The sequence below is a fragment of the Dokdonella soli genome (assembly GCF_039523175.1).
In the GTDB taxonomy this organism is placed as follows: Bacteria; Pseudomonadota; Gammaproteobacteria; order Xanthomonadales; family Rhodanobacteraceae; genus Dokdonella_A; species Dokdonella_A soli.
Genome location: NZ_BAAAEU010000007.1, coordinates 228,956 through 286,626 on the forward strand (window position 1 = coordinate 228,956; position 57,671 = coordinate 286,626).

46 protein-coding genes (1 of these 46 cut by a window edge) are annotated in these 57,671 nt (G+C 66.1%); 21 read left to right on the forward strand and 25 right to left on the reverse strand.

Features of this window, described 5'->3' with window-relative positions; genetic code table 11:
• Positions 1-102: 102 nt before the first annotated feature.
• The 4 genes from purL to xerD form a co-directional block, all read right to left on the reverse strand.
• Complete coding sequence (gene purL, locus ABD002_RS09425; RefSeq protein WP_343790007.1) at positions 103-3,975, reverse strand: phosphoribosylformylglycinamidine synthase; 3,873 nt, start codon at positions 3,973-3,975, stop codon at positions 103-105.
• 128 nt (positions 3,976-4,103) lie between these two features.
• A complete protein-coding gene (locus tag ABD002_RS09430) occupies positions 4,104-4,919 on the reverse strand; it encodes a DsbC family protein (protein WP_379988866.1) in 816 nt (271 codons plus the stop codon).
• 11 nt (positions 4,920-4,930) lie between these two features.
• Positions 4,931-5,671, reverse strand: coding sequence for a DsbC family protein (locus ABD002_RS09435; protein ID WP_343790009.1), 741 nt, complete (start codon positions 5,669-5,671; stop codon positions 4,931-4,933).
• Positions 5,672-6,132: 461 nt separating this feature from the next.
• A complete protein-coding gene (xerD, locus tag ABD002_RS09440) occupies positions 6,133-7,134 on the reverse strand; it encodes a site-specific tyrosine recombinase XerD (RefSeq protein ID WP_343790012.1) in 1,002 nt (333 codons plus the stop codon).
• 86 nt (positions 7,135-7,220) lie between these two features.
• On the opposite strand from xerD, the gene ABD002_RS09445 reads away from it, so the two are divergent.
• Positions 7,221-7,658, forward strand: coding sequence for an RDD family protein (locus ABD002_RS09445; RefSeq protein WP_343790015.1), 438 nt, complete (start codon positions 7,221-7,223; stop codon positions 7,656-7,658).
• A 94-nt stretch (positions 7,659-7,752) separates the two neighbouring features.
• On the opposite strand, the gene ABD002_RS09450 is transcribed toward ABD002_RS09445, so the two are convergent.
• From ABD002_RS09450 to ABD002_RS09475, 6 genes are all read right to left on the reverse strand, one after another.
• On the reverse strand, positions 7,753-8,184 hold the full coding sequence (locus tag ABD002_RS09450; RefSeq protein WP_343790017.1) for a chemotaxis protein CheW: 432 nt from the start codon (positions 8,182-8,184) through the stop codon (positions 7,753-7,755).
• 125 nt (positions 8,185-8,309) lie between these two features.
• Positions 8,310-10,151, reverse strand: coding sequence for a chemotaxis protein CheB (locus ABD002_RS09455; protein WP_343790021.1), 1,842 nt, complete (start codon positions 10,149-10,151; stop codon positions 8,310-8,312).
• A complete protein-coding gene (locus tag ABD002_RS09460) occupies positions 10,144-16,362 on the reverse strand; it encodes a hybrid sensor histidine kinase/response regulator (RefSeq protein WP_343790024.1) in 6,219 nt (2,072 codons plus the stop codon). Before ABD002_RS09460 ends, ABD002_RS09455 begins: the two co-directional genes overlap by 8 nt.
• 109 nt (positions 16,363-16,471) lie before the next feature.
• On the reverse strand, positions 16,472-18,499 hold the full coding sequence (locus tag ABD002_RS09465) for a methyl-accepting chemotaxis protein (RefSeq protein WP_379988871.1): 2,028 nt from the start codon (positions 18,497-18,499) through the stop codon (positions 16,472-16,474).
• 58 nt (positions 18,500-18,557) lie between these two features.
• A complete protein-coding gene (locus tag ABD002_RS09470; protein WP_343790027.1) occupies positions 18,558-19,109 on the reverse strand; it encodes a chemotaxis protein CheW in 552 nt (183 codons plus the stop codon).
• A 157-nt stretch (positions 19,110-19,266) separates the two neighbouring features.
• Positions 19,267-19,623 carry a response regulator gene (locus ABD002_RS09475; protein WP_343790205.1) on the reverse strand — a complete coding sequence of 119 codons (357 nt, stop codon included), beginning with the start codon at positions 19,621-19,623 and terminating at the stop codon, positions 19,267-19,269.
• Positions 19,624-20,068: 445 nt separating this feature from the next.
• On the opposite strand from ABD002_RS09475, the gene gshB reads away from it, so the two are divergent.
• The 5 genes from gshB to ABD002_RS09500 all read left to right on the forward strand — a co-directional run bounded on the left by gshB (position 20,069) and on the right by ABD002_RS09500 (position 24,108).
• Positions 20,069-21,019, forward strand: coding sequence for a glutathione synthase (gene gshB / locus ABD002_RS09480; protein ID WP_343790029.1), 951 nt, complete (start codon positions 20,069-20,071; stop codon positions 21,017-21,019).
• Positions 21,016-21,876, forward strand: coding sequence for an energy transducer TonB (locus tag ABD002_RS09485; RefSeq protein ID WP_343790032.1), 861 nt, complete (start codon positions 21,016-21,018; stop codon positions 21,874-21,876). Before gshB ends, ABD002_RS09485 begins: the two co-directional genes overlap by 4 nt.
• Positions 21,877-22,035: 159 nt before the next feature.
• Positions 22,036-22,599, forward strand: a complete 564-nt coding sequence (locus ABD002_RS09490) for a YqgE/AlgH family protein (RefSeq protein ID WP_343790035.1) — start codon at positions 22,036-22,038, stop codon at positions 22,597-22,599.
• Positions 22,583-23,044 (forward strand): Holliday junction resolvase RuvX, encoded by a 462-nt coding sequence (ruvX, locus tag ABD002_RS09495; RefSeq protein WP_343790038.1) that lies wholly within the window; start codon positions 22,583-22,585, stop codon positions 23,042-23,044. The genes ABD002_RS09490 and ruvX overlap by 17 nt, the downstream gene beginning before the upstream one ends.
• 119 nt (positions 23,045-23,163) lie before the next feature.
• Entirely contained in the window at positions 23,164-24,108 is a 945-nt protein-coding gene (locus ABD002_RS09500) for an aspartate carbamoyltransferase catalytic subunit (protein ID WP_343790041.1), read from the forward strand.
• Between the two features lies 1 nt (position 24,109).
• On the opposite strand, the gene ABD002_RS09505 is transcribed toward ABD002_RS09500, so the two are convergent.
• The 5 genes from ABD002_RS09505 to lptF all read right to left on the reverse strand — a co-directional run bounded on the left by ABD002_RS09505 (position 24,110) and on the right by lptF (position 30,517).
• Complete coding sequence (locus ABD002_RS09505; RefSeq protein ID WP_343790044.1) at positions 24,110-25,648, reverse strand: class I SAM-dependent methyltransferase; 1,539 nt, start codon at positions 25,646-25,648, stop codon at positions 24,110-24,112.
• Between the two features lie 117 nt (positions 25,649-25,765).
• Positions 25,766-26,893: a PilT/PilU family type 4a pilus ATPase gene (locus ABD002_RS09510; protein ID WP_343790046.1), complete on the reverse strand. Its 1,128-nt coding sequence runs from the start codon at positions 26,891-26,893 to the stop codon at positions 25,766-25,768.
• Positions 26,894-27,012: 119 nt separating this feature from the next.
• Entirely contained in the window at positions 27,013-28,152 is a 1,140-nt protein-coding gene (locus tag ABD002_RS09515; protein ID WP_343790049.1) for an acyltransferase family protein, read from the reverse strand.
• 101 nt (positions 28,153-28,253) lie between these two features.
• Entirely contained in the window at positions 28,254-29,345 is a 1,092-nt protein-coding gene (gene lptG, locus ABD002_RS09520; protein WP_343790052.1) for an LPS export ABC transporter permease LptG, read from the reverse strand.
• Entirely contained in the window at positions 29,342-30,517 is a 1,176-nt protein-coding gene (gene lptF, locus ABD002_RS09525; protein ID WP_343790054.1) for an LPS export ABC transporter permease LptF, read from the reverse strand. The genes lptG and lptF overlap by 4 nt, the downstream gene beginning before the upstream one ends.
• Before the next feature lie 153 nt (positions 30,518-30,670).
• Between lptF and ABD002_RS09530 the strand changes: the two genes are divergently transcribed.
• The 5 genes from ABD002_RS09530 to ABD002_RS09550 all read left to right on the forward strand — a co-directional run bounded on the left by ABD002_RS09530 (position 30,671) and on the right by ABD002_RS09550 (position 36,608).
• On the forward strand, positions 30,671-32,164 hold the full coding sequence (locus tag ABD002_RS09530; RefSeq protein ID WP_343790057.1) for a leucyl aminopeptidase: 1,494 nt from the start codon (positions 30,671-30,673) through the stop codon (positions 32,162-32,164).
• Positions 32,161-32,574 carry a hypothetical protein gene (locus tag ABD002_RS09535; protein ID WP_343790060.1) on the forward strand — a complete coding sequence of 138 codons (414 nt, stop codon included), beginning with the start codon at positions 32,161-32,163 and terminating at the stop codon, positions 32,572-32,574. Before ABD002_RS09530 ends, ABD002_RS09535 begins: the two co-directional genes overlap by 4 nt.
• A gap of 4 nt (positions 32,575-32,578) precedes the next feature.
• A complete protein-coding gene (locus tag ABD002_RS09540; protein ID WP_343790063.1) occupies positions 32,579-33,001 on the forward strand; it encodes a DNA polymerase III subunit chi in 423 nt (140 codons plus the stop codon).
• 165 nt (positions 33,002-33,166) lie between these two features.
• Positions 33,167-35,995 carry a valine--tRNA ligase gene (locus ABD002_RS09545; RefSeq protein ID WP_343790066.1) on the forward strand — a complete coding sequence of 943 codons (2,829 nt, stop codon included), beginning with the start codon at positions 33,167-33,169 and terminating at the stop codon, positions 35,993-35,995.
• Positions 35,996-36,035: 40 nt separating this feature from the next.
• A complete protein-coding gene (locus tag ABD002_RS09550) occupies positions 36,036-36,608 on the forward strand; it encodes a hypothetical protein (protein ID WP_343790069.1) in 573 nt (190 codons plus the stop codon).
• Here ABD002_RS09550 and rimI read toward each other — a convergent pair.
• From rimI to ABD002_RS09595, 9 genes are all read right to left on the reverse strand, one after another.
• On the reverse strand, positions 36,605-37,084 hold the full coding sequence (rimI, locus tag ABD002_RS09555) for a ribosomal protein S18-alanine N-acetyltransferase (protein WP_343790072.1): 480 nt from the start codon (positions 37,082-37,084) through the stop codon (positions 36,605-36,607). The two genes, ABD002_RS09550 and rimI, sit on opposite strands and share 4 nt — an antisense overlap.
• A gap of 7 nt (positions 37,085-37,091) precedes the next feature.
• On the reverse strand, positions 37,092-37,694 hold the full coding sequence (locus ABD002_RS09560; protein WP_343790075.1) for a hypothetical protein: 603 nt from the start codon (positions 37,692-37,694) through the stop codon (positions 37,092-37,094).
• A complete protein-coding gene (locus tag ABD002_RS09565) occupies positions 37,684-38,304 on the reverse strand; it encodes an ABC-type transport auxiliary lipoprotein family protein (protein WP_343790078.1) in 621 nt (206 codons plus the stop codon). Before ABD002_RS09565 ends, ABD002_RS09560 begins: the two co-directional genes overlap by 11 nt.
• Positions 38,301-39,227 (reverse strand): MlaD family protein, encoded by a 927-nt coding sequence (locus ABD002_RS09570; protein WP_343790081.1) that lies wholly within the window; start codon positions 39,225-39,227, stop codon positions 38,301-38,303. The genes ABD002_RS09565 and ABD002_RS09570 overlap by 4 nt, the downstream gene beginning before the upstream one ends.
• A 139-nt stretch (positions 39,228-39,366) precedes the next feature.
• Complete coding sequence (locus ABD002_RS09575) at positions 39,367-40,170, reverse strand: ABC transporter ATP-binding protein (RefSeq protein WP_343790084.1); 804 nt, start codon at positions 40,168-40,170, stop codon at positions 39,367-39,369.
• Between the two features lie 136 nt (positions 40,171-40,306).
• Positions 40,307-41,104 (reverse strand): MlaE family ABC transporter permease, encoded by a 798-nt coding sequence (locus tag ABD002_RS09580; RefSeq protein WP_343790087.1) that lies wholly within the window; start codon positions 41,102-41,104, stop codon positions 40,307-40,309.
• Positions 41,101-41,445, reverse strand: coding sequence for an STAS domain-containing protein (locus ABD002_RS09585; protein WP_343790090.1), 345 nt, complete (start codon positions 41,443-41,445; stop codon positions 41,101-41,103). The genes ABD002_RS09580 and ABD002_RS09585 overlap by 4 nt, the downstream gene beginning before the upstream one ends.
• Positions 41,442-43,190, reverse strand: coding sequence for an ATP-binding SpoIIE family protein phosphatase (locus tag ABD002_RS09590; RefSeq protein ID WP_343790092.1), 1,749 nt, complete (start codon positions 43,188-43,190; stop codon positions 41,442-41,444). Before ABD002_RS09590 ends, ABD002_RS09585 begins: the two co-directional genes overlap by 4 nt.
• On the reverse strand, positions 43,187-43,987 hold the full coding sequence (locus ABD002_RS09595; RefSeq protein ID WP_343790095.1) for a CDP-alcohol phosphatidyltransferase family protein: 801 nt from the start codon (positions 43,985-43,987) through the stop codon (positions 43,187-43,189). Before ABD002_RS09595 ends, ABD002_RS09590 begins: the two co-directional genes overlap by 4 nt.
• A 285-nt stretch (positions 43,988-44,272) precedes the next feature.
• Here ABD002_RS09595 and ABD002_RS09600 point away from each other — a divergent pair, with 285 nt between their 5' ends.
• The 4 genes from ABD002_RS09600 to ABD002_RS09615 all read left to right on the forward strand — a co-directional run bounded on the left by ABD002_RS09600 (position 44,273) and on the right by ABD002_RS09615 (position 49,440).
• Complete coding sequence (locus tag ABD002_RS09600; protein ID WP_343790098.1) at positions 44,273-44,701, forward strand: DUF4124 domain-containing protein; 429 nt, start codon at positions 44,273-44,275, stop codon at positions 44,699-44,701.
• A 154-nt stretch (positions 44,702-44,855) separates the two neighbouring features.
• Positions 44,856-46,553 carry a proline--tRNA ligase gene (locus tag ABD002_RS09605; protein ID WP_343790101.1) on the forward strand — a complete coding sequence of 566 codons (1,698 nt, stop codon included), beginning with the start codon at positions 44,856-44,858 and terminating at the stop codon, positions 46,551-46,553.
• Positions 46,554-46,864: 311 nt separating this feature from the next.
• Positions 46,865-47,188, forward strand: a complete 324-nt coding sequence (locus tag ABD002_RS09610) for an H-NS histone family protein (protein ID WP_343790104.1) — start codon at positions 46,865-46,867, stop codon at positions 47,186-47,188.
• 299 nt (positions 47,189-47,487) lie between these two features.
• Positions 47,488-49,440 (forward strand): acetoacetate--CoA ligase, encoded by a 1,953-nt coding sequence (locus tag ABD002_RS09615; RefSeq protein WP_343790107.1) that lies wholly within the window; start codon positions 47,488-47,490, stop codon positions 49,438-49,440.
• 20 nt (positions 49,441-49,460) lie between these two features.
• Here ABD002_RS09615 and ABD002_RS09620 read toward each other — a convergent pair whose 3' ends face one another.
• On the reverse strand, positions 49,461-51,383 hold the full coding sequence (locus ABD002_RS09620; RefSeq protein ID WP_343790109.1) for an FG-GAP repeat domain-containing protein: 1,923 nt from the start codon (positions 51,381-51,383) through the stop codon (positions 49,461-49,463).
• On the opposite strand from ABD002_RS09620, the gene ABD002_RS09625 reads away from it, so the two are divergent.
• From ABD002_RS09625 to ABD002_RS09650, 6 genes are all read left to right on the forward strand, one after another.
• Complete coding sequence (locus ABD002_RS09625) at positions 51,363-52,349, forward strand: glycosyltransferase family 2 protein (RefSeq protein ID WP_343790112.1); 987 nt, start codon at positions 51,363-51,365, stop codon at positions 52,347-52,349. The two genes, ABD002_RS09620 and ABD002_RS09625, sit on opposite strands and share 21 nt — an antisense overlap.
• 1 nt (position 52,350) lies before the next feature.
• Positions 52,351-54,216, forward strand: coding sequence for an asparagine synthase (glutamine-hydrolyzing) (gene asnB, locus ABD002_RS09630; protein WP_343790117.1), 1,866 nt, complete (start codon positions 52,351-52,353; stop codon positions 54,214-54,216).
• A complete protein-coding gene (locus ABD002_RS09635) occupies positions 54,216-55,127 on the forward strand; it encodes a class I SAM-dependent methyltransferase (RefSeq protein ID WP_343790120.1) in 912 nt (303 codons plus the stop codon). The genes asnB and ABD002_RS09635 overlap by 1 nt, the downstream gene beginning before the upstream one ends.
• The gene (locus tag ABD002_RS09640) at positions 55,120-55,875 is read left to right on the forward strand and encodes a glycosyltransferase (RefSeq protein ID WP_343790123.1); all 756 of its coding nucleotides are present in this window, start codon (positions 55,120-55,122) and stop codon (positions 55,873-55,875) included. Before ABD002_RS09635 ends, ABD002_RS09640 begins: the two co-directional genes overlap by 8 nt.
• Before the next feature lie 23 nt (positions 55,876-55,898).
• Complete coding sequence (locus ABD002_RS09645) at positions 55,899-56,849, forward strand: lysylphosphatidylglycerol synthase transmembrane domain-containing protein (protein WP_343790126.1); 951 nt, start codon at positions 55,899-55,901, stop codon at positions 56,847-56,849.
• An 88-nt stretch (positions 56,850-56,937) separates the two neighbouring features.
• Positions 56,938-57,671, forward strand: the 5' portion of a protein-coding gene (locus ABD002_RS09650) for a class I SAM-dependent methyltransferase (RefSeq protein WP_343790129.1). 139 nt of this gene lie beyond the right edge of the window; only the first 734 of its 873 coding nucleotides appear in the window; its start codon is at positions 56,938-56,940; the stop codon falls past the right edge of the window.

The window sequence follows — 57,671 nt, forward strand, 5'->3', positions numbered from 1 at the left end:
TTGTAGGAGCGGCTTCAGCCGCGATGCTCTTGGTCTGGTGTCGCGACGAAAAGAGCATCGCGGCTGAAGCCGCTCCTACAAGAACGCTTGCATCGTGCTGGTTCACCCCACCCACACGCGCGCATTGCGGAACATGCGCATCCACGGCGAATCCTCGCCCCATTCACGCGGGCGCCAGGAGAGCTGCACGCTGCGGAACACGCGCTCCGGATGTGGCATCAGGATCGTCACGCGCCCGTCCGCCGCAGTGAAGCCGGCATCGCCGTTCGCGGAACCGTTCGAGTTCAGCGGGAAGTGTTCCGTTGCGCGGCCGGCGTTGTCGACGAAGCGCGCGCTGGCCAGCGCGCGCCTGGCGTCGGCGGGATCATCGAACACGGTGCGGCCTTCGCCGTGCGCGACCGCGACTGGAATCCTCGAACCGGCCATGCCGCTGAAGAAGATCGAGGGTGTATCGAGTACCTCGAGCGTGACCAGGCGCGCCTCGTACTGCTCGCTCGCGTTGCGCACGAACTGCGGCCAGTGCGCGGCGCCCGGAATGATCGACTTCAGGTTCGCCAGCATCTGGCAGCCGTTGCAGACGCCGAGCGCGAACTTCGACCTGTCGTCGAAAAACGCGGCGAACTCATCACGAAGGCGCGCGTTGTAGAGCACCGATGCGGCCCAGCCGCGGCCTGCGCCGAGTACGTCGCCGTAGCTGAAGCCGCCGCAGGCCGCGAAGCCGCTGAAGTCGGCGAGCTTGCGCCGGCCGGACGCGAGATCACTCATGTGCACGTCGAACGCGTCAAAGCCCGCGCGTGTGAATGCCGCGGCCATCTCGACCTGGCCGTTGACTCCCTGCTCGCGCAGGATCGCGATGCGCGGTCGGGCGCCCTTCGCGATGTACGGCGCGGCGACGTCCTCGCGCGGATCGAAGCCAAGCCGCGGCGTGATGCCCGGATCGCAGTCGTCGCTGCGCCATTCGTTCTCGGCGTCGGCGCTCGCCGGGTTATCGCGCAGCCGCTGCATCGCGTGGCTGGTTTCCGACCACACTCGCATCAAGTCGCTCCACGTCCATCGCGCGAGCGTCTCATCATCGGCGGTCAGCTTGACGCGCATGCGCGCGGACGGCCGAGCAACGACCCGCGCGACCCCCTTGATGCCATGCGCAGCAAGAATCGCGCTGAACGCATCGCGGTCGCAGGTACGCACCTGCAGCAACGCGCCGAGTTCCTCGTTGAACAGCGCGGCCAGCGTGTTGCCGGCCCAGCCATCAAGCGCGACATCCAAGCCGCAATGCCCGGCCAGCGCCATCTCGATCAGCGCGACGATTGCGCCGCCATCACTGCGGTCGTGATACGCGAGCAGCAGGCTCTTTGCGTTCGCGTCCTGGATCGCCGAGAAGAATTTTGCGAACAGCGCGGCATCGTCCAGATCCGGCGGCGCACCGCCGTCGCGGTTGAACGCCTGCAGCAGCGCGCTGCCGCCGAGGCGTTGCTTGCCCGCACCGAGGTCGAGCAGCCAGATTTCGCTGTCGCCCTGGTCGAGCACGAGCTGTGGCGTCAGCGCCTGGCGCGCGTCCAGCGAGCGCGCGAACGCGGTCACGATCAGCGACACCGGCGACACCGTACGCTGCTCGCCGTCGGCGTCCTGCCAGCGTGTCTGCATCGACAGCGAATCCTTGCCGACCGGGATCGATATGCCAAGTGCGGGACACAGTTCCATGCCGACCGCATGCACCGCGTCGTACAACGCCGCGTCCTCGCCTTCGTGCCCGACGGCGGCCATCCAGTTCGCGGACAGGCGCACCTCGTCGAGCTTGACCGGCGCGGCGGCGAGATTGGTCAGCGCCTCGCCGACCGCCATGCGCGCGCTCGCGGCGGCATCGAGCAGCGCCAGCGGCGTGCGCTCGCCCATCGCCATCGCCTCGCCGGCGTAGCCGTCGAAATCGCTGAGCGTGACCGCGCAATCGGCTACGGGCACCTGCCACGGGCCGACCATCGGATCGCGCGAGCAGAGGCCGCCGACGGTGCGGTCGCCGATCGTGACCAGGAACGACTTGCTGCCGACCGCCGGCACGCGCAACACGCGCATGACTGCGTCGTCGAGCGCGATGCCGTCGACGTCGGGCACGAGATCCATGCGCACCTCGCGGCGGCGTGCATCGCGCTGCATGCGTGGCGGCTTGCCGAACAACACGTCGAGCGGCAGGTCGATCGGGAAGTGCCGGGAATCGGGAATCGGGAATCGGGAATCGGAGAGCAGCAGGCGACGTTCGCTCGTTGCATGACCGACGACAGCGAACGGACAGCGCTCACGTGCACAGATCGCCTCGAACTCCGGCACGTCTTCCGGACGCACGCCGAGCACATAGCGCTCCTGCGATTCATTGCACCAGATCTGCATCGGCGACAGCTGCGGGTCGTCGCTCGGGATCTTGCGCAGCTCGATGCGACCGCCGACGCCGGAGTCGTTGAGGATTTCCGGGATCGCGTTGGACAGGCCACCGGCGCCGACGTCGTGGATCGACACGATCGGATTGGTCTCACCGCGCGCCCAGCAAGCATCGATGACTTCCTGGCAGCGCCGCTCCATCTCCGGGTTGTCGCGCTGCACCGAAGCGAAATCGAGTTGCTCGGAACTCGCGCCGGCGGCCATCGACGAGGCCGCGCCACCGCCGAGGCCGATCAGCATCGCCGGGCCGCCGAGCACGATGACCGCATCGCCGTCGCGCAGACTGCGCTTTTCCACGTGCGGCGCGCGCAGGTTGGCGAGGCCACCGGCGATCATGATCGGCTTGTCGTAGCCACGGCGCAGGTCCTGCGTCGGCCCTTCCTGCTCGAACGCGCGGAAGTAGCCGCCGAGGCAGGGACGGCCGAACTCGTTGTTGAACGCGGCGCCGCCGAGCGGGCCGTCGCGCATGATCTCGAACGCGCTGGCGAAGCGCGGCGGCAGCGGACGCTCGATTTCCCACGGGCGCGGCAGGCCGGGAATGCGCAGGTCCGACACCGTGAAACCGACCAAGCCGGCCTTCGGCTTGCCGCCGCGACCGGTCGCGCCCTCGTCGCGGATCTCGCCACCGGAACCGGTGGATGCGCCCGGATACGGCGAGATCGCGGTCGGATGGTTGTGCGTCTCGACCTTGATCGCGTACGGCACGTCCTCCGGGCACGAACGGAACGCCCCGTCGGCCGGATCGGCGAAGAAGCGCCGCGCGGGATTGCCGGCGATCACCGCGGCATTGTCGTGATACGCCGACAACGTATGCGCCGGTGACTGTTCGTGCGTGTTCTTGATCATCGCGAACAGCGATTTCGGCTGCGCGGCGCCGTCAACCGTGAACGAGGCGTTGAACACCTTGTGCCGGCAGTGCTCGGAGTTCGCCTGCGCGAACATCATCAGTTCGGCGTCGGAGGGATCGCGGCCGAGTTCACGGTAGCGATCGGCGAGATACGCGATCTCGTCCGGCGCCAGCGCGAGGCCGAGGCGCGCATTCGCCGCGTCCAGCGCCGCCTGCGCATCGGCGCCAAGCGCCACGCGCCCGAGCGGCGCCGGTGCACCTGCATCGAACAGGTGCGCAGCCTCGTCGAGCGAGCCGATCACCGACTGTGTCATCGGATCGTGCAGCGCACGTGTCACGCGCGACCATGCCTCGCTGCCGGCCGCAGGCATGCCGTCCAGTTCGAACGCGATCCCGCGCTCGATCCGCTGCACGGGGAAGCCGCAGTCGCCCAGGATGTCGGTCGCCTTGCTCGACCACGGCGAGCGCGTGCCGAGCCGTGGCACGATCCACAGGGTCGCGGCGAGCGGGGTGCCGGGCTGCGCCTGGATCACCTCGCACAGGCGCGATCGATCCAGGCTCGCCGGGTCGGAAGCGTCGACGAAATATACATGGCGCACCTCACGCAACCGTGTACCCGGCGACTGGCGCGCGAGTTCGGTGTTGAGGCGGTCGATGCGGAATGGGGAAAGCGCGGGCAGGCCGTCGAGGGCGATCATGGCGCGGGCTGTAGAGGGCAGCCCTTTATGATAGCGGATGCACGGCAGCGACGTGATGAACACCGCCCTGCAAACGACGACGCCCGGCGGCTGCCGGGCGTCATTCAGGTGCTACCGAACAATCAGGCTCAGTTGCCGGCGAAGTTCGGCGCGCCCAGCGTCTTCAACCGGGTCAGCAGCTGGTCCGGCGGCAGGTAACCGCCGAGCTTGGTGCCGTCCGGCGCGAGGATCGTCGGCGTGCCTTCGACGCCGACCTGCGTGCCGAGCGTGAACTGCTCGGCGACCGGGTTGTCGCACTTCAGCGGAGCCGGATCCTTGCCCGCCTTTGCCGCGGTGAATGCCGCATTGCGGTCCTTCGCACACCACACCGAAACTGCCTTGTCGTACGAGGGCGTGCCGATGCCACTGCGCGGGAAAAACAGGTAATCGACCTCGATACCGAGCTTGTTGTACTCCGCGATCTGCGAGTGCAGCTTGCGGCAATAACCGCAGTCGAGATCGGTGAACACGGTGACTGCGTACTTCGACTTGCCGGAGGGCGCAAACACGATGCGCTTGTCGCGCGACACCGCATCGACCTTTTCCTTGCTCGCGACCGCGAGCCGCGCCGCGGTCAGGTCGCGCTTGGCCTGGGTGTCGTACAGCGAGCCCTGCAGCAGGTATTTGCCGTCATCGCTGACATAGACCAGTTGTCCGCCGACGATGACCTGCCGATACCCCGGCAATGGCGCCTGCTCAACCTTGTCGATCTTCGCCTGCGGCACGAGCTCCTGCAGCGCCTTGCGCGCAGCCGCGTCGGCTGCCGGCTCGGCGGCCTGCGCGGTGGAGAGCGCGAGTCCGGACACGAGCGCGAAGGCCAGTGCGGCCCTGACGTTCACGGCCTTGCCGAAACCGGCGCCCAGAGCCATGCCAGACGGGCGGGTGACATATTGACGATAGGGCATCTCAAACGTCCTCAATTCTTTGCCGCGCTCGCGGCGGCCAGGCGGTCGAGCTCGGCGGCGAGCTGGTCCGGCGACGTCGCGATCTGCGGCGGGATCTGCGTACCGTCGGGCGCGAGAATCGTCGGCGTGCCGTTGATGCCGAGCGATTGCGCGAGCTTGGTCAGCTCCGGCACCGGGTTCGGACAGGTCGCGCTGCCGGGATCGGCGCCGGACATCGCCGCGGTGAACGCGTTTGCGCGGTCCTTAGAACACCACACCGCCTCGGCCTTCTTGTCCGCGCCGGGGTGGATCGACAGCGGGTAGAACAGGTAATCGACCGTGATGCCCTTCGCGTTGTACTGCGCGATCTGCTCATGGAAACGGCGGCAGAACGGGCAGTCGACGTCGGTGAACACCGTCACCGTATGCTTGGAGGCGACCGGCGCCTGCGGCGCGAACACGATGCGCTTCTCCGGGCCGACCTTTTCGAGCGCGATCTTGCGTGCCTTCGCGCGCGAACCGGCGGTCAGGTCGTGCTTGTTGGCGACATCGTAGGCGCTGCCGTCGATGACGTAGCGGCCGTCCTTGCTGACGTAGATGAACTGGCCACCCGCGATCGCCTCGTAGAACCCGGGAATCACCGACTCCTGAACCGCATCGACCTTGACGTTCGGCGCGAGCGTCGCCATCGCCTTGGCGACGGTTTCCTCGGGCGTGGCCGCAAAGACCTGGGTGGCCAGCAGCAGGCCGAAAGCAAACAAGGGAAGGCGCATCGGAACCTCATACGGAGGAATATCAGGGTCGGAGACCGGTCACCGGCGGCGCATCTTGCACCGGCGCAAACCGCGCGAATCGGGTCGTGGACCGCAGGAGAGCGATCTTTGTTCCCTGAATGGACCTTTGATTGTTGCACGCAGAGGGGTTGGGCGAAAGTGAAGCCGGTCGCGGGAGAGGCGCACTGCCGCGCCAGCGCCGTGCTCGCTGCGTTCGCAGCCGTTGCTAAGCTCGCGCTTCCTGCGCTCGCCAAGCAACCCGGCCCTCGGCGTCCTGCCTCGGGCGTTCGTCAGCGCAGCCGATGCCCGATGGCATCGACTGACCGCGCGTGCTCGCTGCGCTCGCAGCCGTTGCTAAGCTCGCGCTTCCTGCGCTCGCTAAGCAACCCGGCCCTCGGCATCCTGCCTCGGGCATTCGTCAGCGCAGCCGATGCCCGATGGCATCGGCTGACCGCGCTGACTCACCCCCTCGGGTGATGTTGCTCGTGCAGGCGCTTTAGGCCTTCCTTCGCGACCAGGGTGTAGATCTGCGTGGTCGAGAGTGAACTGTGGCCGAGCATCAGCTGCAGTGCACGCAGGTCCGCGCCGTGGTTGAGCAGATGCGTCGCGAACGAATGGCGCAGCACGTGCGGCGAGATGCGCTTCGCCGCGATCCCGGCCGTGAGCGCGTGCTTGCGGACCAGGGTCCAGAACATCTGCCGGGTCATCGCGGCACGCCGGTTGCTGACGAACAGCGCATCGCTGCGACCGCCCTTGAGCAGCGCCGGGCGTGCTTCGCCGACGTAGTGCGTGAGCCAGTGCGCGGCTTCGTCGCCGAGCGGCACCAGACGCTCCTTGCCCCCCTTGCCGACCACGCGCAACACGCCCTGGCGCAGGTTCACCTGTGCCGCAGTGATCCCGACCAGCTCGCTGACACGCAGGCCGGTCGCGTACATGAGCTCCAGCATCGCACGATCGCGCAGCCCGAACGGCGTGTCCGGCGGCGCGCGAAGCAAGCCCTCGATCTCGTTCTCGGACAGCGCCTTGGGCAGGCTGCGCGGCAGCTTCGGCGCATCCAACAGCAGGGTCGGATCGGCATCGAGGCGGCTTTCGCGCACGAGCAGGCGATAGAAGTGCCGCAAGCTCGACAGCAGCCGTGCGTTCGAGCGCGCCTTGTAGCCCTTGCCGGTGGCGCCGCCGCTCGCGCTCCGCTCACCGAGATAGTCCTGCAGCGACGCGCGGCCGCAAGTCGCCAGCGAATCGCCGCGCGCGGCGAGCCAGCGCGAGAAGCCTTCCAGATCGCGCCGATAGCTCGCCAACGTGTTGTCGGCCAGGCCGAGCTCGGACCATGCGCGTTCGAGGAAGAACGCGATCAGCGCAGCGTCCGCAGGCGCGATAGCGCCGCCTTCGCCCTCGATCGCCCCCGCAACCCGACGCGGGCGACCGCGTGCCCGCGATGGCTTCGATGCAACAGGACTCGTCATGGCGTGGATTCGACTCGCTGCCGGCGCGCTTGCATGAGCGAGCCTAAACCGTGACGCTAACCGCCGTCACCGGATTCTTTGCAACGATGTCGCCATTGACCCCTGCCCCGCTCTGGTTGCGCCTCGCCGCCGCCGTCTACGACCTGTTCCCGCTGATCGCACTGTGGATGCTGACCGCGGGACTGTTCCTGCTTGCGGTGCACGGCAACATCGACGTCGCCCATCCGCCGCTCGCCTATCACCTCGCGCTACGTGGCGCGCTGCTTGGCGTGACCGCCGCGTATTTCGTGATTTCGTGGTCGCGCGGCGGCCAGACCATCGGCATGCGCGCGTGGCGGTTGCGCGTCGTGGCGGCCGACGGTGGGGCGCTGCCATGGCCGCGCTCATTCCTGCGCTTCGCGGTTGCGCTCATCTCGCTGTTGACACTCGGCCTCGGCTTCCTGTGGTGCCTGGTCGATCGCGAACGGCGTGGCTGGCACGACCTTGCGGCCACCAGTTCAGTGGAGCGACTGCCCAGCGCTTAGCACGCCAGGCCAGCAGCAGTCGGCGGTCCCAAACAACCTGCTCGTGACGGGATCGCTGCCACCAACATGATCTGGCGTCGCGACCGCGACCCATTCACGCTGCGAGCGCTTTCGCGACCAAGCCTTCGATGACGTCAAGGTCGGGAATGATCGCGCGGTCGTCGCGGACCAGCACCTCGGCGCGCACGCCGGCCGCGTGCTGATGCTCATCCGCAGACGGGATCAGCAGTTCCTGGGTGATCGTCGTCAGGCGCGGAAAACCCTGCGCGAGCAGCGCGAGGAACGGCATGCCGGCATTGCCTCCGAGTGCCTTCAACACCGCGACGCGTGCGTTCGTGCGACTTTCGTCCTCGAGCTGGCCAACCAGCATCGGGAACGAGAACAGCGGCAGGCGCCAGCCACGCCATGCGAGCCGTCCGAGCAGCCATGTCGGCGCATTCGGAATCGCTTCGGGCTTCGTGTAGCTGATGACCTCGGCGACGGTCGCATTCGGCAGCAGCAGGCGACCGTCGGTCACGGGGACCATGACGCCTCGAATTTCGCGCGGTAGTTCGGCCATCGCTGCTTCCCTCTTCTGCGGTCGCGCCTCGACGCCACCGCGATTGTCTCAATCGATTCCGGCACCGCGGCATGCGGGGCCCGGATTCCGGTTCACGCTGGCTTGGCCAGCAATTTTTCCGCCAGTTCCTGCGGCGACCCTAGGAAGCTCACCACGCCGGTGTCACAGACGGCATCGACCATGGTGCTGACCACGCAGGTGTCCGGCTGTTGCGCATAGACCAGACCGCCCTTCGCGGCGAGGTAACGGCACCCTTCCACCGCATCGTCGCCCATGCCCGAGAACACGATCGCGCCGGCGCTCGAACCGAAGCGGTCCGCGACGTCGCGCAGCACACGATCGATCGACGGCTGGTACGCGGTCTCATCGCTGACGTTCTCCAGCACGACGACGCCCTGCGCGTCCACGCGCAGGCGCTGCGCATTCGGCACGACGACGATCTCGCCGTGGCCGACGCGCTCGCCATGCGTCGGCGTGCGCACAGTCAGCGCGGTCGCCTGGGTGAGTTGCCGGGTCATCATGTCGACGAACTCGCTGCCCAGATGCTGCGCCAGCAGGAACAGCGCCGGAAAGTCGCGTGGCAACCGCGCGAGAAACTCGCGCACGGCCTCCGGGCCGCCGATCGAGGCGCCGAGCACCCAGATGCGGCGCACCTTGATCGGCGCCGCATCCGGATCGAGCCAGGTCTCGCGGCTGGTCGCGACTGTCTCGACCGAAGTCGGCGCGACCGCGTCCTCGAGCGGGATCAGTTCGAGCGAAAGGCCCGAAAGGGCCGAATCCGGGACGACCGGATGCGCGGATGCGGCATCGGCGACCGGCGCGAGGAATTCCTCGGCGCGCAGTTTCTCGATGCCGAAATCCGCGGGCTTGGCCGGACCGGCGGGAACCAGCGGCGGCACGGCATCGTCCAGTATGTCCTCGAGCGTCCATTCGGAGGGCGCCACGATGCTGGCAGGCACCAGCTCTTCCGTGGCTGCGGCCGTCGCAGCGGGCGCGGCATCCGCGCCCAGATGATCGAGATCGAAGTCGAAATCAAGCGCGGATTCGTCGGGCACTTCGAACGCCGGAGCCTTCACGGGCATCGCGACGGACTCGAAATCGAGCGTCGACGCATCGCCTTCTCCGTGCGAGAACGCATCGGATCCGAGCGCGCGCTCCAGCGCGTCGACGTCGACTGCATCGGCCGCATCCGGGCCGACGAGGAAATCATCGAACCCGGCGGTATGCACGGCATCGATCGCCATGACATCGGAGACCATCGTGATCGTGTGATCGGCCGGCGCATGCATCCCGCCGAGATCGGCGAGCGGCGGCGGCACAACGTCCGGTATTTCGATCAGCGCGTCGAAATCGAACGGATCCTCGACGGTGGCGTGCGCGGCTTCGATGACCGCTACGGATGCTCCGGAATCCCCCGCTGTCACGTGCGCTGCCACGTCCCCGGCCATTGCATGATCCGCAGGCGTGCGCGCCACGACGGATTCGACACCGACATAAGGCTCCGGCTCGTGAGGCACGACGGGTTCGTCCACCGCAACGACGCGCGCCGGAGGCGGAACCGCTTCGGCACCTTCGGGGCGCGGCGGATCGATATCCTTGTCTCCCAGGATCTTCGCCGCGAGGTGGCGTATCCAGCGCGCATGATCCCAACCCGAGAGCCCACCGGACACGTCGCCATCGTTGAACACGACGCGATAGCGCGCATCGTCGAGCAGGTTGTAGACCTCATCGAGATCCGGGTCGTTCTGCGCGTCGAGGTTGACCAAGACCACGTTCGCTTGCGAACGCTCCAGCGCGGCGCGATCGAATGCATGCGCCGGCGCCTCGTACACGATCGGCGCGCCGAGCGCGGCCAGCGTCTCGCGGAGTTGCCCGCCGAGTTCCTGCGTGCCGGAGAGCAACGCGACGGCGACGCCTGGCTTTTCGTCAGCCACGATCGCGCCTCAGCGTTTCCTGGACATGCCGCAGCAGATCGTCTTCCTGGTACGGCTTGCCGAGATAGCGTTCGACACCGATCTCGAGCGCGCGCTGGCGATGTTTCTCGCCGGTGCGCGAGGTGACCATGATGATCGGCACCTGGCGCAGGCGCGGATCGTTGCGCATGTACGTCGCCAGTTCGTAGCCGTCCATGCGCGGCATCTCGATGTCGAGCAGCATCAGGTCCGGCACGTTGTCCTGCAGCTTCTCGACCGCATCGAGACCGTCCTTCGCGGTCATCACCTCGAAGTCCGCGCGCTCGAGCACGCGCGTGGTGACCTTGCGCATCGTGATCGAATCGTCGACCACCATGACCAGCGGTTTCTGGCGCGTTTCCGGCACGTGCGCGGGCGCCGCCGCCATGTAGGCGGGCGACTCCTCGGCACCGGCATCGATGCGCGCACGCAGCGCGGCGAGGCGGCGCACCAACGGGGCGAGATCGAGAATGATCACGACCGAGCCGTCGCCCATGATCGTCGCGCCGAAGATGCCCGGCACCGAGCTCACCTGCGGACCGACCGACTTGACCACGACTTCGCGCGAACCGACCACACCGTCGATACGCACCGCCGCGCGCTGGTCACCGGTGCGCGTCATGAGCAAAGGCACCTGCGTCTCGTCGCCGGCCCGCGCGCGCTGCACGCCGAGCAGCTGGGCGAGGTCGTAGATCGTGTATTCCTCGCCGGCGTAGGCATGCTTCGGGTTGCCTTCGGCGATGCGGCGCTCCAGGTCATCGCGCGCGATACGCGCGACGCCCTGCACCGACGACATCGGAATCGCGTAGCTGCTCTCGCCGAGCTTGACCAGGATGGCCTGGGTCACCGCCAGCGTGAACGGCAGGCGGATCGTGAACTGGGTGCCGGTGCCGTGCGTCGAATCGATCGCCAGCGAACCGCCGAGCTGCTTGATCTCGTTGTGGACGACATCCATGCCGACGCCGCGGCCGGCGAGCTGGGTCACCTGCTCGGCCGTCGAGAAACCGGTTTCGAGCACGAAGCCGTAGAGATCGCGGTCGGACAGCTGGACTTCTGGCTTGAGCAGGCCGCGATCGATCGCCTTGCGGCGGATCGCGTCGCGGTCCATGCCGCGGCCATCGTCGGCGATGCGCAGCACGACTTCGGTCGACTCGCGGCTGACCGCGATGTTGACCGTGCCCTCGGCCGGCTTGCCGGCGGCGACGCGGTCTTCAGGTTTCTCGATGCCGTGTGCGAGCGCGTTGCGCAGCATGTGCTCGAACGGCGCCTTCATGCGCTCGAGCAGGTTGCGGTCCATTTCGCCTTGCGCGCCATCAACCTTGAGCTGCGCGCGCTTGCCGACTTCCTGTGCCGCCTGGCGCAGCGTACGCCGCAGGTTCGGCACAAGCGAATCGAACGGCACCATGCGCGTGCGCATGAGGCCTTCCTGCAGGTCCGAGCTGACCCGCGACTGCTGCAGCAGCAGCGTTTCGGACTGACGCGTCTGGTCATCGAGCAGGCCCTGGATCGAGACCAGGTCCGACACCGACTCGCCAAGCGCGCGCGACAGCTGCTGCAACTGCGAGAAGCGATCGAGTTCGAGCGGATCGAACACGCCCTCTTCGTGCTGTTCGCGCTGGTAGCGCGCGATGATCTGCGCCTCGGTCTCGATCTCGAGCTTGCGCAACTGTTCGCGCAGGCGCGCGACGGTCTGGTCGAATTCGACCAGGTTGAAGCGGAACGTCGAGATCTGCTGCTCGAGGCGCGAGCGGTAGATCGACACCTCGCCCGCGTAGTTGACCAGCGAGTCGAGCAGGTCCGAACGCACGCGGATCATTTCCTGCGGCGCGTGCGCAGGCTCCTCCTGATCCATCGCGGTCAGGTGGCGCGGCGCCGGGCGCACCACCGGGGCCGCCGCTGGTGCGGCTGCTTCGGCCGGAGCGGCTGGCGCGGGGGCAACTTCGACTTCGGCCGGCTGCGCGTGTGCGGCCGCCTCGGCCAAGGCGTCACCCGCGACCAGGCTTTCGAAACGTGCGATGGCATGCACCGGCATCGCGATCGCACGGCGGTGCGCAACGCGCTGCACAAGCACGTGCAGGCGATCGAACCCGCGTTCGAGCGACTCGACCGCGACGCGGTCGACCGCGAGGCGGCCGTCGCTGACCGCATCGACCAGCGATTCCATCGCATGGCTCAGGTCGCCGATCGGCGCGAGATTGGCCATGCGCGCACCGCCCTTGAGCGTGTGCAGGTCGCGCTGCAGGCCGACGATGGCCGCGCGCTCGTGTGGAGCCTCGCGCAGGTTCGCGACCAGCGAATCGGCATGGTCGAGGATGTCGGCGCCTTCCTGCGCGAAGATGTCGAGCAGGTCGTCATCGATATCGATGGCCTCGAACGGACCATCGGGTTGCGGATCGTCCGCGATCGGAGGCGCCTCCCTGCCGCTGAGCAGCGCAGCCGCGCGCGGCGTGTGTGCGGCCGGTGGTTCGACGTGGGCCTCATCCGAGGCTTCGACCGGCGTCTCCATCTCGGCGCCGAAGTCCGGCGCCAGCTCGATTTCCGCGGGCACCGCATCGTGCGCGGATGCTACGACCAGCGTGGACGCTTCGTGTTCGATCGAGTCCCGGGCAGGCTCGACGTGCCCGGCATGGGCTTCACCGGGTGCCACAGACAAATGCGACGAGGCTTCGGCGGGCACCTCGATTTCGGCGATTTCGCCAGCCAGTTCGGTCGGGGCCGGTTCGTGCGCGTGCGCCGCTTCGACATGGTCGAGCGCATCGCGCACGGTCGCATCGAATGCAGGTGGTTCGGCCATCGATGGCAAGCCACCGAAGATCGCCTCGAACGCGCTGTCCTGCGCGACCGCCGGTATGTCGTCGAGATGCGCCGCGCCCGTCGCGTGTGCATCGAAGCCGATCAGCGAAGTGACCAGCTCGACGGGAATCGCCGTTTCGCGGGGCGCATCCTGATCGATTCCGTGCGCGGCGATGGCGTCGTCCAGCCAGGCGCCTGCGAAATCGGTATCCGACGGGGTCAAGCCGGTGGCCGGCGCCAGCGACTCCGTCGCCGGCGCGTCGTCGTCTTGTGCCACGGCGAATTCTGCTTCGTGTTCCGCGGCCGTGTCCTTGACCGGATCCATGGTTGGTTCGGCGACCACCACAGTTCCGTCATACAGCGGCAATGACGCTTCGGGCTCCGGCAGCGCATCGCGCAGCGCAGCGATGCGCGCGACGAGCGCTGAGGAATCCGGCAAATCGCGGCGGTGCGCCTCGAGGCGCTGCATCACGTCCTGGGTCAGTGCGACCGTCTCGCGCAGTGCGTCCACGCCCTCCTTGCCCGGCGCTACCGCGGCGCCACGCAGGCGCTTGATATAGCTTTCCAGAGGCGCAAGCGCATTGCCGATGGCCGGGATGTCGACCATCGCGATCGCACCGTTCAGCGTGTGCACCGCACGCAGCAGGCCTTCACTCGCCAGCGCGGGCTCTGGCTCGCAGCGCGTCAGATAGTCGTCGACCACGCCGAGATGCGCGGCGACCTCGCTCTGCAGGATGTCGAACAGGACCGGGTCGATATTCGGCAACGGGCCGGCAATCAGCTCCGGCGGCGACGCACCGAAATGATCATCGCCGACCAGGTTGCCGGTGCTGTGGATATCACCGCGCAGCGCGGGCAGTTCGCGCTGTGCCGCCGGTACGCGACGGCGCACGGTACGGCGCACGGTGCGCGTGGCCGAGCTGCGCGCGGCCACCCATGCTTCCTCGCCTGCAGCAAGACGGTCCGCGGTGTCCATGATGCTGGCGACGTTGTCGCTGCCGACGTGTTCGCCGCGCAACGCGCCGAGCAATGCCGGAACCGCATCGACCGCATGATCGACCAGCGCGACGACCGCATTGCCCGGCGGGATGCTGCGGTCGAGCACGCGGTTCAGCAGGCTCTCGACCTTCCAGCTGAATTCGCCGAGCGCGAGCGCGCCGACGAGCCGTCCGGAGCCCTTCAACGTGTGGAACGAGCGGCGGATTGGCTTGAGCTCGTCGAGGTTCTCGACATCGCGTTTCCAGACCGGAACCTGGCGGCGCAGGTTCGCGATCTCGTCCTCGACCTCCTCGAGGAAGACATCGCGGATGTCGTCGTCGATCTCCTCGCCGGCCGCGTGCTGGAAACCAGCCACGGCATGCAGGTCGGCGGGTACTTCCTCCTCGATCTCTTCCTCGACCTCGACCCAGTCGGATTCGGCGGTTGCGCCCGTCTCGGCCAGGCGCAGACCGGCAAGGTCATGACCTGCCAGTTCGGGCATGCGCGCATCGCCGATCACGAGGTCGTGCAGGTCGTGGCCGGGCAGCAGGTCGATCGTCGGGTGCAGCGTGGACGCGGCGTCATGGTCAGCCTGCGCGCCGCCATAAGCGAGATCGGCCACCGCGTGAAGGTCGAACGCGGAAGCCGCCGGTGACGCCGCTCCCGTGGCCGCAGGCGTCGCGTTGCCCGCGTGGGCCGCCGAGAATTCCGGCATCGGCGGCAACGGCCAGTAGCCGAGCGCTGCGAGGCTCTCGCGCGCGACGTCGAGAATCTTCTCGCGGTTGCGGCGCTGCTCACGCGTGGCTTCAAGGTAGTACTCGATCGCGGCGAGCGCGTCGGCGAGCTGGTCCATCTGCTCGGCGGTCGGTACACGCCGGTGCGCGGTCAGCTCGACTTCGACGAACCGCACGATCGCGGTCATCAGCTCCGCGGCATCGTTCAGGCCGAGCATGCGCAGAGCGCCCACGATTTCCTCAAGCAGGCGCGGGATCTGGGTAACGCGCTCGTGGTCCCACGGCGACTCGATGAACGCGATGATGTCCTGCTTGGCCTGCTGGATGTTGACCGCGGCCTCGCGCATCAGCGCGTCGAGGATCTTGCGCACCTCGGCCTGCGGCAGCTCCAGTTCACCCGTGGTCATTTCGCCTTCGCCGGTCGCGCCAAGGCGCTCGATATGGTCATCGAGCGAGGCTTCGACGTAGAGCAGGGCGCCGGCGACATCGAGCAACGTGCCTTCGTCGATCGGGCGGCGCCGGTCGGCCATCTCCTCGATGAAGCCGCGCTGCTCGCCGACCACGCGCCTTGGCACGCCGAGACCCAGCATGCCGAGCGTGTCGCCGACGCGGTCGAGCACTTCAACCTGGCCTGCCAGCTCGCTTGCATCGGGATTGCCGCTGCGCAGGAAGATGTCGAGCGCCTCCTTGACGCGCAGCAGGTCGTCCTTGATCGCGGTCGACACGGTGCCGAGCAGGTTGCGGTTGCGCCCGGTCATCGAGCCTTGTGCATGCTGCAGTTCGCCGGCCGTCGGCAGCAGCGTGTCGAGCCGGTAGGCGCTGCGGATCGCACTGCCACGCGCGCTGTTGCCGGTGGAGTGCGCGACGTAGTAGAGAAGGTTCTTGGTCAGCTCGCGCGGCGGCGCCGCGGCGAACGCGGCTTCGCCGGTCGTGGCGAAGCGGTGGATCTCGCGATCGACGCGCCCGAACAGCAGCTTCACCGCGACGCTGGCCTCGAGACCGCCGTTCGCGGCCGCATCGATCACGCCAGCCGCGATCCACCACAGACGACGTGCATCGGCGCCGTACGAGACCGCGCGCAGACGATCCAGCACGTCGATCAGGCGGCGCGGGTGCTCGGCGGCGTGCTCGTCGCGGAACCACTTCAGCAGCGCGGCCTGGAAGCCCAGACGCAGGCGCAACGCCTGCGCACGCAGGTCGCCCGTCGCGAGCTGCTCCGGTGCCCCATCGGCGGCCGCCGGCAGCACCACGCCGAGATCCGGCGAGAACAACGCCGACTCGGTCATCAGGTTTTCGCCGCGGCACGCGCGCAGGTCGTTGAGCAGCGGCAGCAGGACGATCGGGATGTCCTTGTGCCCGCTCTGCAGCCGCTCCAGGTAATCCGGCAGCTGCACCATGCCACGCATCAGGACCGAATAACTTTCCTCGCGCTGCTTGACCGTACCGGCGACCACGCCCTCGGCGAGCCGCTCCATGTTCTCCACGACCATCGCCGCGCCGTAAAGCTCGACCATGCGCAACGTGCCCTGCACCTGGTGCAGGTGTGCAACGCAGGTGCGCATCGGCTCCAGGTTGCCGGGTTCGTCGACATAGGCTTCCAGCGATTCGCGCGCCTGCGCGAGCGTCGCATCGAGCGCGGGCTTGACCCAGCTGAGGGCGGTGAAATCGCCACTGTCGTGCAACTTCATGCGACTACCCTCGGCTTCGACAGCCGGCGTGATCCGCGCAGCAGCGCGCGCAGCACCACTGCGATGGACGGGTTCATGGTTGGCGGGTACCGCTTCATCGCGCGTCGACTCATCCAGGCAGCTTGAAGTCGGCGACCGAGCGGCGCAGATCGGACGCGAGCTGGGCGAGGTTGCCGATCGATTCGGCGGTCTGGCTCGCACCGACCGAAGTCTGCGAGGTGATCTCCTGGATCACGTTCATCGTCGCCGAGATGTTGGTCGCCGCGGTGGACTGCTGGCGTGCGGAAGTGGAAATGCCCTGAATCAGCGACGCGAGATTGTTCGACACCGTTTCGATCTCGCCGAGCGCGTGACCCGCGTCCTCGGCCAGGCGCGCGCCGGACACCACTTCTGAGGTCGTCTGCTCCATCGAGCTGACCGCCTCGTTGGTATCGGACTGAATCGTCTGCACCAGCGTCTCGATTCGCTTGGTCGCACCGGAGGCGCGCTCCGCGAGGCGCTGCACTTCGTCGGCGACGACCGCGAAGCCGCGGCCCGCTTCGCCGGCCGATGCGGCCTGGATCGCCGCGTTCAGCGCGAGGATGTTGGTCTGCTCGGCGATGTCGTTGATCAGTTCGACGATCGAGCCGATCTCCTGCGAGGACTCGCCGAGACGCTTGATGCGCTTGGAGGTTTCCTGGATCTGGTCGCGGATCGAGTCCATGCCCTGGATCGTCTGGCGCACGACCTGCGCGCCGTTCGCGGCGATCTGCACCGAACGCTGCGCGACCTCCGCGCTTTCGGTCGAATTCTTCGACACGTTGTCGATCGACGAGGCCATGTCGTTGATCGCGACCGACGCCGAGGTGATCTGGCGCGCCTGATGCTGCGCAGCGTCGGCCAGATGCATCGCGGTCGCCTGGGTTTCCTGCGCGGCGGCGGACACCTGCACCGCGGTCTCGTTGATCGTGGTGACCAGGCTGCGCAGCGCCTCGACCGCGAAGTTCACGGAGTCCGCGATCGCGCCGGTGATGTCCTCGGTCACGGTCGCCTTCACGGTCAGGTCGCCTTCGGCGAGCGATCCCATCTCGTCGAGCAGGCGCAGAATCGCGTCCTGATTGCGCTGGTTGAGTTCGGCGGTCTGCTGGTAGCGCTTTTGCTGGTCGCGGATCAGGTTGATGCCGAGGAACAGCAGCAGCAGCAGCGCGCCGGCGGCGGCGATCGCGCCCCAGATCGGGTTCGGGAACAGGCGCTTGCGCGGCAGTTCGTCGACACGCTGGGCGACATTGACCGCGCGCAGCAGCACGCCCTGGCTGTCGGTGAAGCTCGCATCGGCCGCGTCCTTGACCGCCTGCAGGTTGGTCGCCGCGTCGAGGATGTTCTTGACCGGCTCACCGACCGCGGCCCACTGCGTGGCGACGTCGCCGACGATCTGTTTCGCATTCGCGTTGTCGAGCGGGCGGATGTTGAGTTCAGCGGCGCCACTCAGCAGGCCGGTGACCACGGTTTGATAGAGGCGCGAGTCGCGTTCGAGGCCGGCCGCCGAGGCCTGCGTGTCGGTGCCGCCGGCGAGGATCCTGTTGACGCGGCCGCCCATGCGGTCGGCGAGCTGCATCTGGCGCGAAGCGATGTAGACCTGCGAGGCGCTCGCGTTCTTGTCGGTCAGGATGTTGACCACCTCGCTCATGCGCGAGTTGAGCGCGGAGAGCTTGTCGGTGAAGTCCTTGGCGCTGGCGTTGGCGTTGAGGACGAGGTCCTTGTTGGTCAGGATCTTCGTCGCGTTGCCCTGCAGTTGCGCCCAGGCCGCGCTCAGCGCGTCAAGTTCGGTCTTGACCTCCCCCTTGTACGACTTCATGCCGGTCTTGTCGCCGTCATTGAGCGCGCGCACATAGGCGTCGATGTTGCTGCGTGTGCTTTCCAGTTCCTGGAACGCAAGGTCGTTGCCGCTCGCCGCTTCCGAGGCGTACTTCGCGAGCTGCTGCGAAAGCACCTGGATCTTGGTGGTGTAGCTGACCGCCTGGCGGTCCTGCTCGCTCTTGAAATAGAGGAAGACGAAATCGACGATCGCGAAGACGAACAGGAATCCGAGCAGAACGAACAGCACCGTGTTCGCGCTGCCGCTGCGCTCGCGTCCCAATGCACCTACCGTTGTACTCACACTTCACCCCCTGTTGCCTGTTTCCACCACATGCCGAGGAAGACCGATACAGCCGATTTCATGCCGCGGCCTGCTGGAATTCCGTGCTGCGCGCCAATGCGGCCACACTGAACAGGCCCCACAGGACGTCACCCAATTGAACGTTCTCGCCGACGAAGCGGCCGTATTTCTCGTCGGCTTCGCCGACCGTGGCCGCAAGCTGCTCCTCGGAAAAGCTGCGCTGGCCGAGCACTTCGTCGACCAGCAGGCCGGCGCTGCCGCCGTGCTGACGCACGATCAGCACGCGCGTGGTCTCGGTGGTCACGCTGCGTCCGCCGCCGACGAAATCGCGCAGGTCGATCACCGGCACGAGGTTGCCGCGCACGTTCGCGATGCCGAGCAGCCAGTTCTTCGCACCCGGCACGACGGTCAGGGTAGGCAGGGTCAGGATTTCGTTGACTTCGGCGATGCTGCCGACGAAGTAGCGGTCGCCGATGCGGAAACCGATGCCGCGCCACAAACCCGGCGCCTCGATCTGCTCGGGTGCGCCGGCTGCGTGCGCGAGGCTGCGGCGCTCGTATTCGGCGAGCGCCTCGAACGGAGTGGCGGAATAGTCGATCGTGCTGGCCATGTCGATCAGGCTGCGGGGCGCGCGGGGGCGCGGCGCATGCGCGCGGCAGCGCCGTGGAAAGAATGCCGCCGCGCTGGTGGGAAATCGCGCGACAAGGCTCCGATGCTGCGGTTGGCTGCCATCTTTCCCCCCGTCGAGCGAATGGCAAACTTCTGTTTCACTTTCCGTCCACGTGACGGCGGATCGCGCCGAGCAGCTCCTCGCGTGTGAAGGGCTTGGTCAGATACTGCTCGGAGCCTACGATGCGCCCGCGCGCCTTGTCGAACAGGCCGTCCTTCGACGACAGCATGACCACCGGCGTGTTCTTGAACATCTGGTTGTTCTTGATCAACGCACAGGTCTGATAGCCATCCAGACGCGGCATCATGATGTCCACGAAGATGATCTGTGGCTGCTGGTCGGAGATCTTGGAAAGCGCCTCGAACCCGTCCGTCGCGGTGACGACTTCGCAGCCTTCCTTGCGCAGCAAGGTTTCAGCGGTGCGGCGAATAGTCTTCGAATCATCGATGACCATCACCTTGATGCCGTGAAGGCCACCTTCTTTCGTGTCGTCCACCTATACCCCCCTGCCACTCAACACCTCACCCGCCGCGGACCGTCGCCAATGCGGGCATGTCGCCATGACATGCAAATGGCATGCCGAACAGAACGATCGCCGGCAGCGTAGATCCGATATGCCGAACGACCGAAACCGCCTTATCCAACATAGCTAGCGAGGCTGTCAAGTTGTTGTCGTAAGTACGCGAATGCTTGGAAGAAGGCACCCGCATGGGGCCTCCTTCCGCGGGCCGAGTGTAATATACGGTCGACCACGCGGTTGCGACGCGCATCGCGCTTGTACCGCGCCTGGGAATCCCGAAGAACGACGCAATCTGACGCACACGGTGACGCCGTGGCATGGTTCGCAGCCATGCCGGCCTGCCGCGACTATTCTCTGCCCGCGCCCCCCGGACGACGACATGCCCCGTACCCTCGCTGTGCTGATGGATCCGATCGCCGCGATCCATCCGAAAAAGGACACCACGCTGGCGATGCTGCTGGAAGCGCAGCGCCGCGGCTATGCGTTGCTCTACATGAACCAGGGCGACCTCGCGGTGCGCGACGGCACCGCATGGGCGCGACTGGCGCCGCTGGCGGTGCGCGACGACCCGCATGACTGGTTCACGCTCGGTGACGCCGCCTGGCGCGAATTCACCGGCATCGACTTCGTGCTTGCGCGCAAGGACCCCCCGGTCGACCCACAATTCATCTACGACACCATGGTGCTCGAGCTCGCACAGCGCGCCGGCGTCACCGTGGTCAACGATCCGCGCGGGCTGCGCGACGCCAATGAAAAACTGTTTTCGCTGCATTTCCCGCAGTGCTGCCCGCCGACCGCGATCGCGCGCGACCCTGCCGAGATCAAGCGCTTCGTCGCCGAGCACGGCGACGTCGTGCTGAAGCCACTCGATGGCATGGGCGGTCGCAGCATCTTCCGTTCGCGCCACCGCGACCCGAACCTCAATGTGATCCTCGAGACGCTCACCGCCAACGGCCACCAGTTCGCGATCGCGCAGAAGTTCATCCCGGAGATCAGCGCCGGCGACAAACGCATCCTGATGATCGACGGCGAGCCGGTGCCCTACGCGCTCGCGCGCATCCCGCAGGGCGACGACTTCCGCGGCAACCTCGCCGCCGGCGGCAAGGGCGTCGGCGTGCCGCTGTCCGAGCGCGACCGCTGGATCGCCGCGCAGGTCGGCCCGGAACTGGTCCGGCGCGGCATGCGCTTCGTCGGCCTGGACGTGATCGGCGACTGGCTCACGGAGATCAACGTAACCTCGCCGACCTGCGTGCGCGAACTCGATGCCGCATTCGGCCTCAACATCGCCGGGCAGCTGTTCGATCGCCTCGAGGCGACCGCGCGCGCATGATCGTCGATCCCGCTTCCGGCAGCCTGGATCGGCTCGGCGTCACCCTGCTGTTTTCGCTCGTCGCGCACGCGGTGCTCGCACTCGGGCTCACCTTCGAGTTCGAGAAGCCCGCTCCTCGGCTGCCCTCGCTCGACGTGATCCTCGTGCAGTCGGCGAACAGCGAGAAGCCTGACAAGGCCGACTTCATCGCGCAGGCGAACAACAGCGGCGGCGGCGACTCGGACAAGGCGCACCGCCCGTCACAGCCCGTGTCCAGCCCATTGCCGAAACCGCACGCGGGCGTCGCGCCGGTGCCGCTCGAGGATGGCGCGCCGCGGCCGACCCCGCCGAGCCCGGCCGATGTGCTGACGCGGAAGAAATCCGACTTCAGCGTCACCACTGACCGCCGGGCGCCGGAATCCGACGCGCCAAGCGCGAACGAGCGTGAAACCGAGCAGCGCCGGCTCGAGATGGCGAAACTCGCCCAGGAGATCCAGCGCGAAGCCGAGCAGTACGCGAAGCGGCCGAAGCGCAAGTACATCTCTGCGAACACGGCCGAATACGAGTTCGCCGCCTACATGCGCGCCTGGGTCGCGCGCATCGAGCGCATCGGCAACCTGAACTATCCCGACGAGGCGCGCCGCCGCCAGCTGCACGGCCAGCTCGTGCTCACGGTCGGCCTCGAGCGCAGCGGGCGGATCAAGAGCATCGACGTGATCCAGTCCAGCGGCCACAAGGTGCTCGACGATGCCGCGATCCGCATTGTGCGCCTTGCCGAGCCGTTTCCGGCGCTGCCGGAGAGCAAGGAAAAGGTCGATGAACTGTATATCTCGCGGACGTGGCAGTTCCTGCCGGGCGATATCCTGCGGAATCGGTGAGCGGTGAGCGGTGAGCGGTGAGCGGTGAGCGGTGAGCGGAGTTGAAATGAAATCCGTGTCAGCCGTGTGAACACCGGGGCGTGTGCCGGCTGCTTGTTCCACTCACCTGCTCACACGCTTTTTACCGCTGCCCGCTCGCTGCTCACGTACAATGCCGCCATGGCCGAATCGACTCCGCTCACCAACCAGTTGCTGATCGCGATGCCGGCACTGCGCGATCCGAACTTCGCGCGCGGCGTGGCGTTTCTGTGCCAGCACGGCGAGGACGGCGCGATGGGCCTGATGATCAACCGTCTGTCCGAATACCGGCTCGGCGACGTGCTCGCGCAGATGAACATGCGTTCGGAGATTCCCGAGGTGATCGACGCACCGGTGCTGATCGGTGGCCCGGTACAACCCGAGCGCGGTTTCGTGCTGCATTCGCCGGGCGGCGACTGGGAATCCTCGTTCCGCATCTCCGACCACATCAGCGTGACGACTTCGCGCGACATCCTCGTCGCGATGGCGGCGGGCAACGGCCCGCAGCATGCGATCGTCGCGCTCGGCTATTCCGGCTGGAGCCCCGGACAGCTCGAACACGAGCTGTGCGACAACCACTGGCTGACCGCGCCGGTGTCCGACCGCGTGCTGTTCGAGACGCCGCTCGAGGATCGCTGGGAGGCAGCGGCGGGACTGGTCGGCGTCAACATGATCCAGCTCGCCAGCTATGCCGGCCACGCCTGAGAAGCCGGCTTCCGGGTTCAATCCAGGCAGTGTTCTCGCCTTCGACTACGGCACACGCCTGATCGGCGTCGCGGTCGGCCATCGCGTCGGCGCGACCGCGCGTGCGTTGACGACGCTCGCGAACGGCGACTGGCAGCGCCTCGACGGCCTCATCGTCGATTGGCGACCCGAACATTGCCTGGTCGGCCTCCCGCTCGCGCTCGACGGCTCCGAACAGCCGATGAGCCGCGCCGCGCGCGAATTCGCGACGGCATTGCACCGGCGCTACGCGCTGACCGTGCATCTGGTCGATGAACGCTACACCTCGGGCGAGGCTGCGCGCCGGTTCGCCGAGCGGCGTGCGCGCGGTTCGGCAAAACGCAAGGACGCCGCCGCGATCGACGCACTCGCGGCCGAGATCATTCTCGAGACCTGGCTTGCGCAAGCAGGGCACTTCAGCCCATAAGCTGCAACGCTTTGTACAATCGCGTTTCGTCGTTCCGCGGATGCGGGCATCCCGCGCTCGGCTCTGGGCGCGCCCGGGATGATGACGTGATCAACCTCCAGCCGACATTCCGGGAACCCATGTCCGCCATCCAGATCGACGAACACGGCCGCCTGCGCCACCTGCTGACGCTGGAAAACCTCGGCCGCGCGCACATCGACGCACTGCTCGATCGCGCCGCCGCGCTGCGTGCCACGGTCCGGGCCGGCTCGGCGCTGCCGCCGCTGCTGGCGGGACGCACCGTGGTGAACCTGTTCTTCGAACCCTCGACGCGCACGCGCACGAGCTTCGAGCTCGCCGCGCGCCGGCTCGGCGCGCTGGTCGTGAACTTCGACATCGGCAGTTCCTCGACGAGCAAGGGCGAGAGCCTGGAGGACACGCTGGCCACCCTCGAGGCGATGGACAGCGACGCATTCGTCGTGCGCCACAAGGAGAACGGCACGCCGGCGCGGCTCGCTGCGCACGCACGCAGGGCCGCGATCCTGAATGCCGGCGACGGCAATCATGCGCATCCGACCCAGGGGCTGCTCGACCTGCTGACGATCCGCGACCGCAAGGGCCGCATCGATGGCCTCAAGGTCGCGATCTGCGGCGACGTGAAGCATTCGCGCGTTGCCCGCTCGGACATCCACGGCCTGGCCGCACTCGACGCCGCCGAGATCCGACTGTGCGGGCCGGCCGCGTTGCTGCCTGCGCAGGAGGACGTTCCGGGCTGCCGCATCACCTCGGATTTCGACGCGGCGCTCGACGCCGCCGACGTGGTCATCATGCTGCGCATCCAGAAGGAGCGCATCGAGCACCTGCCCGGCTTCGATGAAGCCGAATACTTCGCCCGCTACGGCCTGACCCGCGCCCGGCTCGCCCGCGCGCGGCCGGACGCCGTCGTGATGCACCCCGGCCCGATCAACCGCGGCATCGAGATCGCACCCGACGTCGCCGACGGAACGCAGTCGGTTATCCTGGACCAGGTCGCCAACGGCATCTTCGTGCGCATGGCGGTGCTGGCCGAACTGCTGCAGCGCTGATTCAGGCGTCGGCGGCGAGCAGAAGATCGAGGTGCAGCCGGCCGTCGAGTCCGGCCGCTTCGTTCGCACGCCGCCACGCACCCATCACCGCCTCGGGTTCCACGCAGCGTTCACGCGTGCCGTCGCGGTGCAGGATCGTGATCGCCGGATAGAACCGCCGCAGCCAGCGCAGGTAGTCGACCGGCGCGGTTTCCGAGGCGCGTTCGATCGCCCACGGATGGAACTCGCCGAGCAGGACCGGCCGGAACCGTGACAGCGTGCGCTCGAGACCACGCAACGCGCGCGGTTCCATACCCTGGACGTCGATCTTGACGAGATCGAGACGATCGAGGCTCGGCAACGCTTCATCCAGGACCACGCCAGGCGCTGCGATCGTCGCGCTTCCGGCAGCGCGCAGGCGCTCGCCAGCGGCCGCGGGCGTCGCGCTGTTCGATGTGGTCGGGTGCGTGCGCAGCTCGATCTCGCCAACGCGGTCCGATGCGGCGGCCGCGACGATCTCGATCTGCGCGAAGCCGCTGGCCTGCGCGGAGCGCGCGATCAGCACGCGATTTCGGGGAATCGGCTCGATTGCGATGACGCGCCCGTTCGCCCCAACGCACGACGCCGCCAGCATCGTCAGGATGCCGATGTTCGCGCCGATGTCGAGCACGACGTCACCCGCGTGCAGGTGCTCGCGCAGGGCGCGCTCGACCTGCGGTTCATGCGCCTGTCCGGCGAGCAGCGGTGCGCCCATGTGGACGTCGCTCGCATACGCATACAGCACGTAGCCGTCACGTTCGACCCGCTGCGGCGCCTCGTCGCCGTTGACGACGATCCAGCGCCGCCCGCGCCAGCCCGGTCCCGCCGCCTGGTCGTCGAACGCCGTGAGCAGACGCAACGAGGGATAGCGCACGAGCCGTGCCTGCAGCTCCGTCTCCGGCAACGCATGCATCTCGAACACGTCGCGGCGGCGCCACAGCACGCGGCGCAGCGGATTCAGCCAGCGGTTCGAGGCGAGCGCGAACACGCGGCCGCGCCATGTCGCGTCCGCGGCATCCACAAACTGGAAAGCCGCGACGCCACCCGGCGCGAGCACGCGGAAGAATTCCTCGACGTAGCCGGCCGCGAGGGCGCCCGGAATATGCTGCAGCACGATGTGCGAAAACACGAAGTCGACGCTCGCATCGGCGATCTGTTCGATGCGCGGCGAAGCGTTTTCGCGGAATTCGATATTGCCGATGTCCGCATTCAACGCACGCGCGGTCGCGAGCATGCTGGGCGATACATCGATGCCGATCACACGCTCGAAGTGCTTTGCCAGCGCGCGGGACAGGCGGCCGGCGCCGCAGCCGAAATCGAGCGCCAGATCGTGCCGGCATGGCAATCCGTCCGGCGCGAGGGCAGCGAGCTGCGCGTCGATCTCGACGCGGCCGGTCGCGAGGAACTCCTCGCGCTGCCAGCGGCCGCCACGCTTGTCCGCTTGCGAGAGCACCGCCCACAGCGGATCGTCGCGCCCCAGCGTCTGCCAGACGCGGCGCAGGCGTTCGAGTTCCTTCGTCACAGGGAATAGGGAATCGGGAATGGGGAATCGGAAAAAGCAGTGGTTCCCGAATCACTGTCGCACAACAAGATCAGACGCACCTGGCTTTTCCCATTCCCTATTCCCTACTCCCAGTTTTCAGGTTTCAACGAGCTCGACACCATCCAGTCCCTGGCTCAGCGTGTGCGCGTCGCCGCCCTGCGCGAGCTTGATCTTCAGGCGCACCTCGTTCGCCGAGTCGGCGTGGCGCAGCGCATCCTCGTAGCTGATCTCGCCGGCCTGGTACAGCTCGAACAGGCTCTGGTCGAACGTGCGCATGCCGAGGTTGGTCGACTCCTTCATCACATCTTTCAGCTTGTGGATCTCGCCCTGGCGGATGTAGTCGGCGACCAGCGGCGTGCCGAGCATGACTTCCATCGCGACGCGGCGCGCCTTGCCGTCCGGGGTCGGGATCAGCTGCTGCGCGACCACGCCCTTGAGGTTCAGCGAAAGATCCATGAACAGCTGCTGGCGGCGGTCCTCGGCGAAGAAATGGATGATGCGGTCCATCGCCTGGTTCGCGTTGTTCGCGTGCAGCGTGCACAGGCACAGGTGACCGGTTTCGGAGAAGTTGATCGCGTGCTCCATCGTCTCGCGCGTGCGCACCTCGCCGATCATGATCACGTCCGGCGCCTGGCGCAGCGTGTTCTTCAGCGCGTTTTCCCAGCTGTCGGTGTCGATGCCCAGTTCGCGCTGGGTGACGATGCAGCCCTCGTGCTTGTGCACGTACTCGATCGGGTCCTCGATCGTGATGATGTGGCCGGTCGAGTTCAGGTTGCGGTAGCCGATCAACGCGGCCAGTGAGGTCGATTTGCCGGTGCCGGTCGCGCCGACGAAGATGATGATGCCGCGCTTGGTCATCGCCAGCGACTTCACGATCGCCGGCAGATTCAACTCATCGATCGTCGGGATGCGCGTCTCGATGCGGCGCAGCACCATGCCGACGCAGTTGCGCTGGTAGAAGCACGACACGCGAAAACGGCCGACACCGGTCACGCTGATCGCGAACTGGCATTCGTGCGTCTTCTCGAACTCCTCGCGTTGCGAGGGCGTCATCACGTTCAGCACCATGTCGCGCGACTGCTGCGGCGTCAGCGCGTTCTGGGTGATTGGCGCGATGCGCCCGTTGACCTTCATCGACGGCGCGACACCGGCCGTGATGAACAGATCCGACGCCTTCTTGTGCGTCATCAGCTTCAGGTACGAGGTGAAATCGACGCTGCTCATGGCCACTTCCCCCTACGCATGTGCTGGAACGCTTGCAACCCGCCGGCGAGCGGGTTCCTGACGGTTTCGCCGCATCTTACACCCCGCAAGCCGGCCGCTCACCGCGACCGCCGCACATTTCAGGGCACTACCGCATCCGCCGCCGGCACCGGCCGTTCGCGGTGGTAGAGGCCGCGCAGGCGCAGGAACGGCAACTCGACGAAACGATAGGTCAGCGCGGAAATCAGCAATGTGGCAGGCAACGCGATCAGCGCCGTATTCAGCAGCGCATCGACCACGAAGTGCCCGCTGAACGCGAACGGCAGCGCGAGCTTGAGCATCGTGTAGATCACCATGAAGTGGATCAGGTAGATCGAATACGAAACCTCGCCGATCCGCGCCACCACGCGCGACCAGAGCCCGCCGGCGGCATTCGCGAAATCGACGTAGCCGACCACGAATGCGGCCCAGAGCACGCCCTCGAAGGTCGGCCAGAACACCTTCCACCACGCCACGGTCGGCCACCCACCTGCGGCGTTGAGCGCGTACAGCGCAAGGACCATCGCCGCGAGCGCCGCCAGCGCCAGCAACCCGCCACGCTGCTGCGACAAGGGATGTCGACTGAAGAACCAGGCCGCCCACATGCCGATAAGGAACTGGTCGAGCCGGCCGAGGATGGTCGTGTAGGCCAGGTCGCGCGGATTGCCGCCGGCCAGCACCGCGACACTGCGGAACAAGAGCAGCACCGCGACCAGGCCGAGCAGATGGCGGGTCCAGCCGCCCTTCAGCACCGCGATCAGCAATGGAAACAGCACGTAGAACTGCCACTCGACCGCGATCGTCCAGAGCATGCTCGTGAACGGCGGTGCGACCAGCGCGCCCGGCAGGTTCGCCATGCCGAACACGGTCTGCAGGAACGACAGCCAGCCGAAATGTTCCGGCGACGCGGCGATGCCGGCGAACACCAACAGCAGGAACAGCGGATAGGTGCGCAGCAGCCGGTTGCGGATGAACTGGCGGTAGTCGACGCCGCTATCCAGCGAGCCATAGGTCAGGATGAATCCGCTCAGCACCATGAACAGCGCGACCGCGGTATGCCCTTCGGCCAGTGCGGCCACGAGAACGTTGCCCGACTGCAGCCAGTGTTCTGGACCGAAATCCTGGTGGAAACGCGTGTCGTACGAGAACAGATGCAGGCCGTGGTAGAACACGATCAACACCGCGGCATACGCGCGCAGATGGTCGACGGCCGGGAAATAGCGGATGTTGGGGCTGCGCATGCGCGGGTTCCGGTCAGCGCCGGCGTTGTTGTTGTCAGCGGACTATAGCCGCTCGGCACGCGGATGCGGTGCGGAAATCGTCCCGGTCGGCCTGTTCCGGCCTACGCGTTGCGACGGAAGTATGCGAACGCGGCGGCGATCAGGATCAGTGGCGGGAACGTGTTCGCGAGCGCGGAATGGATGCCGTTGATCACGCCGAAATTGACGATCGCGTTCTGCAGCAGCTGGAAGCCGAGCGCCAGCACGATGCCGAGGAACAGGCGTTTGGACAGACCCCCGCTGCGCAGCGCGCCGAACGCGAACGGTACCGCGCAGAACACCAGCACGAGCACGTTGAACGGATAGAAGATGCGCGCCCAGTACGCATTGCGGAAACTCGACGCGTCCTGGCGATTGCGGTCGAGATAGTCGATGTTGCGCGAGAGGTCGCGCAGTGGCATGTACTGGGTCTGGATGATGCCCGCCGCGAGCAGGTGCGGATCGAGGCCGGACTTCCAGCGCGCCTCGGCGTGCTGCGTGCTCATCGCGCTTTCGGGACTGAACTCGGTGCGGCGCACGTTGCGCAGGGTCCAGTCGCCCTGCGTGTGCAGCGCGCCGTCGGCGACCGACAGCGACAGCAGCCTGCCCTCGCCGTCGAACTCGAACACTCGCACACCGGCGAGGTCGATCTCGCCACCGCGCGTATGTCCGCGCTTGGCGCTGATCACCGTCTCGCCGTCGCGCGCCCACAGCGCACCGCCCTTGGCCAGCGCGACGTCCTTCGATTTCGCCGCCAGCGACAGCGCCTGCGCCTTGCGCTCGCCGAACGGCCCGAGCGTCTCGCCGAGCAGGGCGACCGCGATGGTCAGCACACCGAGACCGAGCGCGACCGACGCGCAGATGCGCAGCTTCGAGAGGCCCGCCGCGCGCAGCGCGGTCAGTTCGCCGCTGTTGGCGAGGCCGCCGAGGCCGAGCAGGCCGCCGATCAATGCGGAGTAGCCGAACATCTCGTAGAAACGCCGCGGCACGGTCAGCAGCACATAGGCTGCGGCCTTGGTCAGCGAGTATTGGCCCTGGCCGACTTCGTTGATCTCGATGATGAAGATGCGGAATGCGTCGAGCGCGACGAGCGTGACCCAGGTCATGCCGACCGCAGTCAGCACCGCCATCGCGACCAGCCGATCGACTTGCTTGAACATCGGCCAACGCATCATGTCGCCCTCGTCGCTGCACGCGGGCGTTTCAGGCGCTGGCCGCTCCAGATCAGCCAGGCCGCGATCGCGATCGCCGGCACGTAGACCCACCACAGGCCGAAAGCCGGCGCCAGCTTGCCCTGGCTGATCCACGAGCGTCCGAGCAACAGGCCGTTGTAGTAGATCAGCCAGATCAGCAGCGCGACCAGCAGTCGTGCGTAGCGCGGCTCACGCGGACTCGATCGCGACAACGGCAGCGCGAGCAGCGTCAGCACCAGGATCGACAGCGGCGCGGCCAGCCGCCAGTGCAGCTCGGCACGCATCACCCGATCGTCGCGTGCGCGCAGCAGCGTGCCGGTCGGCGCCGAGCGCTTGATCGAGGTCTCGTTGTCGTCGCTCTTGCTGTCAGGCAGCTTGATGTCGTTGCGCGCGAAACGCATCAGCCGGAAATCGTCCTCACCGAGCTTGCCCTCGACACGGAATCCGTCCTGCAGCGCGATGTAGCGGCCCGCGCCGTCGGCATCGTGGTAGAGGAAGCCGTGGGTCGCGGTGATCACGTCGATGCGGGTCTTGCCGGCCTGCTTGTCGGCGCGTTCGCTCTCGATGAACATGCGCTTGAACTGCGTGCCGTCGCCGGACATCTCGCCGACATAGATCACGCCATCGCGACCCGGCAGGTCGACGAACTTGCCCGGCTCCAGCCCTGCCACGATCAGCGAGCGGCTGGCCTCCTGCATCAATTGTTGCGCGAGCCGGTCCGAAGCCGGGCCGAGCCAGAACGAGACCGCGCCGACCAGCAGCATCGTCGGCATTGCAAACAGCATGAGCGGCCGCACCAGGCCGCCGAGATCGAGCCCGGACGACTGCAGCACCGCCATCTCGCTGTCGCGCCACAGGCGGCCGTAGGCGAGCAGCACGCCGAGCAGGGTCGCCAGCGGCATCAGGATGGTCAGTGTGCCGACCGTGCGCAACCCGATCAGCGTGAACAGCAGGTCGGCCGGGATGCGCCCGCGCGCGATCTTGTTCAGCAGGTCCGCGACCGCACCACCGACCAGCACCAGCAACAGGATCACCGTGGCCGCGATGAAGCTGGTCGCGACTTCCTGCAGCAGATAGCGGTCGATGATGCGCGGACGCAAGGCATCGAACACGCGCAACGCGATGGGGCTTTGTCTTAGAATGGCTGGCTTCATGCGCGTACTGGTTGCATCGCGGGCCATGTTCGCCTCGGGCGAGACGGCGGCGACGGCGTCCTTCCCGGACCGGTCCGGGCTGTTTCGTCCTGCAAGCCGGCAAGTGTAACCGCGGGCGCGCCCGGATCATCCAGAAACTTGTCGGAACCCTTCATGACTCTCAAGTTCGCCACCACCACCGACGCACCGGAAAGCGCGGCCACGCCGTGCATCGTCGTCGGCCTGTTCGAGGACCGCACACTGAGCGCCGCCGCCACGCGCGTCGACGAGAAATCCGGCGGCGCGATCAAGCGCCTGGTCGAGAGCGGCGATGCGACCGGCAAGCCCGGCACCAGCACGCTGTTGTTCGGTCTTGCCGGCATCGCCGCGCCACGCGTGCTCGTGATCGGACTCGGCGAACAGAAGAAAGTCGATGCGGCCGCGTTCAATCGAGTCGCCGGCGATGCCGCGCGCGCGCTCAAGGGGCTGCCGATCGACGCCGCGGTGTCATACCTGACCGAAATCGATGTCCCCGACCGCGACAGCGCCTGGAAACTGCGCAGCGCCGCACTGGCCGCGGACAACCAGGCCTATCGTTACACGGCGACGTTCAAGGCGAAGGACGCCCCGAAGACGCCGCAGCTCGAAAGCATCGCGTTCGCCGCTGCCGCGAACGACGCCAATGTCGCGCGCGCACTGACCGAAGCGACCGCGATCGCGAACGGCGTGCGTTTCGCGCGAGAACTCGGCAACCTGCCGCCCAACATCTGCAACCCGGCCTTCCTCGCGGCGCAGGCGAAACAGATCGCCGATGCGCACGCAGGTGTCACGCTCGAAGTGCTCGAACGCGAGGACATGCAAAAGCTCGGCATGGGCTCGCTGCTCGGCGTATCACAAGGCTCGGCGAATCCGCCCAAGCTGATCGTGCTGCGCTGGCAAGGCAAGGACGAGAAAACCAGGCCGTATGCGCTGGTCGGCAAGGGCATCACCTTCGACACCGGCGGCATCTCGATCAAGCCCGGCCCCGGCATGGAGGAAATGAAGTTCGACATGTGCGGCGCAGCCGGCGTGCTCGGCGCGTTCCTCGCCGCGGTCGAACTGAAGCTGCCGCTGAACCTGGTCTGCATCGTGCCGGCGGTCGAGAACATGCCGGACGGCAACGCGTATCGCCCGAGCGACATCCTGACCAGCATGTCCGGCCTCACGATCGAGGTGCTGAATACCGACGCCGAGGGCCGTCTGATCCTCTGCGACGCGCTGACCTACGCGCAGAAGTTCGATCCGGAAGTCATCATCGACGCAGCGACGCTGACCGGCGCCTGCGTTGTCGCGCTCGGCAAGCACGCCTCCGGCCTGATGACCCGCGATGACGAACTCGCCGACCAGCTGCTCAACGCCGGCAACGTGACCCACGACCGCGCCTGGCGCCTGCCGCTCTGGGACGAATACCAGAGCCAGCTCGAATCCGGCTTTGCCGACGTCGCCAACATCGGCGGCAAGTACGCCGGCGCGATCACCGCCGGCTGCTTCCTCGCACGCTTCACCAACGGCCGCCGCTGGGCGCACCTCGACATCGCCGGCACCGCGTGGGAGGAAGGCCGCAAGGGCCTCGCGACCGGCCGGCCGGTGCCGCTGCTCGCGCAGTACCTGATCGACCGCAGCGCGTGAATTCACCGGCCCCGGACACGCGCAGGCAGAAGCAGACCACGCTGATCGCCCTGGTCGGCGCGTCGGTCGTGCTCGGCATCGTCGATGCCGCGCTCGCGCTGCCGCTGACCGACAGCCCTGGTCGCCTCGCATTCACGTTCGGCGGCAACCTCGCGCTGCTGATCCTCGGCTTCCGCTGGCTGCAGTTGGACGCGGCCGAACTCGACATCCGGCGCCCGACCTGGCTCAACGTCGGCATCGTGCTGCTTGCCGCGGTGTTCGTACCGTACTACCTGTACAAGACGCGTCCGGCCAATCACCGCCTGCCCGCGATCGCCGGCTTCTTCGGCCTGGTCTTCGCCTGCATGTTCGCCTCGGCGATGGGCGCGTTGCTGATGAGCTCGATGTCGGGCACCCCGGCGACGCCCTAGCCCCATGCCGCGCGCCGACTTCTACCTGATCGACAAGCCGCGCTTTCGCGACGATCCGCTGCTGCTGGTCTGCGAACTCGCGAAGAAGGCATTTGCGAGCGAGACGCCGACGCTGATCCTCGCCCGCTCGCGGGATCAGGCCGAGGCGCTCGACGAGAAGCTCTGGGAGTTCGACGACAACGCGTTCATCCCGCACCAGATCGCCGGCGACGAGGACGACGCGGTCTGTGCGGTGCTGATCGCACCGCCCGAGGCGCAGACGCCGGATCGCGCGCTGGTGATCAACCTGCGCGACGCGTGCGCGCCGGGCCTGTTCGAGCGCGTGCTCGAGGTCGTGCCGGCCGACGAGGCCGAGCGACTCGGCTCGCGCGAGCGCTGGAAGACCTACAAGCAGGCTGGTTTCGAAGTCGCCAAACACGATATGTAGGAGCGGTTTCAGCCGCGATGCTTTTCGGACGCCGCGTCAGAGCATCGCGGCTGAAGCCGCTCCTACAGGCGGTCGCGCCCACGAGACCCGGCGCGCGCGCTTACAATCGCAGTATTCCCTTTTGAACCAAGTCCTGCGCTCGCGCGGGCGCAGGCAGCCAACGTCATGGAAAAAAGTTACGAACCCGCCCCGATCGAATCGAAGTGGTATGCCGAATGGGAGGCCAAGGGCCTGTTCGCGCCCGCCGCCAGCGGCGAGCCGTACTGCATCCTGCTGCCGCCACCGAACGTGACCGGCACGCTGCACATGGGCCACGCGTTCCAGCAGACGATCATGGATGCGCTGACGCGCTATCACCGCATGCGTGGGTTCCGCACGCTGTGGCAGGGCGGCACCGACCATGCCGGCATCGCGACGCAGAAGATCGTCGAGAATCAGCTCGCCGCACTGGGCCAGTCTCGCCATGATCTCGGCAGAGACGCGTTCATCGAACGGGTCTGGGACTGGAAGGAGCAATCCGGCTCGACGATCACGAACCAGATGCGCCGGCTCGGCGCATCGGTCGACTGGTCGCGCGAGCGCTTCACGATGGATGAAGGCCTATCCGCCGCGGTGCGCCGCGTGTTCGTGACCTGGTATCGCGACGGCCTGATCTACCGCGGCAAGCGCCTCGTGCACTGGGACCCGGTGCTGATGACCGCGGTGTCGGACCTGGAAGTCAACAACGAGGAGAAGGACGGCTCGCTGTGGTCGATCCGCTACCCGGCCTCCGATGGCGGCGAAGGCCTGATCGTCGCGACCACGCGCCCCGAGACGATGCTCGGCGACGTCGCGGTCGCGGTGCATCCGGACGACGAACGCTATCGATCGCTGATCGGCAAGACGCTGACCTTGCCGCTGACCGGGCGCGAGATTCCGGTCATCGCCGACGACTATGTCGACCGCGAGTTCGGCACCGGTGCGGTCAAGATCACGCCGGCACACGACTTCAACGACTGGCAGATCGGCGCGCGGCACAAGCTCGAACCGCGTGTGATCCTGACCCTCGATGCGAAGATCAACGACAACGCACCCGAGAAATACCGCGGCCTCGACCGCTTCGCCGCGCGCAAGGCTGTGCTCGCTGATCTCGAAGCGCAGGGTCTGCTGGTCGAGACGAAGAAGCACAAGCTGCAGGTGCCGATCAGCCAGCGCACGGACGCGGTGATCGAGCCGATGCTGACTGACCAATGGTTCCTCGACCTCACCACCGAGACACGGGCGGATGGCCGCCCCGGCGGCCGCAAGGCGATCACCGAGCCCGCGCTGGCCGCGGTTCGCGATGGCGCGATCAAGTTCGTGCCGGAAAACTGGTCGACGACCTACAACCAGTGGCTGGAGAACATCCAGGACTGGTGCGTCAGCCGCCAGCTCTGGTGGGGTCACCAGATTCCTGCGTGGTACGACGAGGCCGGCAACATCTTCGTCGGCGAGGACGAGGCCGACGCACGCGCGCATGCGACGACCATGCCCGTCGGAGCGCTCAAGCAGGATGAGGATGTGCTCGACACCTGGTTCTCGTCCGCGCTGTGGCCGTTCTCGACGCTCGGCTGGCCCGGCGAGACGTCCGAGCGCGCGGCCGAATGGGAGCAATTCCAGGCCTTCGTTCCGAGCAACGTGCTGGTCACCGGCTTCGACATCATCTTCTTCTGGGTCGCGCGCATGGTCATGGCGACGCAGTACTTCACCGGCAAGGTTCCGTTCCGCGAGGTCTTCATCAACGCGATCGTGCGCGATGCGGAAGGCCAGAAGATGTCGAAGTCGAAGGGCAACACGCTCGACCCGCTCGACCTGATTGACGGCATCGACCTCGAATCGCTGGTGAAGAAGTCGACCGCGTCGCTGCTGATCCCGCAGGCGCGCGAGAAGGTCGAGAAGCGCATCCGCAAGGAGTACCCCGACGGCATCACCGCGGTCGGCGCCGACGCGCTGCGCTTCACGTTCGCAGCGCTTGCGACCTACGGGCGCACGATCAACTTCGACCTGAAGCGCGCGGACGGCTACCGGAATTTCTGCAACAAGCTGTGGAATGCGGCACGGTTTGTGCTGATGAATTGCGCGGATCCGGGACTCGGGACTCGGGACTCGGGATTCGGCAAAGCGCCGGAGACCGAAGCCGAGCGCTGGATTCTCACGCGCCTGCATCACACGCTCACCGAGGTCGAGGCGCATTTCACGACCTATCGCTTCGACCTCGTCGCCCAGGCGCTCTACGAGTTCGTCTGGAACGAATACTGCGACTGGTTCCTTGAACTCTCGAAACCCGCATTGAACGGTGATGACAGGACTGCCGCCGACTCGACACGGCACACCCTGCTGGTCGTGCTCGAAGCCGTGCTGCGCGCGCTGCACCCGATCACGCCGTTTGTCACCGAAGAAATCTTTCATGAAGTCGCGCCGAAGCTCGGCATCGCGACAGGCAGCATCTCGACGCGCGCCTATCCGCGTGCGAACGACTTCACGCCCGACGAGGCGGCGAGCGCCGAAATCGAATGGCTGAAGGCGGTGCTGAGCCAGGTCCGCCGCATCCGCAGCGAGATGAACATCGCGCCCGGCAAGGCGATCCCCCTGTTGTACGCGGGCGGCAACGCCGGCGACCGCGCACGCACCGTGAAGTTCGCAGCACAGATCGGCTTCCTCGCGCGCACCGAGTCGCAACGCTGGCTCGATACGGGCGAAGCCGAGCCGCCGGCCGCGGCCGCGATCGTCGGCGAGCTGAAACTGCTGATCCCGCTGGCCGGCCTGATCGATGTCGGCGCCGAGAAGCAGCGTCTCGAGAAGGAGATCAAGCGCGTCGAAGGCGAAATAGCCAAGTGCAACGCGAAGCTCGGCAAGGAAAGCTTCGTCGCCAGCGCGCCGCCTGCGATCGTCGAGCAGGAAAAACAGCGCCTGGCCGATTTCACCGCGCTGCTGGCGGCGCTGCGCGAGCAGCTCGACAAGCTCGGCGAGATGTAGAGTCACATCGACCGCTGCGCTCACCGACCGGAGATCTGCGATGACGCTCGCCACGCTCGTCAACATCGGCAGCCTGATCAGCAGCGTCGCCGTGCTGGTCTCGTTGGTGTACCTGAACCGGCAGATCCGCCAGGGCGCGCTGAACCAGCGCTCGAAGATGGATCGCGGCCGTTCGCAGCAGGTCGGCGACTGGCTGCAATACATCGCGCAGCCCGATACCGCAGCGCTGATCCTGCGTGGCCACGCCGGTGATCCGAGCCTGAGCGCGGTCGAATGCCACCGCTATTTGTGGAGCATGTATCCGCTGTTCCTGCATTTCGAGGACAGCTACTTCCAGCACCGCGACGGCATGCTCGGCGAGGGCCAGTACGCCTCGATCCTCGGCCATCTCCGGTCGCAATGCGGCGCGCCGGGTTTTCGCTCGCTGTGGCTGCATATCCGTGAGCGCTTTCCGCGCGACTTCGTCACGTTCGTCGACGAAGTGATGCGCGAGGCGCCGGTCGGCGGCGCCGAGATCGCGCAATGGACCGCGGCATGGAAGACGCGTGCGGCCGCTGAGGCGTCGCGGACCCGCACGCCAGAAACGCGGGAAAGCAGCCCCGGGGTTCCCTAACCTTCCGGTTCGAGCAGCTCCATCGCCATCACCAGCGCGTCCTCGCGCCCCTTTTTCGCCGGGTAGTAGTTCGGGCGCCGGCCGAATTCGTTGAAGCCCATGGACTCGTACAGCGCGATCGCGTGCGGGTTCGACGGGCGCACTTCGAGGAACACGCGCTCGCAACGGTGCCAGCGCGCGAAGTCGAGCAGGCGCTTGACGAGGCGCCGGCCGTGGCCGTTGCCCTGCTCGAGTGGGGCGACGCAGATATTCAGGATGTGCGCTTCGTTGGCGCCGCTCGAGAGCACGCCATAGCCGACGATCGCGCCCTCACGTACCAGCACGCAGCATTCGTAGCCGGCGCGCAGGCAGTCGTGGAAGATCGCGCGGCTCCACGGAAACTCGTAGGCGGCCGCCTCGATCGCGGCGACCTGGTCCAGATCGTCCGGCTGCATGCGCCGGAACTCCGGCGGCTTCGGTTTCAGGATCGCGACCACGTCGGACTCACGCTTGCGCAGGTGTGGCCGCCCCGTCGTTGGGAGAGTGGCCGTTCGCATGATGATCGGCTGCCGACACGGTCGCTGCAAGCGTGCCCCGCCCTGCGGCCATTCCACGCAGCATCCGCTTCAGTTCACTCCACAGCGCACGCTTCGCCGGCGCGTCGCCAGCGAGCGCGTCCGGTTCCCCCATAACGACCCAGCCGATCTCGCGCTGGCGCTGTGCCGGCAGTGCTGCACCGGCCGCGCGCGCGCAGGCGTCACCGAACATGACCAGCGCGGCAGCCGTGGCGAGCGCGGATTCGTCGGGCGCGTCGAGACGTGCGCACGCGACGCGCGCGAAACGCAGCGTCCGTGCGACATCGGTGAGCAGCGCAGTGGCGCGCGGTGACGTCCCCCTCGCGAGCAGCAGGACGTCGATCCGCTCTGCCGGCGCCGCTTCGATCACCGCTTTAGCGGCAGGCTGCGCTCCGCGCTGCGCGTGCTCCGGCACCGGCGCCATGGGCGCAGAATCGGCAAGCACACGCAGTGCCATCGCGCTCGCGGCACGCGGCTGATAGACATCGATGCCCATCTCGGCCAGACGGCGCAGGCTGGTTTCATCCCGCATGGATGTCCGCTCCACGCTTGCGCAGGTCCGCGTGGAACCTCGCGAAGATCTCGTCCAGCGCAGCACCGTAGGCATCGACGGTCGCCTTCAGGTCGGCGCCGTCGGCCGCCTTCTCGGCACGATAGTAGTCATCCACGAATGGCGTTCCGTCGCGCGCGTCCGCGCGCAGCTTCAGCGCGACGACCGCGTCGTAGCCGCCTGCGGCGGACGGCACGCGGTCGAAGCGCAGGATGGTCCCGCTGACGCGAATCGCCGGATGGCTCGCCGGCAGCTCGTCGGTGACCTGCGCCGCCACGTTCGCGTCGCGCAGCTGCTCGATCAGGCGCCGCTGCAGGATCCGTGTCGGCGGATCGGTCCATAGCTGGTAGTGGTACTGGCGCAGCTGCTGCGCACCGGGATCCAGCGCGTAGATCAGCGCCTGGTCCGCGTAAAGGCCATCGGCGCCGAACGCGTCGACGACCAGTGCGCCGCGAAACAGCGGCGTGCCGTCCGCCTCCAGCGGTTGCGGACGCGGCAGCCTGAAATACGTGAAATCCGGCACCGTCGGCGCGCCGCAACCCGCCAGCGCGACGGACACGAACAGAGCCAGTGCGATCAGGCGGCGCGTCATTGCGGTTCTTCCTGCAGCTTGTCGGCCTTAGGCGCGAGGATCAGACGGTTCGGATGCGCGCGGATCTCGCGGCTGAACTCGTCGAGATTGCGACTCGAGGATTCCAGATGGTGCGTGATCACATCCATGCGACTCGACAGCGCCGCGAGCACGCTGCCGAGATCCTGCACCGAGCGGCGTACCTCGGGGCGGTTCTCCTTCGCGATGTCGGCGAGTTCGCCCAGCGCTTTGTCCAGCGTCTCGCGCGTCCCGTGCAGTTCCGCGCTGAGTTTGCGCACCTCGGCCAACGTCCCGGCGACGGCCGCCCGATTCTCCGGCTTCAGCAGATCGTTGAGCGAATCGGAGGCGCGATTGACGCGATCGAGCAGGCCACGGGTCTGGTCGAGGATCGCCGGCGCGTTCTGGTCGATCGCGCCCGTGATCGAATCAACTCTCTGCGAAAGGGTGCGGATCAGCGGCGAAATCTGCGTGCGCGTCAGCGTGCTGACCTCGCCGGCCAGCTCGTTCATTGCGGCGAAGATATCACCGCCCTCCTCGGCCTTGAGCTCGCCGCCGGGCTTGAGCATGTCGCGGCTCGTACCCTCGCGGATGCCGATCGAGACGTCGGCGAGCAGGCCGCTCGACTGCAGGCGAGCGGGGCTGTCCTGCGGAATCGGCCAGTCACGGCGGATCGCCAGCGCGACCCGGTAGCGCGTGCCGTCCGCGCTGCGCTCCGGCGTCACCTTGCCGACCTGGCCGATGCGGTAACCCTGGTAGAACACCGGCGCGCCGTAGCGCAGGCCGGTCACGTTTCGATAGCGCACAAAATAGTCGTCGCTGGCGACGGCGCGCCCGGTGATCAGCGCGAGGCCGACCAGCAGCAGCACGAGCGCGCCGACGACGACGGCGCCGACCAGCGTGTAGTTGATGGTGTCGCGTTTCAAAACCCGCTCCCCGAGATCCACCGAATCACTTCTTCGTCATCCCGGCGAAAGCCGGGATCCAGTTCCTTTGACGGAAAAGGCTGGATCCCGGCTTTCGCCGGGATGACGGCATTACGGAATCGCTCCCGCATGGACATTATCAAGCTTCTTCTTCCGTGAGGCGCTTGAGATAGGCATCCGCATCGACCTGCACCTCGCGCGGCCGCCGGTTCAGCAGGTCCTGGATGCGCTCATTGTCAGCCGCCCGCACCGCAGCGACCGTGCCGGTCATCAGGATCTCGCCCGCATCGAGCACGGTGATCGTGTCGGCGATCTTGAACGCGCTCTCGAGCTCGTGGGTGACCACCACGATGGTCATGCGCAGCGCATCGCGCAGGCGCAGGATCAATTCGTCGAGTTCCGCCGAGACGACCGGATCGAGACCGGCCGACGGCTCGTCGAAGAACAGCAGGCGCGGATCCATCACGATCGCCCGCGCGAGCGCCGCGCGCTTGACCATGCCGCCGGAGAGCTGGCTCGGCATCAGGTCCTGGAAACCGCCGAGATTGACCACCTCGAGCTTGAGCCGGCTCATGATGCGGATCGTCGACTCGTCCAGCCGCGTGTGTTCACGCAACGGCAGCGCGACGTTCTCGCCGACCGTCAGCGAGGTCAGCAGCGCGCCGCCTTGGAACGACACGCCGATGCGCTTGCGCACATCGAGTAGCTCGCGTTCGCTGGCTTCGCCGAGATCGACCCCGTACAGCCGGACCGATCCGCTGACCGGCCGCTGCAGGCCGAGCAGATGGCGCAGCAGCGTGCTCTTGCCCGAACCCGAGCCGCCCATGATCACGCGGATTTCGCCCGCGTTGACCGAGAAGTCGATGCCATGCAGCACGCGCCGGCGGCCGTACCAGGCTTCGAGCTTCTCGACTTCGATCAGGGGCGCCGGCGACATATTCATACCGACGCTCGCACAGGCTCCCGTAGGAGCGGCTTCAGCCGCGATGCTCTCGTTCGACCTTGCAGCGCGCGCACGGGAAGCATCGCGGCTGAAGCCGCTCCTACATCGGATTTGCGCGATGGCAATGCTGTCGTGTTCATCGATTCAGGAAGAACGAAAAGATCATGTCGACCACAATGATCCAGCAGATCGACAGCACGACCGAACGCGTGGTCGCGCGCCCGACGCCTTCGGCACCGCCGGTCACCGAGAAGCCGGTGCTGACGCCGATCAGCGTGATCAGCAACGCAAACACGACGCTCTTGGCGAGGCCCTGCCAGACATCGCCCGGCGTCAGCAGCGACAACGTCTGCAGCAGGTACGCGATCGGCGTCACGTTCAGCGCCGGCGCGCTGTACAGCGCCGCGCCGAAGATCGCGACCGCGTTCGCAAAGATCGTCAGCGCCGGCAGCATGACCAGCATCGCGATCAAGGCCGGAGCGACCAGGTAGCGCACCGGTTCGATGCCGATCACCGCGAGCGCGTCGACTTCCTGAGACACGGACATCGAACCGATCCGCGCCGCCAGCGCGGAGCCGGAGCGGCCGGCGACGAGGATCGCGGTGATCAGTGCGCCGAATTCGCGCGTGACCGATTTCGCGACTGCGACCACGACCTGCGACTGCGCGCCAAACTCGGAGAGCGAGGCAATGAACTGGATGCCGAGCATCAGCCCGACCGTGAAGCCGAGCAGCGCGACGATCGGCAGCGCGTCGGCGCCGATCTCGCGCATCTGCCTGACCACCGCGACCAACCGCACCGGCTGGCCGATACGCCAGCCGGCGACCGTGTAGTACAGCGCTTCGAACAGCAACATCGCCGCATAGCCGACGCCGCTCAACGCCTCCAGCGTCGCGCGGCCGACGTCGGCCAGCGGGCGTGCCAGTGCGTTCACGCAGCGATGAGGATCGCGTCGGACGTGGCGACCAGCAGGAACACGCGGTCGAGCCGTGCGAGTTCGAGCACCGCGCGCACCGCGTCGCTGACCGCGACCAGCACGAAGCGGCTGCCTCGTGTGCGTGCGCGCTGGAAGCCCTCGACCAGCGCGGCGATGCCGGACGAATCGATGTAGCTGACCGCGGACAGGTCCACGCCGACCGGAGAGTCGCCGGCGAGTGCGTCGAGCACCGCACGGCGCACCGCTTGCGACCAGGAGAGATCGACTTCGCCGCTGAGGCGGACCAGCACGTAGCCGTCGCGCGCCTCGCTGCTCACGTTGTTCGGGTTGACGCTCATGCCTCGTTCGCCTCTTCGGTGCCGATGTCTTCGATGCGCTTGCGCAGGATCAGCCGGTTGCCCTGCCCGCCCCGTACGGATTCGATGCGCCAGTCGTCCATGACCTCGTCGATCAGCGCCATGCCGAAACCGCCGCAGCGGCATTCTCCGAGCGGCTTCGGACGCAAGCTGGCCGGATCGACGCAGGGCGCGCTGTCGGTCAGCTCGAAGCTCAACATCGGGCCGGCGCGCAGGATGCGCAAGTCGATGTCGCCCTCGCGCTGCGGACCATAACCGTGGCGGATGATGTTCGCGCAGGCCTCGTCGACCGCGAGCACGAGGCGGTCGCGCAGCTCCGGCGCGACGCGCAGACCGTCCAGGGCATGGCGGATCGCGCTGCGCAGATCGCGCAGTTCCGCCGCACGCGCCGGGATGCGCCGCTCGAGCAGCACCTCGGGCGCCTCGGCGCGTGGCGCCTCGACGAGCAGCAGCGTGGTGTCATCGACGAGACGCAGGTGCTTCAGCTCCGCGAGCAGTCCGCGCAGGCGCGCGTCGCGCGGCGCCTGCGCGTGCCGCGCGATCAGCTCACGCACGCCGGCGTCGCCGATCCGCTGGCCGGCGTCATCGCGCACATCGGTCGCTCCGTCCGAGAACGCATACAGCGTGCCGCCTTCGAGTGGAATGTCATGTTCGTCGAATGCGACACCGGACAGGATGCCGAGCGGCGGCCCACCGGACGCGTAGTCGCTGAACGTTCCGGCGCGATGCACAATGACCGGCGGGAAGCCGGCGCCGGCGAACTGCACCCGGGTCGCGGCACGGTCGCAATAGCCGACCAGCGCGCAGACGAAGCGGCCGTCCCGGGCCGTCTCGCACAATTCCTCGTTCGCGCGCGCGAGCCACGCGCCCGGCGCGAGCCCGTCCTTGCCGGCCCAGCGCAGCAGGCTCGCCGCACGCACCATCAGCAGCGCCGCGTCGAGGCCCTTCCCGGAAATATCGCCGACGACGAAGCCGATGCGGCCGTCGGCGAGTTCGAAATAGTCGTAGAAGTCGCCAGAGATCTCGTGCGCGGGACGGTTGACCGCGATGATCGGGAAATCGTCGCGGCGGCGGTGCGGCAGCAGGGACTTCTGCAGGCGCCGCGCGAGGTCGAACTCGCGCTTCAGGCGCTGCTGCTCGAGCAGGTTGCTGGCCATGCGCGCGTTGTTGATCGCAAGCGCGGCCGGCGCCGCGATGATGCCGAGCAGCTCCGCGTCCGCGGCCGAGAAGGGTTTTCCATCGCGGCGGTTAACGATCTCGATCGCACCGATCGGCCCGGCCGCGGTTGCCAGCGGCGCGCAGACCAGGCTCCGCGTGACGAAACCGGTGGTGTCGTCGGCCGCGCGCCAGATGCGCGGATCGCTGGCCGCGTCGGTGACGATCTGCGTCGCGTTCTCGGCGACCGCACGGCCGACCACGCCCTGGCCCACGCCGAGGCGCGCGCCGGTGATGTCGACCGGGCCGACGCAGATCCGGCATTCGAGCACCTCGCCGGCCGGATCGAGCAGGAACAGCGAGGCCGCCTCGACGCGCATGAAGTCCACCACGCGCGTGACCGCCTCGGACAGGGTCTGGCGCAGGTCCAGCGTGACTGCGAGCGCCTGCGCGAGATCGGCCAGGAACGTGAGCGTGTCGGCTTCGCGCGTCCGCCTTTGCGGATGGCCGCGCGAAGTTCTTGCCGCGTCCTTCGCGCGCGAGCCGGTCGGCCTGGCGCGCGCGGTGTTCACTCGTCGCCCTTTCCCGTGCCGCGCTGGGCGCGCAGGCTGCGTTTCTGGCGCAGGCCCCAGAGCGTCATCGCCGGGCCGGACAGCACGTACAGCACCGCGATACCGAACAGCACGCGCGGCGGATCGACCGCGAGCGCGACCAGAATCAGCATCGCGGCGGGTATCCAGATGAACGGCACGCGATCCGACTTCGGCCATGCCTTGAAGCTAAAGTAGCGCACGCGACTGACCATCAGCAGTCCGGCGACGATCGCGATCACCGGCGTCACGAAGTCCATGTCGCTGGCGTTGAAGCCGAACAAGCCCTTGGCCTCGATCGCCCAGACGAAGGACATGCACAGCCCCGCCGCCGCAGGACTGGCCAGGCCTTGGAAGTAGCGCTTGTCGGCGACGCCGACCTGGGTGTTGAAGCGCGCCAGCCGCAATGCCGCGCAGGCCGCATAGATGAACGCCGCGGCCCAGCCGAGCTTGCCCCAACCCGAGCCGTAGGCCTTCAGCGCCGACAGCGACCAGGTGTACATGACCAGTGCGGGTGCGAGACCGAAGCTGACCAGGTCCGACAGCGAGTCGTACTGCACGCCGAACTCGCTCTGGGTGCCGGTCAGGCGCGCGACGCGGCCGTCGAGCCCGTCGAGGATGCCGGCCACGAACACCGCGACCGCGGCCTCGGTGTAGCGCCCGCCGATGCTGGCCACGATGGCGTAGAAGCCGGCGAACATCGCGGCGGTCGTGAACAGGTTCGGCAGCAGGTAGATCCCGCGCGGCGGCTTGCGCGCGCCGGTCGAAGTCTCATCCATGTCGATCAGCGGCAACGTAGGAAATATGGAGAGAAGTGTACCGTGATCCACCATGGCGGGTGCTTTCGCCCGTGCGCTGGCGGAGCAATCGCGACAGCGGTAGTGCGCGGCATCCTCCGGGGGTGGACGGAACCGCCGCCCGGCGAGGCTCGGCACATCGCAAACAAACGCGGCGGGATACCCGGTTTTGCGAGCCCGCGCTTGTCTCCGGGCCCAACTGGTGTTATCCAGTCGCCGGTCCGGTGTGCCGCCCTGAGCACCCCGCGAGAACGCGAAGGCCCAACGATGAAGCGCAACTGGCTCCTGCTCGCCCTGCTGACCGTCGGCCTACCCGCCGCCGCCGCCGACATGTACTCGTGGACCGACGCGAACGGCGTCAAGCACTTCTCCGACTCGCCGCCACCGGCCAGTGTGGTGAAGGCACAGAAGCTCAAGGTCAAGGGCGGAGTCACCACCAGCACCGAAGCCGACGGGGAAAAGAAGGCCGAGGCCGCCAAGTCGTCCGGTCCGGCACTCGCGGCAGCGGCGGGTTATGCGCCGGAGGACATCAAGCGCAATTGCGACATCGCGAAGAAGAATCTCGCGGTGCTGGATACGCAGAAAGTGCCGGTCGACTCGCTCGGCTATCCGACCGATCTGGACGCCGCGAAGAGCCACCAGGCGCAGATCGACAAGGCGAATCAGCAGATCAAGCTGTTCTGCGCCGCGCAATAACCGGAACCGGTCCGTCTCATCCTGGCCGTATTCCAGTAAGCCGGATTTCTCCGCGTCTGGCCCGCGCGATTAAATCGCGTCTGGCGGACAGCCAGCACGCAGCCGCCGCCCCCGCTGCTAGAATTCGCGGTTCCGCGTTCATGTCTGGAACCCCATGCGCCTTTCCCGTTTTCATCTCGCGACCGTCAAGGAAGTGCCCGCCGACGCGGAGATCGCCAGCCATCGGCTGATGCTGCGCACCGGCATGATCCGCAAGCTTGCGGCAGGCATCTACACCTGGTCGCCGCTCGGCCTGCGCGTATTGAGCAAGGTCCAGAATATCGTGCGCGAGGAAATGAACCGCGCCGGCGCGGTCGAGCTGCTGATGCCGTCGATCCAGCCGAAGGAGCTCTGGGAGGAAACCGGACGCTGGGAGAAATTCGGCGGCCAGCTTCTGAAGATCAGGGACCGCAAGGACGCCGCATATTGCTACGGACCGACGCACGAGGAAGTCATTACCGATTTCGCGCGCAACGAGCTGAAAAGCTACAAGCAGCTGCCAGTCAATTTCTACCAGATCCAGACCAAATTCCGCGACGAGATCCGCCCGCGTTTCGGCGTGATGCGCGCACGCGAATTCCTGATGAAAGACGCGTATTCGTTCCATTTGACGGCGGACTGCCTCGATCGCGAATACCGCGTGATGTACGACGCGTACGGGCGGATTTTCACGCGACTGGGGTTGCAATTCCGTGCCGTGCAGGCTGACACCGGCGCGATCGGCGGAAATGCAAGCCACGAATTCCAGGTGCTCGCCGATTCCGGTGAGGATGCGATCGCGTTCTCGACCGATTCGGACTACGCCGCGAACGTGGAGATGGCCGAGGCGCTCGCGCCGGCCGTTGCACGTTCCGCGCCTTCAGCCACGCTCGAAAGAGTGGCGACACCGACCCAGAAGACCATCGACGAGGTGTCCGCCTTTCTCGGCATGAAGCCGGAGCAGTGCATCAAGACGATCCTCGTGCGCGGTCACGACGGCCTGGTCGCGCTGTGCGTGCGCGGCGACCACGAGATCAACGAGGTGAAAGCCGCGAAGCTCGCCGAGTTGCCGGGTGAATCGGTGCTCGCCGACGAAGCCGAAATCGTGCGCGTGACCGGCACGCGGCCGGGCTTCATCGGTCCGGTCGGCCTGCCCGACTCGATTCCGGTCATCGTCGACCGCAGCGCCGCGGCCGTCGCCGACTTCGTCTGCGGCGGCAACCAGGACGGCACGCATTACCGTGGCGCGAACTGGGAGCGCGACGCGCGCATCACGCGCATCGCCGACATCCGCAAGGTCGTCGAGGGCGATCGCTCGCCCGACGGCCATGGCACGCTGAAGATCGCGCGTGGCATCGAGGTCGGCCACGTGTTCCAGCTCGGCTCGAAATACGCCGAGGCGATGGACGCCACCGTGCTCGACGACGCCGGCAAGGCCAGGGTCATGCAGATGGGCTGCTACGGCATCGGCGTCAGTCGCATCGTCGCCGCCGCGATCGAGCAGAACCACGACGATGCCGGCATCCGCTGGCCGGAACCGATGGCACCCTGGCGCATCGCGATCTGCCCGATCAACGCGGCGCAGAACGCACAGGTGCGCGAGGAAGCCGAGAAACTCTACGAGGACCTGTCCGCGCGCGGCATCGAGGTGCTGCTCGACGATCGCGGATTGCGCCCCGGACCGATGTTCGCGGACATCGAATTGATCGGCATCCCGCATCGCATCGTCGTGAGTGAGCGCGGCCTCGCTGCAGGAACGTTCGAATATCGCAAGCGAAACGAGAGCGAGAACCGGGCGATCGATCGGGAAGAATTGCTGCGCTGCTTTTCCTGATTCCGCATTCCGGCAGGCCCTTTGTTTTCGTCGACCGAAGTAATCCTGAATAAGCCGATATCACGACATAGGCTGGAATGCCGGAGCGACGCAAGCCGCGGCTTTGCAAAATTTGTGATCGAAGCGGCAAGCCGAGTGCGTAAAATGCGGTGACATCCGAATCCAATGGATTTGCCGTGATAAAATGTGACGCCTATCGCATGTGCCTTACGACATGTATGCGTCCGCGATCCGGGCTTGTTAGCATTAATGGGTTCATTTTCTGTAACTGATTGCTTGCTCATCCGATAATAATGAGAGGTAGACAACGCATGGCGATTGATCTCAAGTCCCTGAACCACAACCAGCTCTCCGATCTGATCGCGCGCGCGAAAGCGCGCCAGGAAGAACTGGTCAAGGAAAAGGCCTCGAAGCTTCGCGACAAGATCAATGCCCTGGTCAAGGCTGAAGGTTTCGGTCTCGATGAGGTCTTCGGCCGCGCCGGCGGCCGCGGCAAGGCGCGCGGCAAGGTGAAGGCGAAATATCGCAACCCCGCCGACCCGGCCCAGACCTGGACCGGCCGTGGCAAGCGCCCGCGCTGGTTCAATGCCGCGCTCTCCGCCGGCAAGAAGGAAAAGGATCTGCTGATCGGCTGATCGACGCGATCCGCTGCACCGCTTGCAAAGACGCCGGCCTCGCGCCGGCGTTTTTGCTTGTGGCGACCCTGCGAAACGTGCGTCGTTCGCTGGCAGCTCCGCAACGCTTGCTGGATAATCCGGCCGTCCCGCTCGAAGGAGGCTCTATCGCGATATCAGGGAGCCGTATCCCTCGCACAGCGCGGTCACATCTCCCTTGCGCACGTCCACAACCAGCGATGATCCCGGCATGGCGTCGTGGCTCATCGATGAGCTTCGCAAACCCGCAGGAACGCATGTCAACCAACCTTGGGTCGTCCATGAACAAACCGATCTGGGAGCCGGGCACGGAACGCATCGAGCGCTCGAACATCAGCCGCTTCATGCGGTTCGTGCGCGAGAGCACCGGCAATGAGGATATTCGCCGCTACTCCCCGCTCTACGATTTCTCGGTCCGCCATCCCGAGAAGTTCTGGCCGCTGGTCTGGGAGTTCTGCGGCATCCGCGCGCACGGCGAGTACGAACCCGTGCTGGTCGACCGCGAGAAGATGCCAGGCGCGCATTGGTTCCCGAACGTCACCCTGAACTTCGCGCAGAACCTGCTGCGTTTCAGGGATGAGCGCACCGCGATCGTGTTCCGCAACGAATGGGGACACCAGCGCGAATTCACTTACGCGGAACTGCATGCGGAAGTCGGCAAGCTCGCGCATGTACTGAAGCAGGCCGGCGTCGGTGTCGGCGACCGCGTCGCCGGCTTCCTGCCGAACATCCCGGAAACCGTGATCGCGATGCTCGCCGCGACCTCGCTCGGCGCGACCTGGTCGTCGTGCTCGCCGGACTTCGGCATCCGCGGCGTGGTCGACCGCTTCGGCCAGATCGCGCCGAAGGTGCTGTTCACCGCAGACATATACGGCTACGGCGGCAAGCGTTTCGATTGCCTGGAGAAGATCTGCGGCGTACTCGGCGAATTGCCGAGCGTCGAGAAGCTGGTCGTGATCCCGTACAGCGGCGAGCCGCTGAAGCTCGACGGCTTGCGCAATGCCGTCGCGTGGCCGGATTTCGTTGGCACACGCGAGCATGCACCCGAGTTCGTCGCCCTGCCCTTCGACCACCCGCTCTACATCATGTATTCGTCCGGCACGACCGGCGTACCCAAGTGCATCGTGCACGGTGCCGGCGGCACCCTGATCCAGCACCTGAAGGAACTCGTGCTGCATACGGACCTCAAGCGCGAGGACCGGTTCTTCTACTACACGACCTGCGGCTGGATGATGTGGAACTGGTTCGTGTCCGGCCTCGCGGTCGGCGCGACCCTGGTGCTCTACGACGGATCGCCCTCGCACCCTGACGGCAACGCGCTGTGGGACCTCGCCGACGAGGTCGGCATCAGCGTGTTCGGCACCAGCGCGAAGTGGATCAGCGCCATCGAGAAAGCCGGCGTGAAGCCGCGCGAGACGCACAAGCTGCTGCAACTCAAAACCATCCTGTCGACCGGCTCGCCGCTCGCGCCGGAGAGCTACGACTACGTCTACCGCGACATCAAGGAACGCGTGTTGCTGGCGTCGATCTCGGGCGGTACCGACATCATCTCGTGCTTCGCGCTGGGTTGCCCGGTGCTGCCGGTCTACCGCGGCGAACTGCAATGCCGCGGCCTCGGCATGAAGGTCGAGATCCTCGACGACGCCGGCAAGCCGGTGCGCGGCGAAAAAGGCGAACTCGCCTGCACCGCACCGTTCCCGTCGATGCCGGTGCTCTTCTGGAACGATCCAGACGGCGAGAAGTACCGCAACGCGTATTTCTCACGCGTGCCGAACATCTGGTGCCACGGCGATCACGCACTGCTCACCGAACGCGACGGCGTGATCATCTACGGGCGCTCGGATGCGACCCTGAACCCCGGCGGCGTGCGCATCGGCACCGCGGAGATCTACCGCCAGGTCGAACAGGTGCCGGAAGTGCTCGAATCGGTCGCGGTCGGCCAGCACTGGGGCGACGATGAACGTGTGATCCTGTTCGTCCGCCTGCGCGAGGGCGTCGTGCTCGATGACGCGCTCCGCGAGCGCATCGCCAAGCAGATCCGCGCGAACACGACCCCTCGCCACGTGCCCGCGAAGATCCTGCAGGTCGCCGACATCCCGCGCACGATCTCCGGCAAGATCACCGAGATTGCGGTGCGCGATACGATTCACGGATTGCCTGTGAAGAACACCGATGCGCTGGCGAATCCGCGGGCTTTGGAATGTTTCCGCGACCTCGTGGAGCTTCGGAACTAGCGCCGTACGCAGGTTCGGCGCTAGTCGAAACCGTTGCGGAAGATCAAATCCTGGAAATAGACGCCGGTGTTGCGGGCATCGCTGCGGAACTGCGTCCACGGCATGTTGGCAAGCGTCGCCTTGCTGTTGGGAAATGTCCACACGTACAGCGCACCAAACTGTGCCGTGGAATTTGAGGCACTGCCCACGACCAGTTCGATATGGCCGTCGCCGAACAGGTCAGCCGCGGTCGGCGTGCTGAAGATCGAGTAATTCGATTGCAGCTGCCAGACCGCGGGATTGGGTGTGCCCAGAGTGCAACGATCCACATGCGTCTCCGTGAGTTGCTGGCCTGCGCGATTCCAGACAACGATTTCAAATCCGGAGGCCAATGCGATTTCCGGGACGCCATCGCCGTCAAGATCGACCACGATCGGCGACGCGACGGTACCGAAATGAGTGTCGGTACCGGTCCCATCGGTATTGCACGAATGCGGTATGACAGGCTGCACCGGCCAGCCCGGGGATTCCGTGCCGTCGCTGCGGATCACATGGGTGTAGCCCATCTGGTCGTTGGTTGCGTCGTTGGTTTTGATCAGCGTGTTGATGACCGTTTCGAGCTTGCCGTCGCCATCGAGATCAGCCAACGCCGGCGAAGCGGTGCGCGAACTCTGGCTCGGCGTCGCAAACGGCCAACCCGGAGCTGCTGTGCCGGTGGCATCAAACGCATAAGTCGCCTCTGTCACTGTCTGCGGATTCGGAACGCAAGTCGACATGTCAAAGCAGCGTCCGTTCCCGACCACGATCGAAGGATGGCCCGTGTGACCGATGTCGCCGATCGCCGCCGACGAGTAGATCACTTCGTTGAGCTTCTTCGGAAAGCCGGGCAGTTCGCCGATACCATTGCCACGGAATGCGCGCAGCTGCCCGCCCGTCAGCTGACCGTTTGGCAGCTTCCACTGGCTGCTGTCGTTGGCAATGATGACATCGAGCTGACCATCGCCATCAAGATCGTAGAGCGCGGGTGAGGGCCAGACGGTGTCGATCACATCGTCCGGGATGCCCTTGACCCACCAGAGTGAGCAATCTGCGTGCAGGGCGCGGATATGTGCATCCCAACTGCCGAATACGATCTGCATCTCGTTCGGGCGTGTGGCGTCGAGGTGTCCCAAGGCCGGTGAGCTGTAGACACCCTGGGCGAGCTTCGGTGGCTGGTCCAGCGCGGTGAATGAGCATTTCAACGTGCCGTCGTGGCGGAGCACGAAGACGCCTCCGCCATTCACGTAGTTCTGGCCAGCGCCGACGACGATTTCAGGTTGGCCATCACCGTCGATGTCGGCGATCGCGGGCTTGGTCGGCACCTCCATATTGGCAACCTTGGTGGCCCAAAGGAGCGTTCCGTTTGCGTGGTAGGCGACGACATAGCCGCCCGTCGTGCCAACCACAATGTCCGCGAAGCGGTCGTTGATCAGGCCCAGGCGCGAAACCGCGGGACTAGAAAACTGCACCCGGCCAACATCGGCCGGGATAGTGGCCCCCTTCAGATCGGCGCCCTTGAATTCAACGGGAAAGCCGGGTGGACAAGCCGGATTCGTCCGCCAAGGGCACGGAAATGCGTCCGCCCTGGCAAAACCGGCGCACGCCAGCAGGAGCAGGCACAAGGCCCATTTCAAGACGCTGTCGCTCATCGCTTTCCTACTCATGTGACAAGATCGGGGCGGACCGTCGTCAGATACTGCCAATCCTCGCTCCGCACCCTGTAGCCTAACGAACCTGCGCACCGGGTTGCGTGACGTCGGCAGCAAAGCCATACGGCCCTCCGCTGCGGTTTCACAGCTCGCCCGCACGCAGCGGCATCGGTTAGCATCCCTTGCCTGCCTAGCGAAAATCGCGCCAATCGGCATCGGCGTGTTCAGCGTCACCTTATCGGCCAACGGTTCTTCATGGACGCACCACGAACCCATACCAATCCGCGTATCACCATTACCGTGCCGGTCTACAACGAGCGCGACAACATCACGCCGCTGCACGAAAAAATACGCACCGCCATGGTGGAGCTCGGCCACCCATGGGAATTGGTGCTGGTCGACGATGGCAGCCGCGACGGTTCGAGTGACCTGCTCGACGAGATCGCCACCCGGGATCCACATGTCACCGTGGTGCATTTCCCGCGCAACTACGGCCAGACGGCCGCGATGATGGCCGGCATGGACCACGCGCGCGGCGACATCATCGTGCCGATGGACGGTGACCTGCAAAACGATCCCGCGGATATTGGCCGCTTGCTCGACAAGCTCGACGAGGGCTTCGACGTTGTTTCCGGCTGGCGCAAGGATCGCCAGGACAACGCGATCAAGCGCAACCTGCCGAGCAGGCTGGCGAATACGCTGATTTCGCGCGTCTCCGGCGTGCATCTGCACGACTACGGTTGCTCGCTGAAAGCATACCGACGCGAGATCCTGGACGGCGTGAAGTTGTATGGCGAGATGCACCGCTTCGTGCCGATCTATGCTGCATGGAACGGCGCGCGGGTCGCCGAAATTCCAGTACAACATCATCCGCGCATCCATGGCGAGTCAAAATACGGCCTCGAGCGCGTCATCAAGGTTGTCCTCGACCTGATGGTAGTGAAGTTCCTGTTCCGCTACGCGAGCAAACCGATCTATGTGTTCGGCGGCTTCGGGGTTCTCAGCATCCTGTTCGCGCTGATGGCGGGATTTTTAGCGATCGGCCTCAAGATTTTCGCTGGTACGTCTCTGATTCAGACGCCGCTGCCACTGCTCAGCGTGTTCCTCGGCGCCATCGGCGTGCTCAGCATCCTGATGGGGCTGCTGGCCGAAATGCTCAACCGCACCTATCACGAATCGCAGTCGAAGCCGGTCTATCGCGTGGCGCGGGTCGTGCGCATGCAGTCAGCAGAAACAGCCTGACATGTGCGGGATCGCGGGTTTTTTTGGTAACGGCGATGCCGACGTGCTTCGGCGCATGACCGATCGCGTGCGTCATCGCGGACCGGATGACGAGGGTTTCCTGGCCGATCCGCTCCAGGGTGCGTTTCTCGGTCAGCGGCGCCTGTCCGTGGTCGACATCGCCGGCGGCCACCAGCCGATGTCGACCGCCGACGATGCATACACGATTGTCTTCAACGGTGAGATCTACAACTTCCGCGAGCTGCGCCGTGAGTTGACCGAGCTCGGCGCGCGTTTCGTCTCGGATCATTCCGACACCGAAGTACTGCTGCACGGCTATCGCCAGTGGGGCGAGCGCTTGCCGCATCATCTGAACGGGATGTGGGCATTCGCGATCCTCGACCGCGTGCGGCACCGCGTTTTCTTCTCGCGCGACCGCTTCGGCAAGAAACCCCTGTTCTGGAGCCTGCGCGGTGACACGCTGGTGTTCGCCTCCGAACTCACCTCGATGCGGGAGCATCCAAGTGTGCGCGGTGAATTGTCGGAGCGCGCGCTGCGCAAGTATTTCGCGCACGGTTTCGTGCCGGCACCGCTCACGTTCTTCGTCGACGTGAACAAGTTGCCGGCGGGGCATTCGCTCACGTTCGATCTGGGCGCGCGCACTGCGCGCATCGAACGCTGGTGGCAGTACCAGCCCGAACCGTTCGAGACGCGGCCCGTGGATGCGGAGACGCGCTGGACCGAGGAATTCTCGGCGCTACTCGACAAGGCGGTTGCACGCCGCTTGGTCGCCGACGTTCCGGTCGGCTGCTTCCTGTCTGGCGGGCTGGATTCCTCGACCGTCGCCGCGCTCGCGATACACCACACGGGTCGTGATCGCCTGAAGACCTTCTCGATCGGCTTCGAGGAAGCGAGCTTCGACGAGACCGGCTACGCCCGCCAGGTCGCTGCGCACATCGGCGCCGACCACCAGATCGAAACCCTGTCGATCCAGCGTGCACTCGACATCCTGCCGGACATCGCTGCGCGCTGGGACGAGCCCATTGCCGATTCGTCGATGCTACCGACTTATCTGCTCTGCCAGCATGCGCGCCGCCACGTCACGGTCGCACTTGGCGGCGACGGCGCCGACGAACTGCTGGCGGGCTACGATCCATTCCGTGCGCTGCGCTATGCTCGCGCCTACGAGAAATGGGTACCGAAGCCCGTTCACAGGGCGATCTCGCTGCTTGCGGCGCGCTTGCCGGTCTCTCATCGGTACATGAGCTTCGATTTCCGCGCGAAGCGCACTCTACGGGGTCTCGATCATCCTCCGCATCTCTGGCTGCCGGTCTGGATGTCTCCGCTGGCGCCATCGGAGTTGGATCAACTGTTCAACGCGCCAGCCGATCTGGATGACGTCTATAGCGAGGCGATTGACGCTTGGGACAGCTGTGCGTCGACTGACATAATTGAACGCACGATCGCGTACTACATCCGCCTCTACCTGCAGGACGACATTCTCGTGAAGGTCGACCGCGCAAGCATGCTTCATTCGTTGGAGGTGCGCGCGCCGTTCCTGGACATCGACCTGGTCGACTTCCTGCGCCGCCTGCCGGCTGACATGAAACTGCGCGGGAGCACCAGCAAGTACATCCTGCGTCAGGCCGCCAGGCCGCTGCTGCCCTCCGAGGTGCTCACACGCGGCAAGCAGGGCTTCGGCGTGCCGATTGGGCGTTGGCTGCATGAAGGCAGACTTCAGGTCGACCCCATGCTCGGCATCAACCCAGTGTTCTGGCGACGACTGAATGAGGAGCATGGGCGTGGACAATACGACCACCGCCTGGCACTGCAGACGCTGCTGGCAATAGCCCCCCTCGGCGCGGCGAAATTCGCCGGGAGCCCCTGATGCTGCAAACCGAAACATTGAGCCGCTGCCCGATCTGCGCCGGCGCCAGCCTGCACCGGATGCTGACTGCGCCGGATCATGAATCACACACGGGTGACTACGGCATTGACGAATGCGCTGACTGTAACGCCGCCTTCACCAATCCGCGCCCTCTCGAAAGCGAGTTGCCCAAGCTTTACGAACAGCGCAGCACCGCAGACTTCCCACGCATGGACAGCACCGCGCAACGCTTGCGGGACTACGCAATCGATCGCTATCTCAATGGCCAGCTGGGTGATTCTCCAACGTCGGCGGCCACGGACTTTCGCGCGCTCGATTTCGGCTGCGGTGATGGTGCACTCGCACGTGGGCTGGTGCGCATCGGTCGCGCGCGCGGCTGCGCGATCGAAGTGACGGCGGTCGACTTCCACGACGTAGCGCCGCCTGCGCTCGCGAACATCGGAACCACGGTCAACTACCGGTCCAACGACGAATGGCGCGCGAATCCGTCGCGCTACAACGCGATATTCCTCCGCCACGTGCTCGAACATCACCCGCAGCCGTTGCATCTGCTTGGCGAACTGGCGGCAACGCTGCGCCCGGGCGGACGTCTGTTTATCGAGGTCCCCAACCGACGCAGTGTGTGGGCACGCGTGTTCGGCCCAGCCTATTTCGGCTACTACCTTCCGCGCCACTTGTTGCATTTCGACGCACTTAGCCTGCGCGATGTGATCGAACGTGCGGGTATGGCCTGCGCGTCACTGGGACTGGCGCACACCCCTCTTATCGGACGCTCACTCGGCTACCTGAGTGGGCGCGACATCGGCAATACGGGCCCGCTGGGTCTGGCCAGCTATCCGCTGCAAATCGCGGTGGATGCCATTGCCGGCTCGTCGTCCACCTTGCGCGCTGTCGCCATCGCCCATGGCTGAGATCTCGCTTGGCATCCCGGTATTCAACTCGGCCCGTTTTCTCGACGAGTTGTTCAACAACTTGTGCATGCTCGATCCGATACCGGCAGAGATCGTGTTCCTCGACGATGCATCGAGCGATGATTCCGCTTCGCGCATCGAACACTTTATTGCCGAGCATGGTGCGGCCGTTGGCGCGCGATTGATACGCAGCGAACGCAATGCGGGCATTGCAGGCGCCTACAACCGTCTGGCCCACGAAGCGCGCAGCGACTTTGTGCAGCTGCTCGATGCAGATGACATTCTCGCTGACATCGATTTCTATGCGCGCGTCCAGCCCGCGTTGCGCGACAACATCGACATTGTCATCACCGGTCTGCGCAGCAATGCGAGGCTACTGGATCTTTGCTCGCGCGCGTTCGGTAAAATCGTGCCACGGCAGCTGCCGCCCTGGTGGCCGGTACTCGGTTCGTTCGCGACTCGGGCCGGAGTCATCTATCGCCGGCAACGCCTGCTGGAAGCGCCGTTTCCCGACCCGATGTGGCCGGGCTCTGACGTGGTTCACCTGCTGCAGCTGCGTAGAAGGGAGACCTGCGTGTTCCTGGCGCAACCGCGCGTGCTCTATCGCGTGCATCGCGATGCTCAATCGAGTCGACAGCGTGACTACGCCTCATATCGCCACGCGCTTGCGCAGTTTGATTGCCCGACGCGTGTCACTCATCTGCTGGATCTCGGATTGCGCGATGTCGGCCGGCGATGGATGCGATGAGAGGGTCGGATGGTTCACCGCGCGTGCCTGCCTGGCGTTCGCCCGCATGGCGCAACGTTCTTAAGCTCTTATTTGGTCTGTTGCTCGTCGGCATCCTGTTTTGGCGCCTCGATATCCACCAGATACTGAACACATTTCGACAATTCAGCTGGCCCTATCTGCTCGCGGCGCTCGGATTATTCGTGCTCTCCTGGCCGATCGCGACCGCGCGCTGGCAATTGTTCGCGCCGCGGTTTGCATTCCGCCATTTGTTCGAGCTCACCCTGATCGGCCAGTTCTACGCAGTTGTGCTCCCGGGCCAGATCGCCGGCGAAGCAGTCAAGGCGTATCGCCTCGCGAAGGGCAGCGCCGATGCAGAGCGGCTCGCTGCATCGGTCGCGATGGATCGCATGATCGGGACCATCACGCTGCTGCTCGTCGCCGCCGGTGGCATGGCGCTGACGCCGCACGCGATACCCGGTCCGCTGCGCCAGATCTTCCTCTGGCTCATCGTGCTGCTGATCGGAGGGCTGTTCGTCTTCAACATTCCCGCAATACACGCGATGGCCGAGAAAACGATCGTGCGAGCGGCGATGCTTCCACGGCTGCAGCGTCTGTCGCCAGTGCTGCTGCGCCTCATACACGCGTGGCGGGATTTCGCGCGCGCACCATGGCGATTGCTGGCGAGTCTGCTGCTCGGCCTCATGCTGCAGTTCATCGCGCTTGGCATGTACTCGATACTGGCTATCAACCTCGGCCTCTCGGTGTCGCTGTCCGACTGGGCCTGGATCGTCGGCGTCACGTCGTTGGCAATGCTGTTGCCCGTGTCAATCGGCGGCATCGGGCTGCGCGAAGGCAGTCTGGTTGGTTGCCTGGGCTACCTTGGTGTTGCCGGGGAACCTGCAATTGCATTGTCGCTGGCCATCTTCGCGATCACACTCGCGGGCGCGTTGATCGGTGGAGTCATCGAGCTGGCGCCATGCTGGCGGCACTGACGCGAATCGGTATGCGAAAATCACGCGTCGCATCAGCCCGCTCTCTGTGGTGTGCTTGCGCGCTGGCCTATGGACAGATGAGACCCACATGACGAGTATCCATGATGAGCGCTTTCGTGATGAGAACGGCATCTTGGTGCCCGCGAACCGCTCGAAACCACCGAGCTATGACTTCAACGAAGCAGCGTTCGATGACATGCTGCTGATGCAGCGCGAACATTTCTGGTATCGCGGGCGGCACAAGTTCCTGCTGAAGGTTTTCGAGAGCGAACTCGCGCGGCGATTCAAGGATCGCGACGACCTGCGCGCCATCGACCTCGGAGGTGGATGCGGCGGTTGGGTCGAGTACCTGCATGACCGCATCCCCCGACGATTCCGGGAGCTTGCTCTAGGCGATGGATCGATGCGAGCCCTGGCCTTGGCCGAACCAGTCGTCGGTGCATTTGCCGAGCGTTATCAGATCGACCTGCTGAATCTGGCATGGTCGGAAGACTGGGATGTCGTGTTTCTGCTTGATGTACTTGAACACGTCCCAGACCACGTCGAAGCTCTACGCCAAGTGCGCAAAAGCCTTCGGCCAGGCGGCCTGCTATTTGTCGCCGTGCCGGCGCTTGAATTCTTCTGGAGTTACAACGACGAATTGGCCGGCCATCAAAGGCGTTACTCAAGAAAAGATTTTCAGGCGCTGAGCGCGCAGGTTGATATGGAGCTTCTACGAACGAATTACTTCATGTTCTTCCTCAGCCCCGCGCTATTCCTTAGCCGTATGTTGTTTAAGCCAGGGAAATCATCGACCGCCGAGGAGATCCAGGCACATTTGGA

Coding starts and splice junctions, on each gene's coding strand:
- purL (WP_343790007.1), bottom strand. CDS start 3,975: ATGATCGCCCTCGACGGCCTGCCCGCGCTTTCCCCATTCCGCATCGAC.
- ABD002_RS09430 (WP_379988866.1), bottom strand. CDS start 4,919: ATGCCCTATCGTCAATATGTCACCCGCCCGTCTGGCATGGCTCTGGGC.
- ABD002_RS09435 (WP_343790009.1), bottom strand. CDS start 5,671: ATGCGCCTTCCCTTGTTTGCTTTCGGCCTGCTGCTGGCCACCCAGGTC.
- xerD (WP_343790012.1), bottom strand. CDS start 7,134: ATGACGAGTCCTGTTGCATCGAAGCCATCGCGGGCACGCGGTCGCCCG.
- ABD002_RS09445 (WP_343790015.1), top strand. CDS start 7,221: ATGTCGCCATTGACCCCTGCCCCGCTCTGGTTGCGCCTCGCCGCCGCC.
- ABD002_RS09450 (WP_343790017.1), bottom strand. CDS start 8,184: ATGGTCCCCGTGACCGACGGTCGCCTGCTGCTGCCGAATGCGACCGTC.
- ABD002_RS09460 (WP_343790024.1), bottom strand. CDS start 16,362: ATGAAGTTGCACGACAGTGGCGATTTCACCGCCCTCAGCTGGGTCAAG.
- ABD002_RS09470 (WP_343790027.1), bottom strand. CDS start 19,109: ATGGCCAGCACGATCGACTATTCCGCCACTCCGTTCGAGGCGCTCGCC.
- ABD002_RS09475 (WP_343790205.1), bottom strand. CDS start 19,623: ATGGTCATCGATGATTCGAAGACTATTCGCCGCACCGCTGAAACCTTG.
- gshB (WP_343790029.1), top strand. CDS start 20,069: ATGCCCCGTACCCTCGCTGTGCTGATGGATCCGATCGCCGCGATCCAT.
- ABD002_RS09485 (WP_343790032.1), top strand. CDS start 21,016: ATGATCGTCGATCCCGCTTCCGGCAGCCTGGATCGGCTCGGCGTCACC.
- ABD002_RS09490 (WP_343790035.1), top strand. CDS start 22,036: ATGGCCGAATCGACTCCGCTCACCAACCAGTTGCTGATCGCGATGCCG.
- ruvX (WP_343790038.1), top strand. CDS start 22,583: ATGCCGGCCACGCCTGAGAAGCCGGCTTCCGGGTTCAATCCAGGCAGT.
- ABD002_RS09500 (WP_343790041.1), top strand. CDS start 23,164: ATGTCCGCCATCCAGATCGACGAACACGGCCGCCTGCGCCACCTGCTG.
- ABD002_RS09510 (WP_343790046.1), bottom strand. CDS start 26,893: ATGAGCAGCGTCGATTTCACCTCGTACCTGAAGCTGATGACGCACAAG.
- ABD002_RS09515 (WP_343790049.1), bottom strand. CDS start 28,152: ATGCGCAGCCCCAACATCCGCTATTTCCCGGCCGTCGACCATCTGCGC.
- lptG (WP_343790052.1), bottom strand. CDS start 29,345: ATGATGCGTTGGCCGATGTTCAAGCAAGTCGATCGGCTGGTCGCGATG.
- lptF (WP_343790054.1), bottom strand. CDS start 30,517: ATGAAGCCAGCCATTCTAAGACAAAGCCCCATCGCGTTGCGCGTGTTC.
- ABD002_RS09530 (WP_343790057.1), top strand. CDS start 30,671: ATGACTCTCAAGTTCGCCACCACCACCGACGCACCGGAAAGCGCGGCC.
- ABD002_RS09540 (WP_343790063.1), top strand. CDS start 32,579: ATGCCGCGCGCCGACTTCTACCTGATCGACAAGCCGCGCTTTCGCGAC.
- ABD002_RS09545 (WP_343790066.1), top strand. CDS start 33,167: ATGGAAAAAAGTTACGAACCCGCCCCGATCGAATCGAAGTGGTATGCC.
- ABD002_RS09550 (WP_343790069.1), top strand. CDS start 36,036: ATGACGCTCGCCACGCTCGTCAACATCGGCAGCCTGATCAGCAGCGTC.
- ABD002_RS09560 (WP_343790075.1), bottom strand. CDS start 37,694: ATGCGGGATGAAACCAGCCTGCGCCGTCTGGCCGAGATGGGCATCGAT.
- ABD002_RS09565 (WP_343790078.1), bottom strand. CDS start 38,304: ATGACGCGCCGCCTGATCGCACTGGCTCTGTTCGTGTCCGTCGCGCTG.
- ABD002_RS09575 (WP_343790084.1), bottom strand. CDS start 40,170: ATGAATATGTCGCCGGCGCCCCTGATCGAAGTCGAGAAGCTCGAAGCC.
- ABD002_RS09585 (WP_343790090.1), bottom strand. CDS start 41,445: ATGAGCGTCAACCCGAACAACGTGAGCAGCGAGGCGCGCGACGGCTAC.
- ABD002_RS09595 (WP_343790095.1), bottom strand. CDS start 43,987: ATGGATGAGACTTCGACCGGCGCGCGCAAGCCGCCGCGCGGGATCTAC.
- ABD002_RS09600 (WP_343790098.1), top strand. CDS start 44,273: ATGAAGCGCAACTGGCTCCTGCTCGCCCTGCTGACCGTCGGCCTACCC.
- ABD002_RS09605 (WP_343790101.1), top strand. CDS start 44,856: ATGCGCCTTTCCCGTTTTCATCTCGCGACCGTCAAGGAAGTGCCCGCC.
- ABD002_RS09610 (WP_343790104.1), top strand. CDS start 46,865: ATGGCGATTGATCTCAAGTCCCTGAACCACAACCAGCTCTCCGATCTG.
- ABD002_RS09615 (WP_343790107.1), top strand. CDS start 47,488: ATGAACAAACCGATCTGGGAGCCGGGCACGGAACGCATCGAGCGCTCG.
- ABD002_RS09625 (WP_343790112.1), top strand. CDS start 51,363: ATGGACGCACCACGAACCCATACCAATCCGCGTATCACCATTACCGTG.
- ABD002_RS09620 (WP_343790109.1), bottom strand. CDS start 51,383: ATGGGTTCGTGGTGCGTCCATGAAGAACCGTTGGCCGATAAGGTGACG.
- asnB (WP_343790117.1), top strand. CDS start 52,351: ATGTGCGGGATCGCGGGTTTTTTTGGTAACGGCGATGCCGACGTGCTT.
- ABD002_RS09635 (WP_343790120.1), top strand. CDS start 54,216: ATGCTGCAAACCGAAACATTGAGCCGCTGCCCGATCTGCGCCGGCGCC.
- ABD002_RS09640 (WP_343790123.1), top strand. CDS start 55,120: ATGGCTGAGATCTCGCTTGGCATCCCGGTATTCAACTCGGCCCGTTTT.